General features: G+C 65.2%; 51 protein-coding genes and 4 pseudogenes. 31 read left to right on the plus strand and 24 right to left on the minus strand.

The features are described 5' to 3' along the window. Positions 1–161: 161 nt before the first annotated feature. A complete protein-coding gene (gene uxuA / locus ACFQXB_RS14925; protein WP_377405449.1) occupies positions 162–1,373 on the plus strand; it encodes a mannonate dehydratase in 1,212 nt (403 codons plus the stop codon). Then, positions 1,370–2,266, plus strand: coding sequence for a sugar kinase (locus tag ACFQXB_RS14930; protein ID WP_377405451.1), 897 nt, complete (start codon positions 1,370–1,372; stop codon positions 2,264–2,266). Before uxuA ends, ACFQXB_RS14930 begins: the two co-directional genes overlap by 4 nt. 4 nt (positions 2,267–2,270) lie before the next feature. On the opposite strand, the gene ACFQXB_RS14935 is transcribed toward ACFQXB_RS14930, so the two are convergent. The 9 genes from ACFQXB_RS14935 to uxaC form a co-directional block, all read right to left on the minus strand. Beyond that, positions 2,271–3,746, minus strand: coding sequence for a UxaA family hydrolase (locus ACFQXB_RS14935; protein ID WP_377405453.1), 1,476 nt, complete (start codon positions 3,744–3,746; stop codon positions 2,271–2,273). After that, the gene (locus ACFQXB_RS14940) at positions 3,739–5,145 is read right to left on the minus strand and encodes a mannitol dehydrogenase family protein (protein WP_377405704.1); all 1,407 of its coding nucleotides are present in this window, start codon (positions 5,143–5,145) and stop codon (positions 3,739–3,741) included. The genes ACFQXB_RS14935 and ACFQXB_RS14940 overlap by 8 nt, the downstream gene beginning before the upstream one ends. Position 5,146: 1 nt before the next feature. Next, positions 5,147–5,872 (minus strand): 2-dehydro-3-deoxy-D-gluconate 5-dehydrogenase KduD, encoded by a 726-nt coding sequence (kduD, locus tag ACFQXB_RS14945; RefSeq protein WP_377405455.1) that lies wholly within the window; start codon positions 5,870–5,872, stop codon positions 5,147–5,149. Then, positions 5,869–6,693 (minus strand): 5-dehydro-4-deoxy-D-glucuronate isomerase, encoded by an 825-nt coding sequence (gene kduI / locus ACFQXB_RS14950; protein ID WP_377405457.1) that lies wholly within the window; start codon positions 6,691–6,693, stop codon positions 5,869–5,871. Before kduI ends, kduD begins: the two co-directional genes overlap by 4 nt. A 12-nt stretch (positions 6,694–6,705) precedes the next feature. Continuing rightward, positions 6,706–6,987, minus strand: a complete 282-nt coding sequence (locus ACFQXB_RS14955) for a cupin domain-containing protein (protein ID WP_377405459.1) — start codon at positions 6,985–6,987, stop codon at positions 6,706–6,708. 8 nt (positions 6,988–6,995) lie between these two features. Then, positions 6,996–8,276, minus strand: a complete 1,281-nt coding sequence (locus ACFQXB_RS14960) for a TRAP transporter large permease (RefSeq protein WP_377405461.1) — start codon at positions 8,274–8,276, stop codon at positions 6,996–6,998. Between the two features lie 5 nt (positions 8,277–8,281). Continuing rightward, positions 8,282–8,869: a TRAP transporter small permease gene (locus ACFQXB_RS14965; RefSeq protein WP_377405463.1), complete on the minus strand. Its 588-nt coding sequence runs from the start codon at positions 8,867–8,869 to the stop codon at positions 8,282–8,284. Between the two features lie 67 nt (positions 8,870–8,936). Continuing rightward, positions 8,937–9,908 (minus strand): TRAP transporter substrate-binding protein, encoded by a 972-nt coding sequence (locus ACFQXB_RS14970; RefSeq protein ID WP_377405466.1) that lies wholly within the window; start codon positions 9,906–9,908, stop codon positions 8,937–8,939. A 35-nt stretch (positions 9,909–9,943) separates the two neighbouring features. Then, positions 9,944–11,350: a glucuronate isomerase gene (gene uxaC, locus ACFQXB_RS14975; RefSeq protein WP_377405468.1), complete on the minus strand. Its 1,407-nt coding sequence runs from the start codon at positions 11,348–11,350 to the stop codon at positions 9,944–9,946. 78 nt (positions 11,351–11,428) lie between these two features. Between uxaC and ACFQXB_RS14980 the strand changes: the two genes are divergently transcribed. Further along, positions 11,429–12,142, plus strand: coding sequence for a GntR family transcriptional regulator (locus tag ACFQXB_RS14980; protein ID WP_377405470.1), 714 nt, complete (start codon positions 11,429–11,431; stop codon positions 12,140–12,142). Between the two features lie 142 nt (positions 12,143–12,284). Here ACFQXB_RS14980 and ACFQXB_RS14985 read toward each other — a convergent pair whose 3' ends face one another. The 3 genes from ACFQXB_RS14985 to ACFQXB_RS14995 form a co-directional block, all read right to left on the minus strand. Next, positions 12,285–12,794 (minus strand): TRAP transporter large permease subunit, encoded by a 510-nt coding sequence (locus ACFQXB_RS14985; protein WP_377405472.1) that lies wholly within the window; start codon positions 12,792–12,794, stop codon positions 12,285–12,287. A 456-nt stretch (positions 12,795–13,250) separates the two neighbouring features. Beyond that, the gene (locus tag ACFQXB_RS14990) at positions 13,251–13,613 is read right to left on the minus strand and encodes a ribbon-helix-helix domain-containing protein (protein WP_377405474.1); all 363 of its coding nucleotides are present in this window, start codon (positions 13,611–13,613) and stop codon (positions 13,251–13,253) included. 21 nt (positions 13,614–13,634) lie between these two features. Then, positions 13,635–14,192, minus strand: a complete 558-nt coding sequence (locus tag ACFQXB_RS14995; protein WP_377405476.1) for a DJ-1/PfpI family protein — start codon at positions 14,190–14,192, stop codon at positions 13,635–13,637. A gap of 158 nt (positions 14,193–14,350) precedes the next feature. Between ACFQXB_RS14995 and ACFQXB_RS15000 the strand changes: the two genes are divergently transcribed. Continuing rightward, positions 14,351–14,653, plus strand: a complete 303-nt coding sequence (locus tag ACFQXB_RS15000) for a hypothetical protein (RefSeq protein WP_377405478.1) — start codon at positions 14,351–14,353, stop codon at positions 14,651–14,653. On the opposite strand, the gene ACFQXB_RS15005 is transcribed toward ACFQXB_RS15000, so the two are convergent. From ACFQXB_RS15005 to ACFQXB_RS15015, 3 genes and pseudogenes are all read right to left on the minus strand, one after another. Next, positions 14,650–15,555 carry a transposase gene (locus ACFQXB_RS15005; protein ID WP_377405479.1) on the minus strand — a complete coding sequence of 302 codons (906 nt, stop codon included), beginning with the start codon at positions 15,553–15,555 and terminating at the stop codon, positions 14,650–14,652. The two genes, ACFQXB_RS15000 and ACFQXB_RS15005, sit on opposite strands and share 4 nt — an antisense overlap. A 271-nt stretch (positions 15,556–15,826) precedes the next feature. Further along, positions 15,827–16,035 (minus strand): annotated as a pseudogene (locus tag ACFQXB_RS15010) (integrase); the annotation flags it as partial. Between the two features lie 85 nt (positions 16,036–16,120). Next, a complete protein-coding gene (locus ACFQXB_RS15015) occupies positions 16,121–17,065 on the minus strand; it encodes an AraC family transcriptional regulator (protein ID WP_377405481.1) in 945 nt (314 codons plus the stop codon). Between ACFQXB_RS15015 and ACFQXB_RS15020 the strand changes: the two genes are divergently transcribed. The 10 genes and pseudogenes from ACFQXB_RS15020 to ACFQXB_RS15065 form a co-directional block, all read left to right on the plus strand. After that, positions 17,046–18,617: an aldehyde dehydrogenase family protein gene (locus tag ACFQXB_RS15020; protein WP_377405483.1), complete on the plus strand. Its 1,572-nt coding sequence runs from the start codon at positions 17,046–17,048 to the stop codon at positions 18,615–18,617. The genes ACFQXB_RS15015 and ACFQXB_RS15020 overlap by 20 nt on opposite strands. A 64-nt stretch (positions 18,618–18,681) precedes the next feature. Next, on the plus strand, positions 18,682–19,881 hold the full coding sequence (locus ACFQXB_RS15025; RefSeq protein WP_377405485.1) for an amino acid ABC transporter substrate-binding protein: 1,200 nt from the start codon (positions 18,682–18,684) through the stop codon (positions 19,879–19,881). A 72-nt stretch (positions 19,882–19,953) separates the two neighbouring features. After that, on the plus strand, positions 19,954–20,820 hold the full coding sequence (locus ACFQXB_RS15030; RefSeq protein ID WP_377405487.1) for a branched-chain amino acid ABC transporter permease: 867 nt from the start codon (positions 19,954–19,956) through the stop codon (positions 20,818–20,820). Continuing rightward, the gene (locus ACFQXB_RS15035; protein ID WP_377405489.1) at positions 20,817–21,755 is read left to right on the plus strand and encodes a branched-chain amino acid ABC transporter permease; all 939 of its coding nucleotides are present in this window, start codon (positions 20,817–20,819) and stop codon (positions 21,753–21,755) included. Before ACFQXB_RS15030 ends, ACFQXB_RS15035 begins: the two co-directional genes overlap by 4 nt. Next, the gene (locus ACFQXB_RS15040) at positions 21,752–22,483 is read left to right on the plus strand and encodes an ABC transporter ATP-binding protein (protein ID WP_377405491.1); all 732 of its coding nucleotides are present in this window, start codon (positions 21,752–21,754) and stop codon (positions 22,481–22,483) included. The genes ACFQXB_RS15035 and ACFQXB_RS15040 overlap by 4 nt, the downstream gene beginning before the upstream one ends. Before the next feature lie 67 nt (positions 22,484–22,550). After that, positions 22,551–23,669, plus strand: a pseudogene (locus ACFQXB_RS15045) (ATP-binding cassette domain-containing protein); the annotation flags it as partial. Between the two features lie 10 nt (positions 23,670–23,679). Then, a complete protein-coding gene (locus ACFQXB_RS15050) occupies positions 23,680–25,152 on the plus strand; it encodes an aldehyde dehydrogenase family protein (RefSeq protein ID WP_377405495.1) in 1,473 nt (490 codons plus the stop codon). Beyond that, positions 25,152–25,958 carry a coniferyl-alcohol dehydrogenase gene (locus ACFQXB_RS15055; RefSeq protein ID WP_377405497.1) on the plus strand — a complete coding sequence of 269 codons (807 nt, stop codon included), beginning with the start codon at positions 25,152–25,154 and terminating at the stop codon, positions 25,956–25,958. The genes ACFQXB_RS15050 and ACFQXB_RS15055 overlap by 1 nt, the downstream gene beginning before the upstream one ends. A gap of 13 nt (positions 25,959–25,971) precedes the next feature. Beyond that, the gene (locus ACFQXB_RS15060; protein ID WP_377405499.1) at positions 25,972–27,531 is read left to right on the plus strand and encodes a flotillin family protein; all 1,560 of its coding nucleotides are present in this window, start codon (positions 25,972–25,974) and stop codon (positions 27,529–27,531) included. Between the two features lie 425 nt (positions 27,532–27,956). After that, a pseudogene (locus tag ACFQXB_RS15065) lies at positions 27,957–28,804 on the plus strand (ISKra4 family transposase); the annotation flags it as partial. Here the strand turns inward: ACFQXB_RS15065 and ACFQXB_RS15070 are convergent. Next, a complete protein-coding gene (locus tag ACFQXB_RS15070; RefSeq protein ID WP_377405712.1) occupies positions 28,742–29,023 on the minus strand; it encodes a hypothetical protein in 282 nt (93 codons plus the stop codon). The pseudogene ACFQXB_RS15065 and the gene ACFQXB_RS15070 sit on opposite strands and share 63 nt — an antisense overlap. Before the next feature lie 1,197 nt (positions 29,024–30,220). Here ACFQXB_RS15070 and ACFQXB_RS15075 point away from each other — a divergent pair. The 7 genes from ACFQXB_RS15075 (at position 30,221) to ACFQXB_RS15105 (ending at position 38,776) form a co-directional block, all read left to right on the plus strand. Beyond that, positions 30,221–31,033, plus strand: a complete 813-nt coding sequence (locus ACFQXB_RS15075; protein ID WP_377405501.1) for an NAD(P)-binding domain-containing protein — start codon at positions 30,221–30,223, stop codon at positions 31,031–31,033. 167 nt (positions 31,034–31,200) lie between these two features. Continuing rightward, positions 31,201–31,902 carry a VIT1/CCC1 transporter family protein gene (locus tag ACFQXB_RS15080; protein ID WP_377405503.1) on the plus strand — a complete coding sequence of 234 codons (702 nt, stop codon included), beginning with the start codon at positions 31,201–31,203 and terminating at the stop codon, positions 31,900–31,902. Positions 31,903–31,949: 47 nt separating this feature from the next. After that, the gene (gene mgtA, locus ACFQXB_RS15085; protein ID WP_377405505.1) at positions 31,950–34,532 is read left to right on the plus strand and encodes a magnesium-translocating P-type ATPase; all 2,583 of its coding nucleotides are present in this window, start codon (positions 31,950–31,952) and stop codon (positions 34,530–34,532) included. Between the two features lie 99 nt (positions 34,533–34,631). Then, a complete protein-coding gene (locus tag ACFQXB_RS15090; protein ID WP_377405507.1) occupies positions 34,632–34,838 on the plus strand; it encodes a hypothetical protein in 207 nt (68 codons plus the stop codon). A 734-nt stretch (positions 34,839–35,572) separates the two neighbouring features. Beyond that, positions 35,573–36,589, plus strand: a complete 1,017-nt coding sequence (locus ACFQXB_RS15095; protein WP_377405509.1) for an SDR family oxidoreductase — start codon at positions 35,573–35,575, stop codon at positions 36,587–36,589. A 10-nt stretch (positions 36,590–36,599) separates the two neighbouring features. Then, on the plus strand, positions 36,600–36,977 hold the full coding sequence (locus tag ACFQXB_RS15100; protein ID WP_377405511.1) for a sensory rhodopsin transducer: 378 nt from the start codon (positions 36,600–36,602) through the stop codon (positions 36,975–36,977). Then, positions 36,974–38,776 (plus strand): glycoside hydrolase family 15 protein, encoded by a 1,803-nt coding sequence (locus ACFQXB_RS15105; RefSeq protein WP_377405512.1) that lies wholly within the window; start codon positions 36,974–36,976, stop codon positions 38,774–38,776. Before ACFQXB_RS15100 ends, ACFQXB_RS15105 begins: the two co-directional genes overlap by 4 nt. An 81-nt stretch (positions 38,777–38,857) precedes the next feature. On the opposite strand, the gene ACFQXB_RS15110 is transcribed toward ACFQXB_RS15105, so the two are convergent. The 3 genes from ACFQXB_RS15110 to ACFQXB_RS15120 form a co-directional block, all read right to left on the minus strand. Beyond that, positions 38,858–39,139, minus strand: coding sequence for a nucleotidyl transferase AbiEii/AbiGii toxin family protein (locus ACFQXB_RS15110; RefSeq protein WP_377405514.1), 282 nt, complete (start codon positions 39,137–39,139; stop codon positions 38,858–38,860). Further along, on the minus strand, positions 39,129–39,347 hold the full coding sequence (locus tag ACFQXB_RS15115; RefSeq protein ID WP_377405516.1) for a hypothetical protein: 219 nt from the start codon (positions 39,345–39,347) through the stop codon (positions 39,129–39,131). The genes ACFQXB_RS15110 and ACFQXB_RS15115 overlap by 11 nt, the downstream gene beginning before the upstream one ends. Before the next feature lie 115 nt (positions 39,348–39,462). After that, complete coding sequence (locus tag ACFQXB_RS15120) at positions 39,463–39,930, minus strand: AbiEi antitoxin N-terminal domain-containing protein (protein ID WP_377405518.1); 468 nt, start codon at positions 39,928–39,930, stop codon at positions 39,463–39,465. A 248-nt stretch (positions 39,931–40,178) separates the two neighbouring features. Between ACFQXB_RS15120 and ACFQXB_RS15125 the strand changes: the two genes are divergently transcribed. Further along, entirely contained in the window at positions 40,179–40,427 is a 249-nt protein-coding gene (locus ACFQXB_RS15125) for a hypothetical protein (protein ID WP_377405520.1), read from the plus strand. A gap of 419 nt (positions 40,428–40,846) precedes the next feature. Here ACFQXB_RS15125 and ACFQXB_RS15130 read toward each other — a convergent pair whose 3' ends face one another. Both ACFQXB_RS15130 and ACFQXB_RS15135 read right to left on the minus strand, forming a co-directional pair. After that, positions 40,847–42,145, minus strand: a complete 1,299-nt coding sequence (locus ACFQXB_RS15130; RefSeq protein ID WP_377405522.1) for an NAD(P)/FAD-dependent oxidoreductase — start codon at positions 42,143–42,145, stop codon at positions 40,847–40,849. 19 nt (positions 42,146–42,164) lie between these two features. Beyond that, positions 42,165–42,770 (minus strand): helix-turn-helix domain-containing protein, encoded by a 606-nt coding sequence (locus ACFQXB_RS15135; RefSeq protein ID WP_377405523.1) that lies wholly within the window; start codon positions 42,768–42,770, stop codon positions 42,165–42,167. A gap of 86 nt (positions 42,771–42,856) precedes the next feature. On the opposite strand from ACFQXB_RS15135, the gene ACFQXB_RS15140 reads away from it, so the two are divergent. From ACFQXB_RS15140 to ACFQXB_RS15160, 5 genes and pseudogenes are all read left to right on the plus strand, one after another. Further along, positions 42,857–43,882 (plus strand): ABC transporter substrate-binding protein, encoded by a 1,026-nt coding sequence (locus ACFQXB_RS15140; protein ID WP_377405525.1) that lies wholly within the window; start codon positions 42,857–42,859, stop codon positions 43,880–43,882. A 202-nt stretch (positions 43,883–44,084) separates the two neighbouring features. Continuing rightward, positions 44,085–45,164: an ABC transporter ATP-binding protein gene (locus tag ACFQXB_RS15145; RefSeq protein WP_377405527.1), complete on the plus strand. Its 1,080-nt coding sequence runs from the start codon at positions 44,085–44,087 to the stop codon at positions 45,162–45,164. Beyond that, the gene (locus tag ACFQXB_RS15150; RefSeq protein ID WP_377405529.1) at positions 45,161–46,021 is read left to right on the plus strand and encodes an ABC transporter permease; all 861 of its coding nucleotides are present in this window, start codon (positions 45,161–45,163) and stop codon (positions 46,019–46,021) included. Before ACFQXB_RS15145 ends, ACFQXB_RS15150 begins: the two co-directional genes overlap by 4 nt. After that, positions 46,021–46,830 (plus strand): ABC transporter permease, encoded by an 810-nt coding sequence (locus ACFQXB_RS15155; protein ID WP_377405531.1) that lies wholly within the window; start codon positions 46,021–46,023, stop codon positions 46,828–46,830. Before ACFQXB_RS15150 ends, ACFQXB_RS15155 begins: the two co-directional genes overlap by 1 nt. A 233-nt stretch (positions 46,831–47,063) precedes the next feature. After that, positions 47,064–47,249, plus strand: a pseudogene (locus ACFQXB_RS15160) (DUF1330 domain-containing protein); the annotation flags it as partial. 339 nt (positions 47,250–47,588) lie between these two features. Here the strand turns inward: ACFQXB_RS15160 and ACFQXB_RS15165 are convergent. Together ACFQXB_RS15165 and ACFQXB_RS15170 are read right to left on the minus strand one after the other, a co-directional pair. Beyond that, positions 47,589–48,698 carry an SLC13 family permease gene (locus ACFQXB_RS15165; protein ID WP_377405533.1) on the minus strand — a complete coding sequence of 370 codons (1,110 nt, stop codon included), beginning with the start codon at positions 48,696–48,698 and terminating at the stop codon, positions 47,589–47,591. A gap of 289 nt (positions 48,699–48,987) precedes the next feature. Next, a complete protein-coding gene (locus tag ACFQXB_RS15170; RefSeq protein WP_377405535.1) occupies positions 48,988–50,265 on the minus strand; it encodes an ArgE/DapE family deacylase in 1,278 nt (425 codons plus the stop codon). 162 nt (positions 50,266–50,427) lie between these two features. Between ACFQXB_RS15170 and ACFQXB_RS15175 the strand changes: the two genes are divergently transcribed. After that, a complete protein-coding gene (locus ACFQXB_RS15175) occupies positions 50,428–51,207 on the plus strand; it encodes an IclR family transcriptional regulator (protein ID WP_377405706.1) in 780 nt (259 codons plus the stop codon). Positions 51,208–51,637: 430 nt separating this feature from the next. Here ACFQXB_RS15175 and ACFQXB_RS15180 read toward each other — a convergent pair whose 3' ends face one another. Beyond that, a complete protein-coding gene (locus ACFQXB_RS15180) occupies positions 51,638–52,654 on the minus strand; it encodes a replication initiation protein (protein ID WP_377405537.1) in 1,017 nt (338 codons plus the stop codon). Positions 52,655–53,254: 600 nt separating this feature from the next. Between ACFQXB_RS15180 and ACFQXB_RS15185 the strand changes: the two genes are divergently transcribed. From ACFQXB_RS15185 to ACFQXB_RS15195, 3 genes are all read left to right on the plus strand, one after another. Beyond that, positions 53,255–54,454, plus strand: coding sequence for an AAA family ATPase (locus tag ACFQXB_RS15185; RefSeq protein ID WP_377405539.1), 1,200 nt, complete (start codon positions 53,255–53,257; stop codon positions 54,452–54,454). Beyond that, positions 54,451–55,452 carry a ParB/RepB/Spo0J family partition protein gene (locus ACFQXB_RS15190; protein ID WP_377405541.1) on the plus strand — a complete coding sequence of 334 codons (1,002 nt, stop codon included), beginning with the start codon at positions 54,451–54,453 and terminating at the stop codon, positions 55,450–55,452. Before ACFQXB_RS15185 ends, ACFQXB_RS15190 begins: the two co-directional genes overlap by 4 nt. Before the next feature lie 274 nt (positions 55,453–55,726). After that, positions 55,727–55,951, plus strand: coding sequence for an NAD(P)-dependent oxidoreductase (locus tag ACFQXB_RS15195; RefSeq protein WP_377405543.1), 225 nt, complete (start codon positions 55,727–55,729; stop codon positions 55,949–55,951). Positions 55,952–56,012 lie beyond the last annotated feature (61 nt).

The raw sequence follows: 56,012 nt of genomic DNA on the forward strand, positions 1-56,012 counted from the left end.
CCTTTGAGGTGCTGCCCTCCGCGGCAGCAGGTCAAGTCGTGCTGCCGGTCGACCGTCCCCGCCCGGGATGAGCCTGCAACTCCTGCTTTACTGATATGTTAGTATGCTATATCTCCCTCCCAGGTGGGGCGCGACCCCGTGGCCCCTTGGATGAGGCACAGATGCGACAGACATGGCGATGGTTCGGGCCGGCAGACCCGGTTTCGGTGGACACGATGCTTCAGGCAGGGGTGCAGGGCGTCGTCAGCGCGCTGCATCACGTTCCGACCGGCGCGGTCTGGACGCCCGAGGAAATCGCCCGCCGCCAGTCGGATATCGCGACGATGCGCGACGGCAGACCCTCGGGCCTGAAGTGGGAGGTGGTCGAAAGCCTGCCGGTCAGCGAGGCGATCAAGACCCAGACCGGCGACTGGCGCGAGCATGTCGCGGCTTGGAACCAATCGCTTCATCACCTGCACGCGGCCGGGCTGCGGGTGATCTGCTACAACTTCATGCCGGTGCTCGACTGGACGCGCACCGATCTGACCTGGGCGCGGCCCACCGGCGCCCGCTGCATGCGCTTTGACCTTGCCGATTTCGCGGCCTTCGACATCCATATCCTGGCCCGCCCCGGCGCCGCCGAAGATTTCCCCGAGGACCTGCGGGAAGAGGCGGCCCGCCGCTTTGCCGCGATGACCGACGCGGCGCGCGAGGCGCTGGCCGCCAATATCGTCTTCGGTCTGCCGGGCGCCGCCGAGCGGCTGACGACGGCCGATCTGCGCGACCTGCTCGCGACCTATGTGCCGGTGACGGATGCCGTGTTGCGGCGCAACTTCAACGACTTTCTGGAACAGGTGGCGCCCGTGGCGCAGGATCTGGGGATGCGGCTTTGCTGCCACCCGGATGACCCACCCTTCCCCCTGCTGGGCCTGCCGCGCATCATGTCGACCGAGGCGGATTATGCGGAACGTATGGCCGCCGTGGACCTGCCCGCGAACGGCATCACGCTCTGCTCCGGCTCGCTGGGGGCGCGGCATGACAACGACCTGCCGGGCATGATGCGCCGGCTGGGCGACCGGGTGCATTTCCTGCATCTGCGCAATGTGCGCCGCGACAGCGATACGATCCCGGCCTCGTTCTTCGAGGACGAACATCTGGGCGGGCAGACCGACATGGCCGCCCTGATCGCCACGATCCTCGAGGAAGAGGCCCGGCGCAAGGCTGCGGGCCGCGATGACTGGCAGATCCCGATGCGCCCCGATCACGGGCAGGACATCCTTGACGATATCGGCCGGGGCGGGCAGCCGGGCTATCCGGCGATCGGGCGGCTCAAGGGGCTGGCAGAGTTGCGCGGGGTCGAGCTGGGCCTGCGCCACGCGGGTTTCGGCGCATGACCCGGATCCTCTGCATCGGCGAGGCGATGGTCGAGCTTTCGGCCGAGGGCGATCTCTGGCGGCTCGGAATCGCGGGGGATACGCTGAACACGGCCTGGTATCTGCGCCGCCTGCTGGGGCCGCTGCATCGCGTGGGCTATCTGTCGCGTGTGGGGACGGGCGAGTTTTCCCGGCATGCCCGCCGCTTCATGGAGGAGGCCGGGATCGACACCACCCATCTGGCCGAGGACCCCGCGCGCGAGATCGGCCTTTACGCGATCACCCTGACCGAGGGCGAACGCAGCTTCAGCTATTGGCGCGACACATCCGCCGCCAAGCGGCTGGCGGACGACCCCGGCCTGCTGGCCGCGGCGCTGGCCGATTGCGATCTGGCCTATCTGTCGGGGATCACGCTGGCGATCCTGCCGCAGGCGGGGCGCGAGGCGCTGCTTGCGGCGCTGGCGGCGGCGCAGGATGCGGGCTGCACCATCGTCTTTGACCCGAACCTGCGGCCCCGGCTCTGGCCCGGGACGGATGTGATGTGCTCCGAGATCATGCGCATGGCCGCCCTCGCCGATCTGGTCCTGCCGAGCTTTGACGATGAGGCGGTGCATTTCGGCGATGCCGACGCGGCGGCCACCATCGCGCGCTATCTGGGCGCGGGGGCGGGGCATGTCGTGGTCAAGAACGGCGGCGGCCCGGTGGCCTTTGGCGGGCGCGACGGGGATGGGGTGGTGGACGCCCTGCCCCGCGACCGACCGGTGGACAGCACGGCGGCGGGCGACAGTTTCAATGCGGGCTACATCGCGGCGCGGCTGGACGGCCAGGCCCCGGTCGATGCGATCCGCGCGGCACACAGTCTCAGCCGCCGGGTCATCGCCCATCGCGGGGCGCTGGTGCCGGACGCGGTCTGAGGCGTCAGACAACCGCGCCGATCTGCCAGGGCAGGAACTCGTTATCGCCCAGCCCCAGCGCCTCGCTGCGCGTCGCCTCGCCCGAGGCGGTGCGCAGGATCAGATCGACGATCTCGCGCCCCTTTTCCTCCAGCGGCACGCCAGACAGCACGTCGCCGCAGTTCAGGTCCATGTCGTCGCGCATCGCCCGGAACAGCGCATCGTTGGTCGCAAGCTTGATCGTGGGCGCGGGTTTCGAGCCAAAGGCCGACCCCCGCCCGGTGGTGAAGACGATCAGCTGCGCACCCCCCGCGATCTGACCCGTGGCCGAAACGGGGTCATAGCCGGGCGTGTCCATGAAACTCAGCCCCGGCGCGGTGATCGGTTCCGCGTAATCCAGAACGGCGTTCAGCGGCGTGCCGCCGGCCTTGGCCACCGCGCCCAGCGATTTTTCAAGGATCGTGGTCAGGCCCCCGGCCTTGTTCCCCGGGCTCGGGTTGTTATCGAGCGAGGCGCCGTTCATCGCCGTGTAGCCTTCCCACCAGCGCAGACGTTCCAGCAGCTTTTCCGCGATCTCCGGGCGGGCGGCGCGTTCGATCAGCAGGCGTTCCGCGCCGTGGATTTCCGGCGTTTCCGACAGCACGACCGAGGCCCCCTGCGCCGCCAGCATGTCGCTTGCCACCCCCAGCGCGGGGTTTGCGGTGATCCCCGAAAACCCGTCCGAGCCGCCGCATTGCAACCCGATCCGCAGCGCGCTGACCGGGGCTGTGGCACGGCGGGCGGTGTTCACCTCGGGCAGCAACTGGCGGATGCGGGCCTTGATCGCCTCGATCGTCGCGCGCGTGCCGCCATTGTCCTGAATGGTAAGGCCGTGAAAGCGCGCCGCCGCGCCCAGTTCCTGCTTCATCCGGGCGATCTGCATCACCTCGCACCCCAGACCGACGAACAGCGCCGCGCCAACATTGGGGTGGCCCGCATGGCCCGTCAGCACCCGTTGCAACGCGCGGAACCCCGGCCCGCTATCGGCCATCCCGCAGCCGGTGCCATGGGCAAAGGCCACCACCCCGTCCACGTTCGGATAGGGGGCCAGCGCGCCCTCGGCCTGCAATTCCTGCGCCGCCATCCGGATCACGGTGGCGGAACAATTCACCGTCGCCACCAGCGCGATATAGTTGCGGGTGCCCACCTGTCCGCCCGCGCGGTGATAGCCCTGAAAATGCAGGGCGGGGCCGCGATGGCGCGCCAGCACCGCCTCGGCCGCCGCTAGCCCCGCGCCGGGTCGGGACGCGCGATCATGGTCCCCGAAGGCGAGGTTGTGGCTGTGCACATGTTCACCGGGGGCAATGTCTGCGGTCGCATAGCCGATGATCTGGCCGAATTTCACCACCGCCTCGCCCGCAGCGATTGCCCGGCGGGCGATCTTGTGCCCGGCGGGGGCCACGCCCCGTTCGGTCAGGATCGCCACGCTGTCGGCAGGGTCAAGGATCAGAGGCTCAGCCATGGGCGGCGACCCCGGCGCGTGCGCCGTCTGCAATCAGTCCCCGCAGCGCCCCGCTCAGATCGGCGGCAAAGCCCGCATCCTCGCGCAGCGCCTTCGGAAAGACCTCGGCCAGCGCCAGAAATCCCGCAACCGTTTCCGCCGGATCGTCCCGCCAGAGCGCAGCCAGACGGGGGGCGAGCGGGTCCTTGACCTCGATCGGCGCGCCTTTTTCATCCCGGCCCGAGACATAGCGCATCCATGCCGCCACAGCGAGCGTCAGCCCCGGCACGGGCCGCCCCGCCGCGCGGTTCTCGGCGATGGTGCCAAGGATGCGCTGCGGCAGCTTCTGGCTTCCGTCCATCGCGATCTGCCAGGTGCGGTGCCGGATCGCGGGGTTGGCAAAGCGTTCGGCCAGTGCACCGGCATAGGCGGCCAGATCCTCGCCCGGGGGCGGGGTCAGCGCGGGGATGATCTCGGCCCGCCACAGCCTTTGGGCAAAAGCCGCAAAGACCGGGTCGGCGACCGTATCGGCAATCGTCTCATGCCCGGCCAGATAGCCGAGATAGGCAAGGCTCGAATGGGCGCCGTTGAGCATCCGGAGCTTCATGTGTTCGTAGGGCGTCACATCGGCGACCAGCTGCACCCCCACCGCGCCCAGGTCGGGGCGGCCGGCGCAGAACCGGTCCTCGACCACCCATTGGCGGAAGGGTTCGTGCATCACCGGCGCCTCGTCCCGCGCGCCGGTCAGGGCCGCCAGCCGGTCGATATCGGCGGGCGTGGTCGCGGGCACGATCCGGTCCACCATGGTCGAGGGGAAGGCCCCCTGCCCCGCGATCCAGTCCGCAAGCCCCGGGTCGATCAGCCGCGCAAGGTCGAGCACGACCCCCTGCACCACATGGCCGTTTTCCGGCAGGTTGTCGCAGCAAAGGACGGTAAAGGGCGCAAGTCCCGCCGCCCGCCGCGCCTGCAACGCCCGCACCAGAAAGCCCGGCGCGGATTTCGGCAGCGGGTTTTGCAGATCATGGCGGATATCCGGATGATCGGCGTTCAGCCGGCCGGTCGAGGGTTCGTGGCAATATCCCTTTTCCGTCACCGTCAGGCTGACGATCCGCACACTTGGCGCGGCCATGGCATCAAGCACCGCCTGGGGGTCTTCGGGCGCGACCAGCACATCGCGCAGCACGGTCACGACCTGCGGGGTCTCGCCCTTCGGCCCCAGTTCCAGTGCCGTATAGGCCCAGCCCTGCGGGGCCAGCCGGTCGCGCGTGCCCGGCGATTGCAGCGACACGCCGATGATGCCCCAATCGCCGCCCGAGGCCGCCATCGCCTGCGCGACATAGATGGCGCCATGGGCCCGGAAAAACGCGCCAAGCCCCAGATGGACAATGCCGGCGGGCGCCGCGGACGGGGTGCGGTGCAACCTAGCGGGCAAGCCAGCCTCCATCGACATTGAGGATTGCGCCGTTGATGTAGTCGGAGGCCGGGGCGGCGAGGAACACGGCGGTCTGGGCGATGTCCTCGGGGCGGCCCCAGCGGCCGGCGGGGATGCGGTCGAGGATCGCCTTCGACCGCGCGGGATCGGCGCGCAGCGCCTCGGTGTTGTTCGTCTCGATATAGCCCGGCGCGATGGCGTTGACGTTGAGCCCGCGGGCCGCCCATTCATTCGCCATCAGCTTGGTCAGCCCCGCGACCCCGTGTTTCGACGCGGTATAGGACGGGACGCGGATGCCCCCCTGAAACGACAGGAGCGAGGCGATGTTGACGATCTTGCCCATGCCGCGCGGCAGGGCGGCACGCGCAAAGGCCTGACAGGTGAAGAACAGCGCCTTGAGGTTCGTGTCCATCACGTCGTCCCAGTCCGCCTCGGAGAAGTCGACCGCATCCTCGCGCCGGATGATGCCCGCATTGTTCACCAGAATGTCGATCCGTTCCGCGGCAAAGACGTCGCGCGCGGCCATCGGGTCCGCGAAGTCGAGCGTCAGGCTGCGGCCGGAGCCCATCATCGCAAGCGTCTCGTCGCAATCGCGCCGGCCGCTGGCGATCACCTCGGCCCCCGCCTGCGCCAGCGCCACCGCGATGGCCTGCCCGATGCCGGTATTCGCGCCGGTCACCAGCGCGGTGCGGCCCGCCAGCGAAAAGGGGCTCATCGCAGGTCCCCCGGCTGGATGAAGTCCATGTCGGTATAATCGACATTGTCGCCGGCCATCGCCCAGATGAAGGTATAGCCGCCGATCCCCGCGCCCGAATGGATCGACCAGGGCGGCGACAGCACCGCCTGCTCGTTGGCGACGAACAGGTGGCGTGTCTCCTGCGGTTCGCCCATCAGGTGCAGCACGCGGGCTTCCGGCGCCATGCCGTGGTAAAGATAGGCCTCCATCCGCCGGTCATGGACATGGGACGGGATCGTGTTCCAGACCGAGCCGTCCTCCAGCGTCGTGTAGCCCAGCACCAGCTGGCAGCTCTCCATCACCAGCGGGTGGATGAACTGCTTGATGGTGCGCTTGTTCGAGGTCTCGACCGCGCCCATCTCGACCTTCTTGGCCTCTTCGACCGTCACCAGCCGGTGGGGCAGCGCCCGGTGCGCGGGGGCCGAGGTGATGTAGAACCGCCCCTGCCCCGAAAACGTCACGGCGCCGGCGCCCATGCCGAGATAGAGCACGTCGCCCGTGCCCATGTCCCAGCCCTGCCCCGCGGCCTCGACCCGGCCGGGGGCGCCGATGTTCACGATCCCCATCTCGCGCCGGTCAAGGAAAGAGGGCGTCCTGGTCTCGGCGATCTGGTCGAGCACCAGCGCCGCGCCCTCCGGCACCGCGCCGCCCACCACGAACCGGTCGTAATGGGTATAGGTCAACCGGATCTCGCCCGCCGCAAACAGCCCCTCGACCAGGAAATGCCGGCGCAGCGTGGCCGTGTCCATGGCGCGGGCGTGGTCCGGGTGGATCGCGTGGCGGGTCTCAACATGCGTCATGGTCTGGTCCTTTCAGAGAAAATCGTCACGCCGCGGCGTGAAACTGTCGATCAGCACGCCCCCTTCAACGCAGGTGCAGCCATGTTCGGCGCCTGAGGGGATGACAAAGGCGTCGCCCGGCCCCACCTCGAAGTCCCGTCCCGCCACGGTGAAGCGATAGCGGCCCGATTGGACATAGGTCGATTGCACATGCGGGTGGCTGTGCAGCGCCCCCTGATCGCCCGCCTCAAAGGCAAAGCGGACGACCATCAGTTCGGGCGCATGGGCCAGAACGGTTCGGACAGGATCGGGCATCGGAAACCTCAGCGGAAAAGCGATGGCAGCCAGAGCGACAGCGCCGGCACATAGGTCACAAGCATCAGGGTCGCCACGGCGGCCCCATAGAACGGCCAGATCGTGCGCATCACCTGCCAGATGCTGATCCGCCCGACCGCGCAGCCGACGAACAGCACCGCGCCGACCGGCGGGGTGCAAAGCCCGATGCCGAGGTTCAGGATCAGGATCACCCCGAAATGGACCGGATCGACCCCGAAGGCCATTGCCACGGGCAGGAAGATCGGCGTCGTGATGACGATCAGCGGCGACATGTCCATGAAGGTGCCCAGAACCAGAAGCATCACGTTCATGAGCAGCAGGATGACGATCGGGTTCGACGACACGTTCTGCAACATCTCGACCAGTTGCGCCGGCACCCGCATATAGGCCAGAAGCCAGCCGAAACAGGCGGCGCAGCCGATCACCAGCAGGACCATCGCCGTGGTGCGGACGGCACCCTTGGTCGCCTCGACGAATTCGGACCACGGCAGGCTGCGATAGACCAGCGCGGTGATCGCCAGCGCATAGACCAGCGCGATATTGCTGCTTTCCGACGCGGTAAAGATGCCCGACCGCACACCGCCGAAGATGATCGCGATCAGGATCAGCCCGGGCAGCGCCGAGACGAAGAGGATGCCGAGCATCCGCAGCCCCGGGAACGGCTCGGTCGGGTAGCCCTTCTTGCGCGCGACCCACCAGGCCGCGGCCATCAGCATCAGCGCCAGCAAAAGCCCCGGGATGATGCCCGCGGTGAACAGATCGGCGATCGAGAGCCGCCCGCCCGCCGCGATGGAATAGATGATCATGTTGTGGCTGGGCGGGATCATCAGCGCGATGATCGAGCTGACCACCGTGATGTTGACCGCATAGTCGACGTCATAGCCCTTGGCCTTCATCTGCGGCACCATCAGGCCGCCGACCGCGCTCGCATCCGCGGCGGCCGAGCCAGACACACCGCCGAACATCAGGCTTGCGGTGATGTTCACCTGGCCCAGACCCCCGCGCATATGCCCGACCAGCGCGCCGGCCAGCGCCACCAGCCTTCGGGCGATGTCACCCCGCACCATCAGGTCGCCCGCATAGATGAAGAACGGGATCGCCATCAGCGCAAAGACCGAGATGCCGGAATTCAGCCGCTGGAACACGACGACCGGCGGCAGGCCCAGATAGAGCACCGTGAAAAAGCTTGCCGCGCCGAGGCAAAAGGCAACCGGCGTGCCGATCAGCAGAAGTCCGGCAAAGCTGCCGAAGAGAATCCAGTATTCCATCGCCCTTACTCTTTCCGGCCATCCAGCATGGCCTCGGCCCGGCCCTCGGCGGCGCTGCCATCGGGCAGGCCGTCCGCCGCGTCATCCATGTCGCCAAAGCGTCGCGTCTTCAGCCCCGCCGCCCGGCGCAGGATTCGTTCGAGCGAAAAGAGAACCAGCAGCACGCCCCCGCCGATCAGCGGCGCGAAATCCCACAGGCGCGAAATTCCCAGCCCCGGCACGACGCCGGTCGAGGCCCGCGCAGCCAGTTGCCAGCCGAACCAGACCATCCCCACCGCAAAGGCGGTGACGACGATATCCGACAGGGTGTGGAACCACGCGCGCCAGCGATCCGGCACCAGCATCAGGCCCACGTCGAACGAGAGGTGATAGCCCTCCTTGACGCCCACAGCCGCGCCGATGAAGATGAACCAGCCCATCAGCATCACCGCCGCCGGTTCCGCCCAGAAGAGGCTGAACCCCAGCAGATAGCGCGCGACCACCTGCGCAAAGACAACGGCGCTCATCAGGACAAGGCCGGCGCCGGCCAGCCAGAGCCCCGCCTGTGCGACGGCCCCGGTCAGGCGGGCCACTCCGATCAAGGCATCGCGCATCGCGATCTCCACAGGAAAGATCCCCAAGAGGAAAAGGAAGGGGCCGCCACGCGACGGCCCGCCCCGGTCATTCGGTCGCGCGGATACGCTCGACCAGATCCTGCGCCTCGGGCGAGGTTGCGTATTTCTCGTAGACCGGCGCCATGGCGTCGATGAACGGCTGCTTGTCGATGTCGCGCACGATCTCGGCGCCCGCCGCGATGACACGCTCTTCCGAGGCGGCCTCGGCCTCGGCCCAGAGCTGGCGCTGCGTGGCCGATGAATTGCGCGCCGCCTCGCGGACGATCTCCTGATCCTCGGGCGAGAGGCGGTCCCAGGTCGCCTTGGACATCGCGACAAGTTCCGGCACCATCAGGTGTTCGTCCAGCGTGAAGTAGCGCGCCACCTCGGCATGGCCGGAGCTGTCATAGCTGGGGAAGTTGTTTTCCGCCCCGTCGATCACGCCGGTCTGGATCGCGGAATAGACCTCGCCATAGGGCATCGGCGTCGCGGTCGCGCCCAGTGCTGCCATCATGTCCACGAACACGTCGTTCTGGATCACGCGAATCTTCATGCCCGCCAGATCTTCCATCGCGTTGATCGGGCGCTGAGAGTTGTAGAAGCTGCGCGCGCCGCCATCGTAATAGGCCAGCACCACCAGATCGCGTTCCTCGAAGGCCGCGCCGATTTCCTCGCCGATCGGGCCGTCCATCACCGCATGCATGTGATCGACGTTGCGGAACAGATAGGGCAAGGAGAAGGTCCGCGTCACCGGCACGATGTCGTTGAAGGTCCCGAAGGAGGCGCGCACCATGTCGATCACGCCGAACTGGGTCTGCTCGATCGTGTCGCGTTCCTGGCCCAGCTGCGCCGAGGGGAAGACCTCGATGCAGATGCGGCCCTCGGTCCGGTCCAGGATCTCGGCGGCCATGGCCTTGACGCCCTCGACGGTCGGATAGCCGTCGGGATGCGTGTCCGAGGACCGCAGCGTGATCTCGCAGGCGGCCGCAAAGCTCGCCGAGGCCAGCAGTGCCGCCACGGTTGTTGTCAGTAGTTTCATCTTTTCCTCCCTCATGTGATCTTCCGTTCAGAAGTTCAGAGCCTGTAGGCCCGCCTGGCGAGCCCGTAGGTCAATTCATGCGCAAGTTCGGGCGCCTCATCCTCGGCCAGCCGGCCGGTCGCGACCAGCGTCGCAAGATAGGCGCAGTCCACCCGCCGGGCGACGTCGTGCCGCGCGGGGATCGAGCAGAAGGCCCGCGTGTCGTCGTTGAAGCCAACGGTGTTGTAGAACCCCGCCGTTTCGGTCGTCATCTCGCGGAAGCGGCGCATCCCCTCGGCGCTGTCATGGAACCACCATGCGGGGCCAAGTCGAAGGCACGGATAAACCCCGGCCAAAGGCGCCAGTTCGCGCGCATAGGCGGATTCGTCCAGCGTGAACAGGATCACCGTCAGGCGCGGGTCCATGCCCACCGCGTTCAGAAGCGGGCGCAGCGCCGCGACATAATCGGTGCGGCCGGGGATGTCGAAGCCCTTGTCGCGCCCGAACATTGCCAGCACCTGATCGGAATGGTTGCGGCGCGACCCCGGATGGATCTGCATGACCAGGCCGTCTTCCAGGCTCATCCGCGCCATTTCGGTCAGCATATGACCGCGGAAGGCGTCGGCTTCCCCGGGCGAGCATTCGCCGCGCAGGGCCTTGGCGAACAGCGCCGCCGCCTGATCCTGCGGCAGGTCCTCGGTCCGGGCCGTCGCATGGCCATGGTCGCTCGATGTCGCGCCATGCTCGATGAAAAAGGCCCGCCGCGCCCGGTGCGCATCCAGATAGCCGCCCCAGGTCGCTGTGTCGAAGCCCGTCTGCTGCCCCATCAGCGCCACGTTTTCGGCGAATCCCGCGATTTCCGGGTCGATCACGCCATCGGGGCGATAGGCGGTGATGACCCTGCCCTGCCAGCCGCTTTCCCGGATCATCCGGTGCCAGCGCAGATCGTCCGTCGCGGCCTCGGTCGTGGCGATCGCCTCGATGTTGAACCGCTCGAACAAAGCGCGGGGGCGAAATTCGGGGCGCTGCAGGCAATCGGCGATGTGGTCGTAATAATGATCGGCGGTGTCAGAAGAAAGACGGCGGTCCAGCCCGAACACGTTTTCAAAGCTGTAGTCGAGCCACAGCCGCGACGGAGTGCCCCGGAACAGGTGGTAGTTTTCCGCGAAACGCCGCCAGATCTTGCGCCCGTCGGTTTCGGTGGGGCCGCCATCGGCGCGCGGCACGCCCAGATCGGTCAGCGCGATGCCCTGGGAACAGAGCATGCGGAAGACATAGTGATCCGGCGTCACGAAAAGCTGGGCGGGGTCGGGAAAGGGCTGATCCTCGGCGAACCAGCGCGGATCGGTATGGCCATGCGGGCTGAGGATCGGCAGGTCGCGAATCCCGTCGTAAAGCGCGCGCGCCAGATCCCGGGCGCGGCCTTCCAACGGAAAAAGACGGTCTTGCGACAACAAAGTCATGTAGGATCGTCCCGGTCTTGCCATCTATCTGGCCGACTAATATGCTAGATTACAAGTTGGGTCAATCCGGAGTTCACCATGCCTGTGACGACACCTCACGCCCTGCCGGCCCTTGCCGAAATGCGGCCCCGCACGGTTACGGACCAGATCTTCGACCTGCTTTACCAGCGCGTCATCGACCTGTCGCTGCCGCCCGGCACCCGCCTGTCCGAGGCCGAGGTGGCAGCCCAGACCGGCGTGTCGCGCCAGCCGGTGCGCGATGCGTTCTTCCGGCTCTCGCAACTGGGCTTCATCCTGATCCGGCCGCAGCGCGCGACCACGGTCACGCCGATTTCCGAACAGGCGGTCACACAGGCCTATTTCATCCGCGCCGCACTTGAGGAATCGGTGATGCGCGAGGCTGCGCGCATCCTGACGCCCGAAGATCACGACCGGCTGGAAACCCTGATCGAGGAACAGCGCGTCACACTGGAAGCCGGCGATCACCAGCAGTTCCATGCACTCGATGACCGTTTCCACCGCGACATCTGCACGATGGCGGGGCTGGAATTCGTCTGGACGCTCGTCAAGGAAAACAAGGGGCATATGGACCGAGCCCGGTTCCTGTCGCTGTCCTTCGGCGCGCCCAGGGTGATCGAGGAACACCGCCAGATTCTCGACGCCCTGCGCCGCAGGGATGCCGAGGCGGCGGCGGCGGCCCTCCGGCTGCACCTGAGCCAGATCCAGTCGATCATCGACCGGCTGAAAAAGGACCGGCCCGAAATGTTCGAGACCGCCGCCGACATTCCCTGACAGCCCCGGACGCGGGCATCGCAAGGCTAAAGCTGCGACCGCGCGATCGGACCTGAAACCTGGACGCGGCGACAAGGCTGCGCCACGGCCCATCGGCAACACATCCCGCACCAGCCCGCCGAGGATCTCACAGCGATGGCGTTCAGGCGCATGGCCCGGCGCCGCCACGGGATTGAGGCGGATCATCAGCCAGATCGCGGCTATATAAAGCACTGCAAGTACCAGCCCCGGCACCGGCCCTGCGTTCAGAAGCGATCTGACCTCGATGTCCGCCAGCCCACCCCAGCAGCACCGCCAGAGAGGCGGGCGGAATGATCATCGCCAGGCCTCCGGTCGCGATGATCGGCCCGATGATGATGATGTATTTCTTGTAGCCGCGCTTGATCATGTCGGGCGTCGGCGTCGTCCCCGATGGACGATGCGAGAGCGTGGCAAAGATCGTGCCGCCGCCCACTGTCGGATAGGCCAGCCGCCGGCGAATGCCGCCAAAGCACTTGTCCGGCGCGTCGAACACCCCCGGCGCCAGCCCCGAATGGAACAGCAGCGCGCCCACGATCAGAAACGGCGGCACTGGCGTCAGGGTGACGGTGGTGACCGCCGCGGTTGCACGGCGCAACTGCTCGCTCCCCGCCAGGCGGCCCATCAGCGTCATGACGCCGGGGTCACAGGAGAACCCGTGTGACTTTCCGCTTGGAGGGGCAGGGAACGCTGGCAGCCAAGCGCTGTTATCGCGCAAACTGGGCCAACGTTGATTGCAAAGGCGCCAGATCATGCCTTTTGCAGCCAGCGACGCGCAGGTCGGAACGCATCGCGCGGCCGGGGCTCTTGCGATCTGAAGAACTGAATCGGCGGCCGGCGCAAGGTTGCGATGTGACCGGCGCCGAGAGGCCACCAGACGACAGGCATTGTGCCGGGCTTCGGGAACGAATGCTTTCCACAAGGTCTGCGGCATGATCGCAAGCGGCGGCTGCGCCGCACCCATATGCTCCGCCGCTCTGATGACCGCCCCTCGACGCAAGATGAGTGGACCAAGCCGCGTTCCAGGGTGTTGGCAAGCACCCCGGTCTGGCCGCCTCTGCGGCGGGTCTCGCCGCGCGTTTCGGGCGGGTCAGTTCACCCGCAGATTGCGCCGGGCGGTCTCGCGCGCCAGGATCTCGCGGGCGGGATGCCCGGCAATGGGCACGTTCAGATCCGCCGATATCTCGCCCGCCGCGATCAAGGCGTGGTAGCGGTTGCAGCAGACCCGCAGGAACGACGTGAAATTGCCCAGGTCATGGTCGGCATCCATGGCCTCGTGCCAGAGCCTCGTTATCAGCTGCGCGACGGTCATGCCGTCGCGGGCGCCGATCTCGGTCAGCGTGGCCCAGAAGTGGTTCTCGATCCGGATCGAGGTGACCACGCCGTCGATGCGCAGCGAATGGGTGCGGCTTTGCCACTGCTCCGCATCGGCCTTGATGAACAACTCACACATCGCGAACCCCTGCCCTTGCTGTCAGAGAAGCGCCATGAACTGCTTCAGCCAGGCCGGATGCGCGGGCCAGGCGGGCGCCGTCACCAGATTGCCATCGGTCACCGCCTCTGTCACCGGAATATCGGCAAAGGTGCCGCCCGATGCGGCAACTTCATAGGCGCAGGCCGGATAGGCCGAGCAGGTCCGCCCCTTCAGCACCCCCGCGGCAGCCAGAAGCTGCGCCCCATGGCAGATCGCCGCAACCGGCTTGCCCGCCTCGAAGAAATGCCGGACCTTTTCCAGAACCTCGCTGTTCATCCGCAGATATTCCGGCGCTCGCCCACCCGGGACCACCAGCGCGTCATATCCTGCGGGATCGGTGCTGTCGAAATCGGCGTTCAGCGCGAAATTGTGTCCGGGCTTTTCGGAATAGGTCTGGTCGCCCTCGAAGTCATGGATGGCCGTCTTGACCGTGTCTCCGGCCCGCTTTCCGGGACAGACGGCATCGACGCTGTGCCCGCAGGCAAGAAGCGTCTGGAACGGAACCATTGTTTCATAGTCCTCGGTGAAATCGCCGGTAATCATCAGGATCTTTGCCATCTCGCATCCTCCCCTTGCTGACGGAAATCCAGTTTACGACAGGGCGCGCGCCGGCGGGTGTTAACCGGATACTACAAGGGGTGACGCGCTGGCGGCGGCGCTCAAGGCACCCTGGAACGAGAAGAGATGAGCACCTTCGGCGATGATCTGATCCGGCAATGACCGAAGCCCTTGTCCATGCGCAGGGCGACGGCCCCGCCATTGTCCATGCCCCCATTGCCGCCCCCTGCGGCCCAATCCCCCGCAACAAGCTGCTCGCCGACTACCTGGATGACCGGCTGGGCGGCCGCGTGACCCTGACGATCCTGATGATCATCCTCGGCCAGCGGATCGGCTGGACATCACGGCGGCCAGTGCCCCGCCTATGGAAAAATCGATTATCAAGCGCGATGAACTGGCCCCCGTTTCGACCGGACACTTGTGGATCGACGCGGCGGGATCTGCTCGGGTTAAGCCGCTAATGGATTGCTGCGGCGGGTGTCTGCATGTCCAGCGACTGATGCGGGCGTCGGGTGTTGTAGAAGCTGACCCAGTTGTCCATGGCCCGTGTCGCGTGCTGGATGCCGTCGAAACGCTGACGGTGGATGCGCTGCTCCTTCAGCGTCCGGATCAAGCGCTCGATCATGCCGTTCTGTTGCGGGCAGTGCGGCGTGATGAACTCCTGTTTCAGCCCATAGCTGCGCGGCAGCACCGTGGATTTGCGACTGGTAAAGACCAAGCCGTTGCCGGGTCTCGGAAGAAACTCCTGGTAAACACGACCGAGCGCGCCGACCCGGTTGATCAACGCGTGCTCCAGCGCGCTGGCGGCCGTCGTGGCCTTGCCGGAGCGCGGCAGGTGCCAGCCCGGAAGCGCGCGGGTGTGACAGTCGATGACCAGGGCCAGTGTGGTCCAGCCATCGCGACCCGCCCAGACCAGGCACAGGCCGGTCGACCAGCATTCGTTTGGCGCAGCGGCAACCGATGGCACGGCTTCGATGCGGAGACGCATGCCGACCGGGCGCTTGCGCACCTGCCAGCCCTTGATCTGGAAGATCCTCTGCGCCGTGTTCTTGTTGAAGCCCAGAAGCCACGCCACAGTGGAGTAGCCAAAGGATGGCTCCTTCTCGATCATCGCCTTGATCGGCTCGGCGAAGCGCGGATCGACCTTCGGCGCGGCCTTGGTCGGCTTGCAGCAGACCGTCCGCCGCGGCACGCCGAACCGGGCCCAGAGCTTGGCCAAGGGCACCATGGCCCCCTCCGCCAGCAGCTTTTGTTGGGGACGCAGCTCCAGCATGGCTTCGCCGCAGGCCTCCTGCAGATCCTTTGGCTGCTTCTCGTATTGCTCGCGAATATCGAGCGGATTGGCCCGAAGCGAGTTCTCCACCCCCGCTTCGCGCCCTCGACCCAACCCTCGATCCCGGAGGGCGGAAGGTCAAACGAACGACTCGCCTCGGCCACCGTTGGCTTGCCCTGGATGATCTCGATCACCAGCGCCGTTTCCGCTTCGCCGTCCACCGGTTGGATGCTCTCGTCCATCGCCAAACGCATCGCTACGGTCTCCCTCGTAGCATGAGCAGATCTTCACTGGGGCGATACATTCGGGCGGCGCCAGTCCAGCCCGGCAAACAGCGCCTCGAACTGGGCATGGACAGGGCAGGACAGGACTCATCGACTGATCCGCGCCCGATTGCCCCCTCGCGCGGCCGGTCCTCCCGCGCAACGTGATCAGCACGCCGCCGTCCAGAATGTCGCTCCAGCCGCCAGCATCCATGGTGTCATCCTTGTGCCGGTCAAGGCTGACAATCTCTGATCGGCGCAAGCCGCGCATGTCATGGAGCAGGATGGCGACCAGCGCGCGGATGTCGGCCACGTATCAGATGAGGGTGAGAGAGGAGATTCCATCCCAAACCGCCACGCAAAGACATGGAAAACACATGACGGACGCCCCCCTACGGCCAGTCAGCGTAGGATTGCCGCACGCGAGGGCCCTGTTTGTCTCCGGCGCTGCGGGTCTGGCGGCGCCACGCGCCGGGGGGGATGCCGCGCAGGGATTTGAAGAAGCTGCTGAAATGCGCGGCCGAGCGGAAGCCCAGAAACTCGGCGATCTGGTCCAGTGTCATGGACGAGCGTTCCAGCAATACCTGCGCCTCATATCCCAACCTTTCATGGATCAACCGCAACGGCGGTTTGCCCAGGGTGCGCTGACAGATATCGTGCAGGCGATCGGTGGACGTGTTCAGCGCATCGGCATAGCGTGCGACGGTCCAGCGGTCGCGGAAATGGGTCTCCAATGTCTGGCGGAACTGCTGCAGGATAAGCGAGGTGCTGGCCTTCGCTTGTCGTAGATCGTCAGGCCGTGCGGCATGACGCCAGAGCATGACCAGCATCACGCGCACCTGAGCCTCGATCACGGTGGCAGAGCCGGGCGCATTGCCTGCCGCTTCGCGCAGGATCAGATCGAAACAGGCGGCGAAATCGCGGTGCAGGGCGGTGCGTTCCTCAAATTGCAGATGGATGGCCCGGGAAGCCAGAACGCGAAGGTCTGCCGCCTCGGGCTTGACCCCGATCGCATTGGCCAGCGCGGTTTCGCCCATCACCAGATGCCCACCCACTGTGCCCGCCTTGGCGCGTATCCGCTGGCTGCGGTCCCAGGGCAGCCACAACAAGGCCGGTCCAGTGACAGGGGTCGATCCATTCTCGCGGGTGATTACCGCCTGCCCGCTGTCCAGCAGGATCACCCACCAGCTGCGGACATGCAGATCCACCAAGCCGCCCAGCACCCTGTCCTGTAGCCCGCACTGGATCACCTCGGCGTGGAAAGGCACAGGCTCGGGCCCCATTTTCGACAGGGGTTGCGGCGTTCTTGCGGGGACCTTGATCTGTGCGGGGCTCATTTCACCAGTTATTCATAATTCTATCCCAAAAATCTACATTTTTATAAATTCAGTGGCTGTTACACCTAAGGACAATAGGAGAAGAGGCAGACGCGCCCTATTCAGCCGGGGAGGGCTGTGCGCGTCGGATGCCCTTGGGGAGGAACGGATTTTGGACGCGGAACGGGTCTTTGACAGACCGTCCGGCGCGGCAGCCTTTGGGCTGGTGGACGCCGGACAGAATGCGGCAGAGGCGGCGGCGAATGCTGCAGCGGCTGCATTCTGGAACTGGTCCGCGTGTCCCGCCGCAGAGCGCGCTTCGCATTTGTCGCGCATGGCCGAAGCGCTGGATGCGAACCGTCCGCAACTGGTTGATCTGGCTGCGCAAGAGGTCGGGGCCGCCCCTGCCTGGACCCAGTTCAATATCGACATCGCCTTGCGGATCCTGCGGCATGCCGCGACCTTGCCTGCCTTGCTGGCGGATCGTGAGGTGGCGGCGACTGATGGCGGATGTGCCTCGATCCTGCGACGGCAGGCTGTGGGCGTTGTTCTGGGCATAGCGCCGTGGAACGCGCCGGTGACGCTGGCGGTACGGGCCATTGCGACGCCTTTGGCCTGCGGCAATACCGTTGTGCTGAAAGGGTCCGAGCATTGCCCCCGCACGCACAGGGCGGTGATCGACATCCTGAACGCGTCCGGTCTGCCGGCAGGTGTTGCCAATGTCGTGACCGCCCTGCCCGAACAGTCGGAACTGGTGGTCAACCGCCTGATCGCGCATCCGGCTGTGCGGCGGGTGAACTTTACCGGCTCAACCCGTGTCGGGCGGCAAGTGGCTGTGACAGCGGCGCAGCACCTCAAACGTTGCGTGCTGGAACTGAGCGGCAAGGCTGCATTGATCGTGTTGGAGGATGCCGATCTGGATGCCGCTGTCGAGGCCGCAGCGCATGGGGCATTCTTCAATCAGGGCCAGATCTGCATGTCGACCGAGCGGATTATTCTTCTGGACGGGATTGCGGATGAATTTGTTGCAAGGCTGGTGACGCGCACACGAGAGCTGCGCGCCGCCGATCCACGCCGCGAAACAGCACAATTGGGCACATTGATCCATGCGGCAGCCGCCGAAAGGGTGGCCGCATTGATCCGTGACGCGCAAGATAAAGGCGCGGAGCTGCTGGTTGGCGGGCATGTCGAGGGGGCCGTGATGCAGCCCGCCGTTGTGGATCACGTGGCCTCCAACATGGCGATTTATCACGAGGAAAGCTTTGGCCCTGTCGCGTCCATCCTGCGGGTGCGCGACGAGGAGGAGGCGCTGTCGATTGCGAACGACACCGCATACGGCCTTGCCTCGGCCATCTTCAGCCGGAACCGTGACCGCGCGCTTGCCTTGGCCGCAAGACTGGAAACGGGGATCTGCCACATCAACGGATCTACTGTCTATGATGATGCGGCCATGCCTTTTGGCGGGATGAAAGCCAGCGGCTATGGCCGTTTCGGGGGCCAGACCGCCTTGGACGAATTTACCGAATTGCGCTGGATCGCCCTGCATCCCGAGGGCAAGCGCCATCCTTTATGAACAGATGCCGGCAAGAGACACGATTAGCCGACGCATACCCGACACACCTTGGAGGAGGATTACCATGAAACGCAGGACTGCCCTGAAATTTGCAGCCGCCCTTGCGCTGACGACCAGCCTTGCCACGGGCGCTGTCAGCGCCGAGACCATCAGGATCGGCGCCGCCGCGCCCAAGACCGGCCCGCTGGCCGGCGGTGCCGCTGTCAGCCAATGGCCCAACGTGACCCTTTGGGCCGCGCAGGTGAACGAGCGTGGCGGGATCAATGTGGGCGGTACGATGATGCCCGTCGAGATCATCGAATATGACGACCAGACCAACCCGGGCGAGACCATCAAGGCGATCCAGCGTCTGGCCACGCAGGACCAGGTGCATTTCATCGTCTCGCCCTATGGGACGGGTCTTGTGGTGGCGGCGGCCCCGATTTTTGCGCGCTACGGCTATCCGCTGATTGCCGTGTCGGCCATCACCGACCAGCAGCCCGCCTTGTCCAAGCAGTTTCCGGACATGTTCTTCACGCTGGGCACCACATCGGCCCTGGCCGAGGATACGGTGAAGATACTGACCGACATGCGCGACGCGGGCCAACTGGGCAACAAGATCGCGATGGTCAATGTGGCCGATGCTTTCGGGATCGAACTGGCAGGGGTCGCGCGCGACAGGTTCACCGAAGCGGGCTTTGATATTGTCTATGACACCTCGTATCCGCTGGGCACGCAAGATCTGTCGCCGGTGATGAAAGGCGCGAAAGCGGCGGCACCGGATGCTTTCGTGGCATGGTCCTATCCGCCGGACACATTCGCGCTGACCGAACAGGCGATCATCGAGGATCTGCAGGTGCAGGCGTTCTATACCGCAGTCGCCACGCCCTTTCCGGCCTTCGGTGCGCGTTTCGGCACGGCAGCCAACGGCGTGATGGGGCCGGGTGGCGTGAATGTGGACGATGCGAGGTTTCAGGACTACGCCACCGCACATGAGGCCGTGACAGGCGTAAAGCCGGATTTCTGGGCGTCCGCGACCACCTATGCCTCGCTCGAGATCCTTGAGCAGGCGATCGAGGCGGTCGGGTTGGACCGCAAGGCCGTGGCCGACCATCTGCGGACGGGAACATTCGATACCGTGCTGGGGCCGATCAGCTTTGACGAGAACAATAACAATCAGGCCTTCTGGACCGTGGGCCAGTGGCAGGACGGTGTGTTCAGGGGCGTGGCCTCGCGCAACCGCGACGGGGCCGTGCCTGTGATCCTCAAGGATGGTTGGCAGTAGCCTTTGAAACAGGGGCTCCGGCAAGACCGGGGCACCCCGCCGGGCGATGCAGGACGCAGGAACGGAACGCGGATGGATATTCTGATCACAGGGCTTTTGCTGGGTGGCACCTATGCACTGATCGCGATGGGGCTGAACCTGCAATACGGGGTGGCCCGCATCATGAACCTTGCCAATGGCGAGATGCTGGTGGCGGGCGGTTTCGCGGCCTTCTGGATGTATACGGCCGGTCAGATCAGCCCCTTTCTGACGATCTTTCTTCTGGCCCCGCTGACATTCGTGCTGAACTGGCTGATCTACCGGATCATGCTGCAACCGCTGGTCAAACGCGCCAAATCACGCGGCCAGCTGGAGACGGACAGCATTCTTGCAACCTTCGGCTTGTCCTTTGTGATGGTGGGGCTGATGCTGTCGGTCTTCGGGGGCGACTATTTCAACTATTCCTATCTGGCACGGCCTATCGTGATTGCGGGCGATACATTCGCGTTGAACCGTGTTGCATCGTTTCTGGCCGCTGTCGTGATCTGTGGCGCGCTTTATCTGTGGTTGAGCCACAGCCGTGCGGGCCTGTCGATCCGCGCGATTGCCGTGGCCCCCGACAGCGCCCGCCTTGTGGGGATCAACGTGGCCCATCTGGCGGCCTTGGCCTTTGGTCTGGGCGGCGCGGTGACGGCTGTTGGCGGTGCGCTGCTGTCGACCTATCTGACGCTGGATGCCTCGACCGGTGTGATCTTTACGCTGAAGGCGCTGATCATCGTGATCATGGGCGGTGTGGGCGACGTGCGCGGCACGATCATCGCGGCATTGCTTCTGGGGATTGTTGAAACGCTTGTCGCAACCCTGCTTGATCCCGGTCTGACGCTGGCTGCGGCCTATTTGCTGTTCATCCTGATCCTGCTGTTCCGCCCGCAAGGCCTGTTCGGAAAGAAACCAACATGACCGGCGCCGATATCCGTAATCTCATTCTGTCCGCTGCCGCCCTTGGCATTTGCGCGCTGTTGCCGCTGTCCGGCTCCGGCTACTGGCTGTCCATCGGGGTGACCATCGCGATGTTCACCGTGCTTGCGACAAGCTGGGCGCTGTTTTCGGGGCCGACGCATTACATCTCGCTGGCTACGGCGGCGTTTTTCGGGGTGGGAACCTATGTCACGGGCCTGGGGTTCGAAACGCTGCCGTTCTGGTTGCTGATCGGGATAGCGGGGGTGATTGGCGCTGTGCTTGCGGCGCTTGTCGGTCTGGCGACGCTGCGTCTGTCGGGGGTTTATTTCGTGATCTTCACCCTTGGTCTGGCCGAGCTTGTGCGGCAGGTGATCACGTGGTTCCAGAACCGGTCAGGCCAGAAGGGGCTGTATGTGCTGACCGATATCACCGAGGCAGGCATCTACTGGATGCTGCTGTCTCTGGCGACGGCGGTATTTCTGGCCGGCTGGCTGATCGGACGCTCGCGCCTTGGCTTTGCGCTCCGGATCATCGGGGATGACGAAATCGTAGCTGTGCATTCCGGCATCAATTCGGCGCTGTCCAAGGTGCTGTTGTTCATGGTGCCGGGGTCGGTTGCGGCGATGACAGGCGCGATCCTTGCACCGCGCTATGTCTATATCGAACCGAGCCTTGCCTTCGCGCCGATGCTGTCCTTTCAGGTTGTCATCATGGCGCTGCTGGGGGGAGCGGGCCGTTTGTGGGGACCGTTGGTCGGGGTCATCCCTTTCACCCTGTTATGGGAATCGATTTCGTCCAGCTTTCCGCAGCAGACCACGCTGCTGCTGGGGATGGCCTTCCTGGTCATTGTCTACGCGCTGCCACGCGGTTTTGTGGGGCTTCTGGATGATCTGCGCGAACGGACCCACGCCAGAATGACCGAGGGCGTGGCATGACCAGCACAGTTCTTTCCCTGCGCGGTGTCACCAAGCGGTTCGGCGGTCTGGTTGCCGTGAACGCGATGGATTTCGACGTGACCGAACATCAGGTCATGGGCCTGATCGGGCCGAACGGGTCGGGAAAATCGACCACGCTCAACCTGATTTCGGGCGCTCTCAAGGTGTCGGGGGGCGAGATTTCGCTGCGCGGGTCGCCCATCACCGCCTTGCCCGCCGAACAAATCAACCGGCGCGGTATTGCGCGCACCTTCCAGCTTGTGCGCCTGCTGCCGTCTATGTCGGTGCTGGAGAACGTGGTCGCGGGGGCCGTGTTTGGCCACAGGCGGCGTTGGGGCCACGAGGCGCGCAGCCGTGCGGAAACCCTGCTGACCCGCGTAGGGATGGAGGGCAAGGGCCATCTGCGTGTGGGGCAACTGACCTATATCGACACGAAACGGGTGGAGCTGGCCCGCGTTCTGGCCGGCGACCCCAAGCTATTGCTGTTGGATGAATGGCTGGCGGGCCTGAACCCCAGCGAATTGCAGATCGGGATTTCGCTGATCAAATCGCTGCGCGACGAGGGGCGCACGATCATCCTGGTGGAACATGTCATGGATGCGATCCGGTCGCTTTGCGATACTTGCGTGGTCATGGCCTCGGGCACGAAAATCGCCCAGGGCACGCCGCAGCAGGTGCTTTCAGATCCGGATGTGATCCGCGCTTACCTGGGGGATGACGATGTCTAGAACCGGAGGTCTTGAGGTCCGCAACCTGTCTGTCAGCTATGGCAAGCACCGCGCGTTGGAGGATGTGTCGATCACCATCCGCCCCGGCGAGATCGTGGTGATCCTTGGCGCGAACGGGGCCGGAAAGTCGACCTTGCTGAAGGCGGTCAGCGGCATCTGCGAGGGCAAGGTCACAGGCTCCGTCTTGCTGGAGAATGCGGAACTGACAGGCCTGCCCGCGAACCGCATCCTTGATCAGGGTATCGCCCTGGTGCCGGAGGGGCGCGGCGTGTTCGGTGATCTCACGGTGCGCGAGAACCTGACACTGGGCGCCTATGCCGCCCGTGCCCGCGATGATCAGGCCGCAAATCTGGCGCGCGTGCATGAGCTGTTTCCCAAGCTGATCGAGCGCCAGGGGCAGGTCGTGCGGACGATGTCCGGGGGCGAGCAGCAGATGGTCGCCATCGGGCGCGCCATGATGTCAAACCCGCAAATCCTCGCGCTGGACGAGCCGTCACTGGGCTTGTCGCCGCTGCTGTGCAAGGAACTGTTCCAGAACCTGAGAAAGGTGCGGGACATCGGGATCGGCATCCTGCTGGTAGAGCAGAATGCCAAGCAAAGCCTCGCGATTGCGGACCGTGGCTATCTTCTTGAAAACGCCCATATCGTGCATGAGGACAGCGCCAAAGCCTTGATCAGCGATCCTGCGGTGCAGGCGGCCTATCTGGGTGCGGCTGGCGGTGCGGCAGCCCCGCATACATATGATGCCGCACCAGAGGCCCCGGCCATGGATGCACCAGTTGCGCCGCAGGCAGGCTTTACCGTCAGGCCGCGCGCCTCGCAGACCGTGTCGGCGGATGCGGTGTTGGGCCGGTCTGTTGCCGATCTGGTGGCGCAGGCCAGCCAGCGCCAGCAGAAGGCGGTCAGCGATAAACGCAACGCCCCCGCGGCCACCAGCCTATCGGCGCAGAAAGACCGCCTTGCCGCAACGCTTGCGGATATCGAGCGTGCCGCCCAATCCGCACGCCGCCCCCGCGTGATCGAACGCCACCGCCCGCAGGATCACGCCGCATCGCAAACACAACCGCAACCTGCCCCCGCGCGAAAGACCCCCGATGGCCCGCCCGTGACCATCGAAATCTACCGCGCTCCCCGTGTCGAAGTCTGGCGCCGCAGGCCCGGTGCTGACGCGTTCGACCGCTCATAGGAGAGACAAGATGTTGGATTCACATAATCTGAGAACCGTCAAGGGCATGTATATCGGCGGCAACTGGGTTGCTGGCCAAGGCAGCTTTGACGATATCAACCCGTCCGACGGATCGCTTTACGCCCGCATCCCCGATGGCGGGCGCGCCGAAGCGCGTATGGCGATCGAGGCGGCGCAAGCGGCCTTTCCGGCATGGTCGAGCCTGATGTTTCAGGAACGCGCGCATTACATGCTGAAAATCGCGGAGATCTGGGAAAAACGCAGCGCGGAATTTGTCGCGGCCGCCCAAGCAGAGGGGGGCGGCTGGTTCGGCAAGGGCATGTTCGAGGCGGGATATGTCCCCGAAGTGTTCCGCGCCGCGGCCGGTGTGCTTTATGGCAGTATCGGCGAGGTGCTGCCCTCGGAGCATGGAAAATTCTCGACCGCAGTGCGTTATCCGATGGGGGTGATCAGCGTCATCAGCCCGTGGAACATGCCCGGCATCCTGACCGCGCGGGGCTTCGCCTTTCCGTTGGCGGCCGGCAATACCATCGTGCTGAAACCCTCCGAGGACACGCCCTATGCGGGTGGGTTGTTCTTTGCCGAGGTGCTAGAAGAAGCGGGCCTTCCCAAAGGTGTGTTCAATGTCATCACCTGTTCGCGCGAACGTGTCCAGGACATGGGCGACGAGATGATCGAGAACCCGCTGGTCAAGGGCGTTTCGTTCACGGGATCTACCCCCGTGGGTCGCCAGATCGCTGCCAAGGCTGGCGCGCATCTGAAAAAATGCTGCGTGGAACTTGGTGGCAAGGACAGCCTGATCGTGCTGGAAGACGCCGATATGGACCGCGCCACAAGTGCGGCCAGTTTCGGCAGCTTCATGCACCAGGGCCAGATCTGCATGAGCGTGGAAAAGGTGCTGGTGCAGGACAGCGTCTATGCCGATTTCCTGCGGCAATTCGTGGCGCGGGCGTCCAAGCTGAAAACAGGCGACACCAAGGACAAGGCCAATGTGATCGGCCCGCTGATCAACGAACGGCAGGTCGCGCGGGTCAGGCACCAGATCGAGGATGCCTTGGCCAAGGGGGCCAAGGCCGTTCTGGGGGGGCGCATCTGGGATCGCTATGTGGAACCCACGATCCTGACCCATGTGACTCCCGACATGGATGTCTGGCGCGATGAAACCTTTGGCCCTGTCGCCATTGTGGTGCCGTTCAAGACGGATGCCGAGGCGATCGCCATGAACAACGACACCGAATACGGCCTGTCCGCCGGCATCATTACCCGCAACGAAGAGCGCGCCCTGCGCATGGCGCGGCAACTGGAAACGGGGATGTGCCATATCAACTGTTCGTCCATCAATGACGAACCGCACGTGCCCTTTGGCGGATCGAAAGCATCGGGCCTTGGGCGGCATGGCGGCAAGTGGTCGCTGGAGACCTTCACCGAAACGCGCTGGATCACGCTTGACCGTGGCCACCGCCCCTATCCGCAGGTGTTCTGATGGCCGCTTGGGAAAACAGCCCCCTGTTGAAGGGCAAGGTGATCGTTGTGACCGGATCGGCCAGCGGCATCGGATTTGAAACGGCACGGCTCTGCACCGCAATGGGGGCAAGCGTGCTGGGCGTGGATGTGACCAAGCGCTTTGACCATGTCGAGGAGTTCTATCGCGCCGATCTGTCGGACGGTCGCGCGATTGATGCCTTGGTGGATGTTCTGCCGCAGGGCATTGACGGAATTGCCAATATTGCGGGCCTGCCGCCCACAGCCCCGGCTGACAAGGTGCTCAAGGTCAATCTGTTCGGGCTGAAACGTCTGACCCTAGGCCTTATGCCCAAGCTGAATGATGGCGCCTCCATCGTGAACCTTGCCTCGTTGGCTGGGTTCGGCTGGCCGCAATCGGTGCCTGCGATCCGCGCCAGCGAAAGCGTCGATATTGATGATGTGGCCGCCTTCATGGCGCAGCATGACATCACAAATGCAGGCGGGCGCAGCTATTTCTTTTCCAAGGAGGCGCTGATCGCATGGACGCAAGCCAACCGCTGGACATGGCGTGATCGCGGCATCCGCATGAACAGCGTCAGTCCCGGCCCGGTGGATACGCCGATCCTTGGCGATTTCATCGAGACACTTGGCGCACGCGCCGAGGAAGACATGCGCGTGATGGACCGGCCCGGACGGGCCAATGATATCGCGCCGGTCGTTGCTTTCCTGCTGTCGGACATGACCACCTGGATCCGTGGCACCAATATCCCAGTCGACGGGGGCATGTCGTCGAACATCCTGTGCGAAATGCACGGGCTTATCTGAAGAAGAGGCTGATATGTCTGCTTTGGGCTGGATCATAGTTCTGATCATCATTGCCGCAGCGCTGATCCTGCTGGCCGCATGGTTTTATGAGCGCGCCACGAACGAGGTGGCCTTGGTGAAAACCGGGATCGGCGGGCGGCGCGTCATCATCGATGGTGGCACACTGGCCTTGCCTCATTTCCACGAGATCACGCGCGTCAACATGCAGACAATCCGCATGACCGTGTCCCGCGCGGGTGAGGCAGCGCTGATCACCAAAGACCGTCTGCGCGTGGATGTGGGGGCGGATTTCTATGTCTCGGTCACGCCGAAAGCCGATGCGATCACCCGCGCCGCGCAGACGCTCGGCAAACGCCTGTTCCAGCCCGATCAGTTGCGCGGGCTGATCGACGGGATGATGATTGACGCCTTGCGCTCGGTCGCGGCCCGTCTGACGATGGACGAGTTGCACGAGAACCGCGCCCAGTTCGTGCGCGAAGTTCGCGAGACCTTGGCCGAGGCGATGGCGAACTATGGCCTGCAGCTCGATTCCGTCTCGCTGACAGCATTGGACCAGACACCATTTTCTGCGCTGGACGAGAACAACGCCTTCAACGCGGTCGGTATGCGTAAACTGGCCGAGGTGATTGCCAAATCCAAGAAAGAGCGCGCCGAGATCCAGAGCGATAGCGACGTCTCGGTGCGCCGCGCCGCGATGGAGGCCGCGAAGCGCAAGCTGGAGATTGATCTGGAGGAACGGCGCGCCGAAATCGCGCAAGGCCAAGAGATCGAGACCCTTCTGGCCGCGCAGCTGGCGGAAGTCGCGCAGCGCAAGGCTGACAGCGAACGCACCGCCGCGCAGGCCCGCATCCGCATGGAGCAGGATATTCAAGCTGCCGATATCGCCCGCGAACAGGCAATCCGTGTGGCCGAGATCGCGCAAAGCCGCGCGCTGCAGGATGCCGAGAGTGACCGGCAAATCCAGATCTCTGTCAAAAGTCAGGAAGAAAGCCGCGCACAGGCGCAGGCTGATGCCGCCCGCGTCCAAGCGGTCACCGCTGCCGAAGCCGTGCTTAGCGCCCGCGCCATGGCCGAGGCCGAACGCCGCCGCGCATTGGCGCTGATCACGGCACAGGAACAGGCCGAAGCTGCCGCGAAACGCGCAGAGATTGCCGCCGCATCGGACAAGTCGACAGCCGCCGACAAGGCCGATGCCCGCCGTGCCGAGGCTGAGGCGACAAAGGCGGTGGAACTGGCACGGGTCGAGGCCGCGCGTGCGCGTATCGACGCCGAGAATGCCCGCTCCGAAGCGATCATCGCGATGGAGCTGGAGAAAGCGCGGCTGGAAGCGATGCCGCGCATTCTGGCCGAGATGGTGCGCCCTGCCGAAAAGATCACCGGCATCAGCATCAACCATCTGAGCGGGGTCGGCGGCACGCGCGGCGACGGGTCCGAACGCCTCGTCTCACCCGTCAACGCCACGGTGGATGCGATCATGGATATGGCAGTGCAACTGCCAAGCCTGCAAAAACTGGGCGACCAGATCAGCGCAAATCTGGCGCAGGTCAGCGGCAAACCCAAGCCGCGCGACTGATCCTTGTGGCATGATCCGCCAAAGCCCCGCCGGAGCAACCGGCGGGGCGCTTTGTTTGGAGATCATATACCCGACTCGCCGTAAGCATTTGCTGCGCCCCACCTTCCGGCGTTCAGCGCGATCGGTTCATTGGCACTCCGGCGCACCACGTGTCAGCCTGGCGGCCGTTGGCGCGGATACAGGTTGGGGATGGACAGCATGTTGATGCGGTGAGGCTGCCATCCTCGGTCAGAACAAAGGCATGGGCGGGCTTGGCCGGGTCGAGCGCGAAGTCGACGCGCCTGAAGGGAAGCGCGATGCGCGAGAAATGCGGCTCAGCGACCGGATCGATAACCACCCGGGCCGTGATTGCTGTCGCGTTACCGTCAAATCCGAGACGGGGTCGACGTGGTAGAGCAAGGTTTCGGAACAAGGCGCGATCCACCATGGATGTACGCATTTTTGTCGAGACGACCTTTGACGATGGAGAAACCAAGAGGCGCAATATTGGTCGATTTCGCGTGCGCCGGACGAGTTTCGTTCCGAGAATTTGGCCCTTTCCCTCGACGACGCAAAAACCTTGTTGAGGCGATTGCAGGAAGCGATTGTGCAAGCTCAGGTCGGTGAAGCAATGGAGGCTCGCCGGAAATCTGATGGCTGTGGCAAACACCGCGTGATCCATGATGATCGAGGCCGTGTTCTCGACACTCTTTTCGGGCGAGTTCACGTGACGTGGCCAAGGCTTCGACGCTGCACGTGCCAACCGGCTGGGATCGCGAAATCTGGGCCGCAATCACCACTTGCCGGGTTGTTTTCTGGCCGTGCGGCTCCCGAGCTTTCCGCATCTGCAGCTGAATTGGCGCCAAGACACTCGTTTCGGGAAGCCGCTCGACGGATCGAGATGTTCCTTCCCTGTTCGGCTCAGCTGAACACGACCGTTCGAAATCGCCTGGGTCGCATCGCCGACAAGCTAGGCCACGAAGACGCAACCCCACGCGATGCGAATACCATCTTGCGGTCCCCATCTGACCGTTTTCCTGGATGGTGCGCACATACGATCCTGGTCTGAATACCGGAAACGCCGCCTGGATGTCGTGGTCGGCAAGATTAAAAGCCCCAATAGAAGCCGGCGGTTTGGCCTCGGCAACAAGCCGCCCCTTCTCCTGCGAAGCAGCTCCGACATGACCTGATCGCGCAGGGCTGGGACGGTCAAAGCAAAGTGACCGTGAATTCAGACGGTGAACCTGCGCTGCCGAATCTGGTCAGGCGTTTGCGGGCAGTGCGGCGTGATGTACTCCTGTTTCAGCCCATAGCTGCGCAGCAGCGCCGTGTATTTGCGACTGGTAAAGACCAAGCTGTTGCCGGGTCTCGGAAGAAACTCCCGGGAAACACGTCCGAGCGCGCCTACCCGGTTGACCAACGCGTGCTCCAGCGCGCTGGCGACCGTCGTGGCCTTGCCGGAGCGCGACAGGTGCCAGCCCGGAAGCGCGCGGGTGTGGCAGTCGATGACCAAGGCCAGTGTGGTCCAGCCATCGCGACCCGCCCGGACCACGCTAGAACATAACCTTGAACTCCGAGGATCTAGCCATTAGAGGAAAGTGAGATTCCATGTTTATTTTCAGGGAGCACTGGAATCTTGCAAAGTCTTCGATGAATAATCGATAGCCACGCTTCATTATGATGTTATCAGAGTCCTCCAAGCACACGACACCGTCCCTCCTGTAGAAATGTATTCTATGTGCAGAGTATGGAAGGTAAAATTTCTCATCGAAGGCGGTGCTGCCGAAGTTATTAAACAAGACCGTCTTGATCTCGATGTAAAACTCCAGCATGAAAATTGTCAGGCAGTTTACATGATCATTGTGCCGGAAGTATATTTTACCTTCTGTGTAGAGTGCCGCCTCCGAAGACAAGGGATAAAAATCGGAGGACGATCTCCATCCGTTTTCCCTTATAAGGTCGAATGATAGATTGTCTCGCTGTGTCATAACTATTCACCTCCTGCCCAGATTCGCTGTTACTTTCGGATGAGGGCGCGTCCGGAGCCTTCATGTTTCCGCCATCTGGCGCCATGCTCATGTCAACTTGTACATTTTCCAGATCAGCATCTGTAGGGTCTTTGGGAACGACGCCGTTCGCAACGAGCTGGGCAATCACCTCTTTGCACAGAGATGCGTCAGCGATACTGTTAGGGGATCGATTTACTACCGTAATAGGTATTGTTTTATCGTTTTGGCCTGTGAAGATGCCGGCATCGGGGCTATAGGCTGTCGAACCCTTGGAGGCTGGTTGTATTGGCCCCGTTTGATATCGCTGCTCCGACACCTGATTTCCGCTCGGGCCGGAGTTATTGATGGGATCATTGAAGCCATACGAGTATCGGCTTGCTCCGACGCCCCCGTCACGGTCTCCGGCGTGTCCGCGCGAGGACCGGTGGCATGCGGGTGCTCCAGACCACATGGGGCCGAGACCGGGATGCCACGGCAGATAGCATGATGCCCCGGCTCGAGGCTCAGCTTTCGCGCGACCGCATCTGGTTCCCAGATCCGCGCGAGGGTGACAAAGACCCGGGGCCCTCGGGGCTGGGTTCAGCCACAGCTAAGCAGAGGTGAGAGAAACTGTAATATTGATGCGCCCCCTGCCTCGTTATCCCTTGAGAAAAGAGCTTGGCCGTCGCGGCCGCAGACCCATCTTCCATAGGGATCCGGAAATGTCAGTTGAACACGTGGACACGCTCATCATCGGCTGCGGCCAGGCCGGACTGGCGACAAGCGAGCATCTGAACCGGCGCGGGGTGCCCCATCTGATCCTGGAAAGGAACCGCATCGCTGAAAGCTGGCGAACTGCGCGATGGGACTCACTCGTGGCGAACGGTCCGGTCTGGCATGACCGGTTCCCGAGCATGGAATTTGACGGAATGGACCCCGATGCCTTTGCCCCCCGCGACCGGGTCGTGGAGTATTTCGTGGCAGTGGCCGCGCAGATCGACGCTCCTGTCCGCTGCGGTGTCGAGGCAACATCGCTGGAAAAGACCAGCGACGGCTTCCGGGTCCGGACCTCTGACGGTGAGATCATCGCCCGCGCCTGCGGTGGCAGGGTGCTGGCCACGGGCAAGCGGGCCAAGGTCACAGACCGAATGACCCGCGGTCTTGGCCTGGACAGAATTCGCGCCGGCCCAGAAGGTGCTGCTGGCCTGACGGAACAGGAGTCCGGCCCGCTGAGGATGGTGGGGCGGCGGCCAGCGCCGCGGCCGCCGATGGCGTGCCGCTGGTGGACCGCGCGTATCGCATCGCGCGGGCATCGGGATTGCTTGCCGGTCGCGCCGGATCGCGATGGAAAGCGTGATCGCGGGCATGGCCTGTCCGTTCTCGCAAGAGTGTGGTCGCCTCCGATACGTGACGCCTGTTCCGGGGGCGCTGATCCAGGAGGTCATCGACCTGGCCCTCATCCTGAACGCTCTGCGCGCCCTGCGGGGCGATCCGCAGGGGATCACATTCGAGGGCGCGGGCCGAAACACGCATGACAGGAACAGCCCGGCGCCGGGAACTGGCGGGATGAGCGATGGATCATCGCCATTCGCAGAACGGTGTCACCTTTCCGGGCCTCGTATTGCCTGTCGTTTCAGTTTTGGGCCTGTTTGGACTCACGGATCAGCGCTAAGGTAAAGGCCAGATCGTTCGGGAAAATGCGATGCCGCGACTTCATGCCCACCCAGAATCCCATCTCGTTTCGCGCATAGGCTGGCTTCGGGCGGCGGTCCTTGGCGCCAATGACGGAATCGTCTCGACGGCCAGCCTGATCGTTGGCGTCGCAGCGGCGGGATCGGGGCGGCCCGAGGTGATGATTGCGGGGCTGGCGGGGCTTGTGGCCGGGGCAATGTCGATGGCCGCCGGAGAATATGTCTCGGTCAGTTCGCAATCAGACACCGAGCAGGCCGACCTTGCGCGTGAGCGTGCAGAGCTGGCCACCCAGCCCGAGGCCGAGCGCGAGGAACTGGCGCACATCTACATCGACCGGGGCGTGTCGCCCGAGCTGGCGTATCAGGTGGCCGATCAGTTGATGGCCAAGGATGCGCTGGGGGCCCATGCACGCGACGAATTGGGTATCTCCGAAGTCACGACGGCGCGCCCCATCCAGGCGGCGCTGACATCGGCTGCGACCTTTGCGGTGGGCGCGGCGCTGCCGCTCCTGATGGTGCTGCTGCTGCCCACGGCGATTCTGGTGGTCGGCGTCTCGATGGCGTCGCTGCTGTTTCTCGCGCTTCTCGGCGCGGTCGGTGCCCGTGCGGGTGGCGCGAACCTGGCCAGGGCGACGCTGCGCGTGACCTTCTGGGGCGCGCTGGCCATGGCATTGACCGCCGGAATCGGTGCGTTGTTCGGGGTGGTCGCGTGACGGGGACCCACCTCATGCGCCGCCCCGACGCGATCTGAGGAAGCGCGATGGTCCGGGACGTCGTGGATGCTGCCGTCTGGAGCCAGGATGCGGATGCGCTGATATCGCAACTCGGCTCGGGGCCCGAGGGCCTGGCATCCGAGGTGGCTGCAGGACGACTGGTCGAGATCGGCCCAAACAGCGTGAACCAGGCGGCGCGCGCGGGCAGGCTGTGGCTTCTGGCGCGTCAGTTCGAAAACCCGATCGTATTGATCCTGCTTGTCGCCGCAACCATCTCGCTGGTGCTGCGGCAATGGCTGGATGCAGGAATCGTGCTGACCATCGTGCTCGGCAGCGCAGCCCTGGGCTTCTGGCAGGAACACCGTGCCTCGGCGGCGGTCGAAGCGCTGAAGGCGCGCCTTGCGCTGACCGCCCGGGTTCTGCGCGACGGCATCGAACGGGTGGTGCCTGTGCGCGAGGTCGTGCCGGGCGATGTGATCCTCCTGTCGGCCGGAAACCTTGTTCCCGCCGACGGACGGGTGATCCTGGCGCAGGACTTCCTGGTCAGCGAAGCCAGTATCACGGGCGAATCCTTTCCGGTCGAAAAGACGCCCGGCGCGGTTCGCCCGGATGCCCCGGTTGGGGAACGCACCAACATGGTCTGGCTTGGCGCCTCTGTCCGCAGCGGCACGGCGCAGGTGCTGGTGACCGCGACCGGCCGACAGACCGCCTTTGGCGCCATTGCCGCCCGGATCGCAACACGCGAGCACGAGACGGAATTCGCCCGTGGCGTCCGCCACTTCGGCTATCTGCTGATCCGGGTGATGGTGCTGGTGGTGCTGTTGGTGCTCAGCGTCAACCTGATGCTCGACCGGCCGGTGATCGACTCGCTGATGTTCGCCGCCGCGCTGGCGGTGGGGCTCTCGCCCGAACTGCTGCCGGCCATCGTCAGCGTCACGCTTTCGGCCGGGGCCCGGCGCATGGCTGCCGAAGGCGTGATCGTCCGCAGGCTCGAGGCGATCGAGAACCTCGGCTCGATGAGCGTGCTCTGCACCGACAAGACCGGCACGCTGACCGAAGGCCGGATGGCTCTGCATGCAGCGCTCGACCCTGCGGGCACCCCCTCCGACGAGGTGGCGCGGCTTGCCTGGCTAAACGCCAGCTTCGAGACCGGGATCGAGAACCCGCTCGATGCAGCCCTGCTGACGGCAGGCGCGGCTGCCGGCTTTACAGCCGCAGGCTTCGCCAAGATCGACGAGATCCCGTACGATTTCGAGCGCCGCCGCCTCACCATCGTTTTGGCCGGGGATGCGTCAGACGGCCACCTGATGCTGACCAAGGGGGCCTTTGCCGAGGTGCTGGGCATCTGCACATCCCTCGAAACCAGCACCGGCGCGGTGACGCTGAACGATGCGCACCGCGCCGCGCTGGACGCAATTTTCCAGGCGCGTTCCTCCGAGGGGTTGCGGGTTCTGGCGCTGGCCACGCGCCGTTTCCAGCCGCAGACGGATTACGACCGCGCCGACGAGGCGGCCATGACATTCCGTGGCTTCCTCGTGTTCCGTGACCCGCCGAAGGCAGACGCCGGGGAGACGATCGCGGCGCTCCGGGGCCTTGGCATCGCAATCAAGGTCATCAGCGGCGACAATCGCCACGTCACCGCCCATGTCGCCCGCGCAGTGGGCCTTGACCCGCAAGATATGCTCACCGGCGAGGAGATCGCCGCGATGCGCGACGAAGCGCTCTGGCACCGCGCGCCGCGCACCGACCTCTTCGTCGAGATCGACCCCCAGCAGAAGGAACGCATTGTCCGCGCCCTGCAACGCACCGGCGAGGCCGTGGGCTATCTGGGCGACGGGATCAACGACGCGCCCGCCCTGCATGCCGCCGATGTCGGCATCTCGGTGGCCGAAGCGGTGGATGTGGCGCGCGAAAGCGCGGACATCGTGCTGACGCGCCGCGACCTTCAGGTGCTGCGTGCGGGTGTAGAGGGCGGGCGTCGCACCTTCGCCAATACGCTGAAATACATCTCGATCACCACATCCGCCAATTTCGGCAACATGGTCAGCATGGCGATCGTGACGCCATTCCTGCCGTTCCTGCCGCTGCTGCCCAAGCAGATCCTGCTGAACAACTTCCTGTCCGATCTGCCCTCGCTCGCCATCGCTTCGGATCGGGTCGATCCGGAACGGCTGGCTAGGCCGCAGCGATGGAACCTGCACGAAGTCAAGCGGTTCATGTTTGTCTTCGGGCTGCTCAGTTCCGCCTTTGATCTTCTCACCTTCGGCCTGCTGCTCTGGGTGCTGCACGCAGGCGAGGCTCTGTTCCAGACCTCGTGGTTCATGATCTCGCTGATGACCGAGCTTGCCGTCGTGCTGGTGCTGCGCACGCGCAGCTCGGCCTTCCGCAGCCGTCCGGGGGCGATCCTTCAATGGTCCACTGTGCTGGTGCTCGGGCTGACCCTCGCCATCCCTTGGCTCGGCCCGCTCAGTGCGGCTTTCGGGTTCGTGCCGCTCCCGGTCGGCACGCTTGCGGCAATAGGTGCGATCCTGGTCGGCTATATCGTGGCGACCGAAGCAGCGAAGGCCTGGTTCTATCGCACCGGGCCGACAGCCGGCGGATCACGTGAAGGAGGCGCGCGCGCGCCATGATCGCCCCCCTGCGAGAAGACCCTTCGCAGGCTGTTGCCGGCAATCCTTTGTTGAAAGGACCGCACGGACCGATCGATGTGATGGCCGGATTGCTGCTTCATGCTGTGCCGCCGGGGCAATTACGGCGTTGATGCAGCGTCCGAACTGATTCAAGACCCCGAAAATCTGCTCGCCAAAGCGCTGCGCCATTCGGCCGAGGGAGCGGGCGGGATTGGCAAGCCCGTCGCGGCCAACGACCTGCCCAGTCACGGGGCGAACGCATGCGCGCGCGTCATCGCCGTTCTCACCGGCACTCCTCGGCCTTGAACTGCCGAAGCGAGGCTTCCCGGAAGTGACAGTGATCGAGTCCGGGGCGGGTAGCCGCAGCGAAAGCAGCGCCCCCACGGCGGCACCGCGATCGCCAACTTCAGCCTCGCCCCCCTCTCCCGCCAGCCCCTCGCAAGATCGCGTGCCTCAGGCGTCGCGGCCGGCACCTCCCCCCGGAAATGCTCCTGCGAATGTCAACGGCGCACTCAGAAGGGGCCGGTGCGCATTCACTCAGTTCCTGGAAGCATCCGCTTTGGCCGTCTCGACGTCGCGGGTGAAGTCGATGGGGCACGTCCGGCCCGCCAACCTGTGCAAGCAGCCGATCGACCGGCGGCGGGTGGCGGCCGTCTTGCGCCAGCGCGGAGGCCTGGATGGAACCGAGGCAATGCCGGAAGACAACCACGTGCCGGTCCGGCGAAGGGCGGCAGAGTTGCCCGCCCCTGGCGCGCGCGACCGGAAAGGATGCTGAACCCGTGGAATTGCGTTTTCTGGAAACCTGTCCGCCCTGCTCCCGGCGTCACTCCGAGCCGCGCCCGGTCATGCGCCCTGCCGCCTGACGGACGCTGGCCGATCCTGATTTTCGACTGCTTCGGAAGACACCCGGGCACGCCGGGGCCAAGCGCCATGCCCGCTGGCGCGCCGTCCTGCAACCCACGAGGCGGGATCGTCTTCACGACGGGACAGAACAAAATCGCGCCTGCCGTGTTCGTTCAATGACTGAAGCGGAGGAAAGCATGGAAGACGGGTTTCGCGGCAAGGTAGTCATGATCACGGGCGCCACGGCAGGCGTGGGCAGGGCAACGGCGCTTGCCTTCGCGCGGGAAGGCGCGCGGCTGGGGCTGATCGGCCGCGATCAGGCCGCGCTCGAGGCGCTGCGGGACGAGGTCAAGGCCATGGGCGTGCGCAGCCGGATCTTTCCCGTCGATGTCGCCGATGCAGAGGCGGTCGCCGCCGCCGCGCAAGATGCAGAGCAGCGTCTGGGCCCCATCGAGGTCTGGGTCAACAACGCCATGACCACGATCTTCGGCAAGATCCGCGATCTGACACCGGAAGAGATCCGGCGTGTGACCGAGGTGACCTATCTTGGCTATGTCCACGGCACGCTGGCCGCGCTGGCGGTGATGGGGCCGCGCGATCGCGGCACGATCGTCCAGGTCGGTTCGGCCCTCGCCTGGCGCGGCATTCCGCTGCAGGCCCCCTATTGCGCGGCGAAACACGCCATCCAGGGCTTCACGGAAACCCTGCGGACCGAACTGATGCACGAGGGTAGCGGCATCCGGGTGACGATGGTGCAACTGCCCGCGATCAACACCCCCCAGTTCGACTGGGCCCGCAGCAAGACCGGCCGGAAGCCCCGCCCGGTGGCACCCGTCCTTGCGCCCGAGGTCGCCGGGCGCGCCATCCTGCGCGCGGCGCGCATTCCCCGGCGGGAATACTGGCTGGGCGCCAGCACCGTGAAGACGATCCTCGGCAGCCTGCTGTCCCCGGCGCTGGCGGACTGGGCCCTGGTCCGCGGCGCCGTCGGCGGCCAGAAGCGCGCCGCCGGCGTGCAGGACGACCGGCCCGACAACCTGAACACCCCTGTGACGGGGCTGCACCGGACCGCAGGCGCCTTCGGTGACGAGGCGCGGCAATCGGCGGTTCTGGTGCCGGCTTCGGTTGCGCTTCTGGGTGCGGCGGCGGGCGGCCTTCTGGCGGCGGGGCTTGCCGGCGCGGCCATCGGCCGGCTGTGGCACGACAGGCGGAACTGAGGAGGGCGCCATGACCATCGGACAGAAGACATGGGTGATCCCCGAGGGCATGATCCCTGGCCAGAGCCTGAACGACGATCCGGCCTTCCTCTCGCACGAAACGGCCTGCATCCTGAATGCGAACGACAGCGACGCGCAGCTTGCAATCATGCTCTACTTTGCCGATCGCGAACCGGTCGGCCCCTATGCCGTCACGGTTCCCGCGCGGCGCACGCTGCATCTGCGGTTCAACGATCTGGCTGATCCGGCGCCGGTCCCGCGCGATACGGATTACGCCTCGGTCATCCGGTCCGACCTGCCCGTGGTCGTCCAGCATACGCGGCTGGACAGCCGTCATCCCAATGTGGCGCTTCTGTCCACGATGGCCTTTCCGGCAGAGGGCACATGAGCCTTGAAATCGCAGATTATGGCCTGATCGGCGATTGCGAAACCGCGGCGCTGGTGGGGCGTGACGGGTCGATCGACTGGCTGTGCTGGCCGCGCTTCGATTCCGGCGCCTGCTTTGCGGCACTTCTGGGCAGCGCGCGCAACGGCCGCTGGTGCCTTGCCCCCGAGGGCGCCGTCACCCGCTCGGCCCGCCGCTACCGGGGCGACACGCTGATCCTGGAGACCGAGTTCGAAACCGCAAGCGGGGCTGTCCGCCTGACCGACTTCATGCCCTTGCGCGGCGACCAGGAGGTGTCGGACCTCGTGCGCATCGTGACCGGCCTGCGCGGACAGGTGCCGATGACGATGGAGCTTGCGCTGCGCTTCGATTATGGCCGGCTGGTGCCCTGGATCAGCCCGCTGGAGGGTGGCAACCGGCTGCGGGCGGTGGCCGGCCCCCATGCCGTGGTGCTGGAGGCGCCGGTCCCGGTGAAGGCGAGCGACGGCACGATCACCGCCCGGTTCAGCATCGCGCAGGGCCAGACGCTGGGCTTCGTTCTTGCGCATGAGGCCTCGCATCTGCCGCCGCCCAGGATCTGCGACGCCGAACGCGCGCTGACGGAAACCGAGGCCTACTGGACCGACTGGGCCAGCCGCTGCACCTATGACGGCCCCTGGCGCGAGGCGGTGCTGCGCTCGCTCATCACCACGAAATCCATGACCTACCGTCCCACCGGCGGGATCATCGCCGCAACCACCACCTCGCTTCCCGAAGAGATCGGCGGCAGCCGCAACTGGGATTACCGCTTCTGCTGGCTGCGCGATGCGACCTTCACGCTTCATTCCCTTGTCAGCGCCGGCTACCGGACCGAGGCGGAACACTGGTGCGACTGGCTGCTGCGGGCGGTGGCGGGGGCGGCACATCAGGCGCAACCGCTATACGGCATAGACGGCACGCATCGCTGCGAAGAGATCGAGGCGCACTGGCTTCCGGGCTATCGCGGCTCCTCGCCCGTGCGGATCGGCAATGCCGCCTATGCGCAGTTGCAGGTGGATATCTTCGGCAGCGTCATCGACACGCTGCACCAGGCACGCTGCCACGGGCTGGAGATGCATGAGGCAAGCGCGGGCCTGCAGAACGCGCTGCTGTCCCATCTGGAGGAGATCTGGCGCCAGCCCGACGAGGGGATCTGGGAAGTCCGCAGCGAGCGGCGGCACTTCGTGCATGGCAAGCTGATGTCCTGGGTCGCCTTCGACCGGGCAGTCGCCTCGGCCCGTCGTTTCGGACTGGAAGGCCCCATCGCCCGCTGGGAGGGTCTGCGCAACGAGATCCGCGAGGAAATTCTCACGCGCGGCTTCGACAGCGACCGGGGCGCCTTCGTGCAGGCCTATGGCACCACCGCGCTTGACGCGTCCACCCTTCTGATCCCGCTGTTCGGGTTCCTGCCCGCCAATGATCCGCGCATGCGCTCGACCGTCGCCGCCATCGAACGCGACCTGACCCGCGATGGCCTTGTGCTGCGCTATGATCCCGACGAGGCCGTGGACGGCCTGCCAGGGGACGAAGGGGCCTTTCTTGCCTGCAGTTTCTGGCTGGCCGACAACATGATCCTTCAGGGCCGTCATGACGAAGCCCGGGCGCTGTTCGCGCGGCTTCTGTCCCTGCGCAACGACCTAGGCCTGCTCTCGGAACAATATGACTGGAAGGAAGGCAGGCTTGTCGGCAACTTCCCGCAGGCGTTTTCGCATTTCAGCCTGATCGACACCGCCCTGAACCTCGGCAACCACCCAGGCGATCAGACCGCAGCCGCGAAAGGCTGAGCGCCCTGCCCGCGGCGCGACGCAGGCTCCGCCTGGCCCGTGTGCAGGCAGCGGCAGCCGGGGAGAAACGAGGTGATCTGGCTATCCGGGCGCCTTTCGGTTTCTGAAGCGGCGATGGGCGCCCTGTTGATGTCTTTCCGGGGTGGCGGTCTCGGTAAAAGCCGCGATGCGATCCCTCGCAGTGTTGATCGCGTCCAGGCTCTCGGCCTGTTCCTGTATCGGCAGGTATGTCAGGTCGATATCGACAGTCAACCGCACCAGGCTGAAAGGATCGATGGCCGTCCCGCCTTTGTTTTCGCCCGCGACATGGGGCAGAACGCGAACCGGCAGCGCGACCTGGGCTTCATGGGTCTCATGCGTCACTGTCGGCCCTGGGGTCACGAAATCGTCCGGCACCATGATCCGATAGCGCGGGTGGATCTTGCCGCCCTGAACCGGGCCTAGTCGCCGCGGCCGAGCTTGAATGCCTGCGGGACGATCCGTTTGCGCCAGGGATGGTCGTGGCGGTCGGCAAAATGAAGAACAGGCGCGTGACCTTGATCTTCCGGCAGGCCTGCAGGAGGTCGGCCATCAGTTTCGGGCGCAGGTTGTCAGGCCCACGAAGGCCATGTCGAGCGTATGGAAACTCTCATGGGCGGGCAACTCGTCCATGGCTTTCAGAAGAGCGCGCCCTGGCGTCGCCATTGTCAGACCCCAATCCAGGCTGGTCGGTCGTTCTGCCCTCGGTCACGCCCTGTTTCGGGGAGGGAAACAAGGATCGGGGGCGGGTTCTTTTTGGGGCATCCGTCGGCAGTTTCACCAGCCGGTTCGGGGTACTGCCCATCGACCCCGGACAGGAGCACGTGCGCCGAGGCGCAGGTAACGCGCGTGCCCTGTTCGCCAAGCGCCGTGGTGCCGCCCACATGCGGGTGACCCATGATGTGCTGCGTGGAAAGAATGCAGGTCTTCCAGTCGATGCTGTTCGATGTCGGGGTGTTGGGGAGTGGGCTGCGGAATACGCCTCGGGTGATGCGGCTCCGCAAGCCGCGTTTCACATAGTCACGGAAGCTCTCATGGACGATGCCTTCGGGCACGAGCCACGCGGCATCGCCCAGATACCCGCCGGGCACGGCATCGAGCAGTTTCTTCAGATCTTGTGACCTTGCGGTGTCCACGATGCCTGAAGCGACAGATCTTCAAGGAGACGGGTGCAGGTTTTCCCGAAGGAGGTGAGGCTTCAGCGTTACGGACGCTCCAAGATCAATATGTGCAGGGAGCTTGGAGAGCAGCCCCAGGAAGCGGGAGACCTGACGGCGCGGGTTGAGAGACGGCCGCAGACCCGCGGTGGTTGCCGAAGGTCGATGCGGGCACCTCCCGGCGTGCTGCCGGGACCGGGCCTTGGTTCTGCGGACTGCCGCCTCCCATGAAGAAATACCAGATCGGCGCGGTGCCCCCGCAGGTGGACGCGGGCCTGCGGCAGGGCTTTGCCGAGGTCGAGATCGCCACGATCGGTCATTTCCGCCACCGCGGTTTCGTCGATCGCCGCCTGCGCCCCATTGCCCCCGTTTCGGGCATTCCGACCGGCACGGCGGTGACGGTCGCGATTCCGGCCACGGATTCGACCTGCTGCATCACGCGATGTCGGTGGTGCGGCCCGGCGACGTTGTGGTGATCGACGGGCTGGGCGACCGGCGACATGCCTGTCTTGGGGGCGGGGTGGCCTTTGCCGCCAGGGTGGCAGGGGCGGTCGCCGACTGCCGCAGAACATCCGCCCCCACCTCCAGGTGCGCTGCGGGGGATCTTGCCCGCCGGTCCTGCTGCCTCACCGTCCACGGCTACGGGGACATCCGCCGGCCAAGGCTGCTGCGGCAGCAGTTTGGCGCGACAGCGCGGTACCGGAAAGGCCGGCCGCGGAGCAAGGCGACCATGTCGCCCCCCCGCCCGCACTTCGACCAGGTTGCGCCACCGCACGGCGTGGCAATCGCGCCACCCGGACCGCATATGTGCAGCCAACCGCTGGCCCCGGAACATCGCGCCGGAGGAATGACGGCTTCCCCCCTCCGCCCCCGCCCGCGAACCGCGGGGGAACCTTCAGCGCGGCGCCGCCAGCCTGTCCCGCAACCGATACCAGGCGACAGTTGCCCGGACGGCCGGCTTCCGCAGGAAATGGAGCGGGATGGGCCGGGGTTCCGTCACCGGAAAATCCAGCGCCTCTTCGGGCACGCCCCGCGCCCAGTCGGCCAGCACCTTGCCCATTGCCGTTGCCATCGCGACGCCGCGCCCGTTATAGCCCAGGCCCGCCATCACGCCCGGCGCCATCCGGTGCAGATGGGGATAATGATCCGCCGTCATTGCCACATATCCGCCCCAGGCATAGGACCATTCGACGCCGTTCAACTGCGGATAAAGCTCTTCCGAGACCTCGCGCAGCGCCTGCATCTGCCGCAGTGTCCCGCGCGCATCGTAAGCCCCCCGTCCGCCCATCACGAACCGCCCCTCCGGATCCAGCCGGAAGTAAAGCAGCAATCGCCGGCTGTCGGAGGCCGAATGCCCGCCCGGCAGGATCGAGCGGCGCATGTTGTCCGACAGTGGCGCCGTCGCCACCTGAACCGACCGCACCGGCACCACCGTCCGCCGCAAGGGCGGCATCAGGTCATCGGTATAGCCGTTCGTGCAAAGCAAGACGCGCCGCGCCCGCAACCGACCCTCGGCCGTGTGCAGCACGAAGCCCGCGCCGGTCCGTTCCAGCCGTAGCGCCCGGCTTTGTCCATGCAGCACCGCCCCCGCGGCCAGGGCCGCCTCTGCCAGCCCGAGCGCATAGTTCAGCGGATGCAGATTGCCCCCGCGCGGATCGATCATGCCGCCGATATAGGCGTCTGTGCCCAGCATTTCGGCGGTTTCCTGCCGCGACAACATCCGCAGCGGCGCGCCGCGGCGGGCCCATTGGTCCACCCGCGCCTGAACCACCCGAAGCGCCGCTGCGTCATGCACAGGCTGGATCCAGCCTGCCTGAACCCCCGCGCAGTCGATGCCGTGCCGGCGGATCAGCGAAAACACCAGATCCCCCGCACCACCGGCCAGGGTCACCATCCGCGCGCCGATGTCCGGCCCGAACCGCGCTTCGATGGCGTCGGGATCCTCTTTCAGCCCGGGGTTCACCTGCCCTCCGTTGCGTCCCGATGCGCCCCAGCCGGGCGTTTCCGCCTCGAGCACCGTGGCCGCCACGCCGGCCTCTGCCAGGTGCAGCGCGGCGGACAACCCGGTGAACCCCGCGCCGACTATCGCGACATCCGTCTCCTCCTCTCCGCGCAGCGGCGGACAGGGCGGCGTGGCATTGGCAGTCGCCGACCAAAGCGAATTGGCGATCGGCGCGATCTCGTTGACAATCATTCCGAAACTCCCTGCAGGATCAGTAAACCGCCGGCGTGACCACCCAGATCACCACCGCATCCTCGGACCCTCCGCACCAGAACCGGATCATCCGCACCGCCTCGAAGGCAAAGGAATCCCCCGCCTCCAGCCGGTGTTCGACCCCATCCACTTCCAGCATCAGAATCCCCGACAGAACCGTGCCGCATTTCGCGCCGACCGGATGGTTGTAGGGCACATCCCCCGTTGTGCCGCCGGGACGCACCACCAGGCGCATCATCTGGATGTCGGGGCATTCGTCCGGCGTCATCAGCTCCTTGACCATGCCCTTGCTGCCCAGATCCAGAACCCGCCGCTGGTGCCGGCGCACGACAAGGGGTTCGCGCGGCCCGGCTTCGGTGGGCCCGTCGAACAGCCAGCCCACCGGCATTTCCAGCGCGCGGCAGATCGCGCCAAGTGATCGCACCGACGGCATGCTCAGCCCGCGCTCGATCTGGCTCAGCAGCCCGATCGACACCTCTGCACGCTCGGCCACCTCCCGCAGCGACAGGTTGCGCACCTTTCGCCTGGATCGCAGGCGCGGGCCGATCTCGTCGCCCGGTGCCTGGGCAGGGGCCATCTCGGGGGGGACTTTCGCTGGAAGCATTTGTTGACAACCTGATCTATCTTTGCTGAGATTGAAATAATAACAAAAAAGTTTCAACTAAAATGAAATCCAACAGGAGGTTCGTCATGACACGGACAAAGCTCGTTGCCACTACGGCCCTGACGCTTTTCGCCACAAGCGCCTCGGCACAGGATACGATCACATTCACCTCGTTCGGCGGCGCCTTTCAGGAGGCGCAGCGCAAGGCCCTGCTGGACCCGGCCGCCGAGGCGCTGAACATCACCATCCTTGAAGACACCCTGACCGGGATCGCAGAGGTTCGCGCGCAGGTTCTCGCCGGCGCCGTCACCTGGGATATCGTCGATCTTGGCCTTGCCGACTGCGCCGCCGCGCAGGCCGAAGGGATCCTTGAGCCGCTGGATTATTCCCAGATCTCGGTCGAAGGGTTCGAGGAGGCCGCCTATTCCGACGCCTGGGCCGGCATCATCTATTTCTCCACCGTTCTCGCCTTCGACACCGACCTGTTCGGCGACAATCCCCCGCAAAGCTGGGCCGACTTCTGGGATGTCGAAAACTTCCCCGGCGCACGGTCGCTGCGCAACAACCCGGTCGGCACGCTCGAGATCGCGCTTCTGGCCGACGGCGTTCCGGTTGATGAAATCTATCCGCTCGATCTCGACCGGGCCTTCGCGAAGATGGCCGAGATCCAGCCCCATATCGACGTCTGGTGGACCTCGGGCGCCCAGTCGGCGCAGCTCATCGCGGATGGGGAAGTGGACATGATCGCCATCTGGAACGGCCGGCTTGATGCCGTGGTCGCGGACGGGATCGCCGCCGACTATACCTACAATCAGGGCATCGCGCAGCTTGACTGTCTTGCCATTCCGCGCGGGGCGCCGAACAAGGACGTGGCGATGCAGGCGCTGGCCATCATGCTTGCCCCCGAACAACAGGCGCAGATGCCGCAATACATCAATTACGGCCCGACCACCTCGCTGGCCTTCGATCTCGGCATCATCACCGACGAACAGACCGCCATCAGCCCCTCGGCGCCCGAGAACCTTGCCAACCAGCTGATCATGAACGCCGATTACTGGGCGGAAAACCGTCAGGCCGTGCAGGAACGCTGGGACGCCTTCATCACGCAGTGACCCTGGGCCGGTCAGGCAGCTTCGGGCGGCACCCGCGCCGATCCCGGATAGGCCTTGCCGGCCTGAACCCTTGGCAATCAGGCCGCACCGGCCGCATGGCTGGTCCGCGCCGCGGCGCCAGCGCCGGACCCGACCCGGAGGACCGGCAAGGCCACCTGCACGACGGCCGCTGCCGCCAGTTACCCCAGAACCCGGAGGCCCCATGACCGCCATCTCGGCCCGCTCTCAGCCCATCAGCATCGAGAACGTCACCAAATCCTACAGCGGCTTCAACGCGCTGTCCGATGTCAGCCTCGATATCGGCTCGGGTGAGTTCCTCACGCTCCTCGGGCCCTCCGGCTCGGGCAAGACCACGCTCCTGATGGTGCTTGCAGGCTTCACCCGCCCCACCGACGGTCGCGTCCTTGTCGGCGGCCAAGACATGACACGCGTCCCGCCGCACAAGCGCGATTTCGGCATGGTCTTCCAGAACTACGCGCTTTTCCCGCATATGAACGTGCAGGGCAATGTCGCCTATCCGCTTCGCCTGCGCGGCGTGTCGCGCGCGGAAACGGAAAGCCGGGTCGCCCGCGCGCTTGATCTCGTGCAGCTTGGGCATCTCGCCCATCGCGGGGTGGACGAACTGTCGGGCGGGCAGAAACAGCGGATCGCCCTTGCCCGGGCCATCGTGTTCGAGCCCCGCGTGCTGCTGATGGACGAACCCCTGTCGGCGCTGGACAAGAACCTGCGCGAACAGATGCAGATCGAGATCCGCGCCCTTCACGAATCCCTCGGCATCACCACCGTCTATGTCACCCATGACCAGCGCGAGGCGCTGACCATGTCTGACCGTATCGTGGTGATCGAGGCCGGCAGGATCTCGCAGATCGGCGCGCCCCGCGACATCTATGAACGCCCCGCCAATGCCTTCGTGGCCGACTTCATCGGCGAATCCAGCCTGCTTCCCGTCCAGGCAACGGGCACCGGCTACCGCTTTGCCGACAGCGTGCTGAAATCCGACGCGGCGCCCGGCGGCCAGTATCTTGTTGTCCGACCGGAGAAGATGGAGTTCCACCAGCCGGGAATGGAAGCCGACCACAACCTTTTCAACGGTCATGTGAAACAGGTGGTCTATCAGGGCGAAACCGTTCTGGCCCAGATCGTGCTGGAGGGCGGTGCAACCATCAGCCTGCGCCGCTCGACCCGCCGCGACATCATGGCCCGCCTGCCCGAACCCGGCGCGCCCATCACGCTTGCCCTGCACCGCGACGATACCGTCATCGTGCCGGAGCGCGGCGCATGAACGCCGAGGCTCTCCGTCGCGACGAACGCCGGGAAAGGATCTCCATTCTCGGTCTTTCGTTTCCCGCCCTCGCCGTGGTGACGCTGCTGGTGTTCATTCCCGTCGGCTGGCTGTTCTGGCTTTCGCTGATTGACGGTGGCGAACTCAGCCTGATCCACTATCGCCGCATTGCCGACGCGACCCATTTCCGCATCTTCTGGCTGACCTTCGAGATCTCGATCCTGGTCACCGCGCTCGCGCTCCTGCTCGGCTATCCGCTGGCCTATCTGATGAGCCAGCTCTCCCCCCGCTGGGCCGGTGTCTGCATGATCTTCGTGCTGATCCCGTTCTGGACCTCGCTTCTGGTGCGCACCTACGCCTGGCTTGTGCTGTTGCAACGCCGCGGTCTGATAAACCAGACGCTGATGGACCTCGGCATCATCTCGACCCCGCTGCGCCTTGTCCACAACTACACCGGCACGGTCATCGGCATGCTGCACATCATGCTGCCTTTCATGATCCTGCCGCTTTACGCCGCGCTGCGCTCGGTTGATGCCAATTACATGCGCGCCGCCGCCAACATGGGTGCATCCCCCGTCCGGGCCTTCTGGACGGTGTTCTTCCCACTGTCCATGCCGGGCGTGATCGCGGGAAGCCTGCTGGTCTTCATCCTGTCGCTGGGCTTCTATGTCACCCCTGCCCTTCTTGGTGGCGGAAGGGTGATGATGGTCTCGATGAAGATCCAGCAGAACGCCGGCCTCTATTTCGACTGGGGCGCGGCCTCGGCGCTTGGGGTAGTGCTTCTCGCCATCACCTTCGCCATCTTTGCCCTGCTTGGCCGTGTCATGCGGATCGAGCGTCTGTTCGGAGGTCGCTGATGCTGCTTCGCCCCGCTTCCGAAACCCAGATCACTCATCTCGGCCGGCTCTGGCTCTACATCCTGGCCGCCCTCGTGATGGCCTTCCTGATCCTGCCGGTCTTCATCGTGATCCCGATGTCCTTCTCCGACAGCCGGTTCCTGCGCTTTCCGCCCGAGGGTTTCTCGTTGCGCTGGTATGAAAGCTACCTCCGCTCGCCCGAATGGATGCGCGCCACCTGGGTGTCCTTCAAGGTCGCGCTGATGACCACGGCGCTCGCCACGCCCCTTGGCATCGCCGCGGCCTACGGGCTCCACGTCTCCAGGGTGCGCTTTGCGCGCCTGTTCACGCTGGCGCTGATCAGCCCGCTGGTGATTCCGATCATCATCCTGGGGGTGGGGATCTTCTACCTCTATGTCCAGCTCAACATGGTGAACACGATCACCGGGCTGGTGCTGGCCCATACCATTCTCGCCATGCCCTTCGTGGTGGTCACGGTGTCGTCGGGATTGCAGCAATACGACCTCAATCAGGAACGCGCGGCCCGCAGCATGGGCGCCAGCCGCTTCACCGCCTTCCGCACCGTGACGCTGCCCCAGATCCGCGGCTCCATCGTGGCGGGGGCGCTCTTTGCCTTCATCACGTCGCTGGACGAGGTGGTGATCGCGCTTTTCATCTCGGGCGGCGAAAACACCACCCTGACCCGGCGCATGTTCACCGGCCTTCGGGACGAGATCGACCCGACCATTGCGGCCATCTCCTCGCTCCTGATCCTGTTGTCGCTGGCCTTGCTGCTGATCCTCACCTTCACCAGCCGCAATACCCGCTGACAGGCCCGCCCGGGCGGGGCGCCCGCGTCGCCTGCCGCTGGCGCTAACCGCCGGTTGGCCGTGCGGTTTCATGCGCCGGGCGGGTTCTGTGCCACCAGACAGTGCCATGCCGGGCAGGACGGCGCCCGGTTCAGACCGACAGGCAGGCGTATTTCAGGTCCAGATAATCCTCGCATGTCACTGTCACGGATCCGGCGGCCTATGCCGGGTATCAGGCGCTTGCCCCTGCCGCCTTTGCCGCGCACGGGGCAAGGTTTCTGGCGCGCGGCGGTGCGGCAGAGGTTCTGGAAGGCCCCGAGCTGTCGCGCCATGTCGTGATAGAATTTCCCGGCCTCGCGGCCGCCAGGCCTGCTATGCCTCGGACGCCTATCAGCAGGCCAGGCGCGGCAGACTGGGCGCAGCCATCGCCCATGTGGTGATGGTCGAGGGCCTTTCAGAACCGCGCCCTTCTGACTGACGTTGACCCTGCGCCGGCCATCGGCCCCTCCGGGCCGCGAAGATCGCCGAACGACATCCAGACGCAGCCACGCCCCGAGTCTGGGGACATCCCGCCTTGCCCAAGGCAACCAAGGGGGTGATCGGCTTCCCCGGTCCGTTTGTTGCGCGCTTGCCGCCTGCTGATGCGCCGGGTGCGCCCCATCGGCACAGCGCGGGTCGCGCTCGCGATCTCGGCATCGTCAGGCGCATTGTCCAGCCGATACGGCCCCGCTGCATCGCGCTGTCGGCCTCTGCCTGCAGGAACCGATGTTTCGCCTTTCCTACGGCCCGATCAGGATCATCCCCGCGACAAAGCTGAGCGCGAACATCGGCAGTGACCAGAGATGGAACGCGCGCCAGAGCCCGGGCGCCCGCGCAAGGCGCAGCGCGATCAGATTGGCAAGCGATCCGATCGCCAGACCGAAGCCGCCGACGCTTACCCCCCAGGCGAGGGCACGCCAGTCCTCGGTGAACGGTGCAAGAAAGACCGCCGCCGGCACGTTCGACATTCCCTGCGACAGGCCTGCACCCACACCATAGCCCCCGCCGAGCGCCAGAGCCTTCGGCACCGCCGCGGCAATCGCCGGCAGTTGGCCCAGAAGCCCCAGGTTCACGAACATCAGGATGAAAACCAGCAACAGCGGCCAGTCCACCCAGCGCAGCACCGTCCGGAAGGCGATCAGGTAAAGCGCGATCACAGCCCCGGCAGCCGGCACCGCCAGACCAGCGTTCACGAGTAACAGGAACAGCGGATAGGCCACCAGCGACACGGCCATCAGCCGCGGCTGCAGGGCCTGCCCTGGCGCGAGCCGCGCAGCGACGATCGGGCGCGAGCCGAAGGCCAGCGGCACCAGCGCCAGCAGGATCGCCATCATGGCCGCGGCCAAAGGCAGCATCGCCAACAGGAACTCTCCGAACCCCACGCCCGAGAGCTGCCACAGGAACAGGTTCTGCGGATTGCCCACCGGCGACACGGCCGAACCGGCATTGACCGCCAGTGCCTGAAAGATCACCAGCCGCCCCGTCGGCAGCACCACCAGACGCGACAGCGCAAGCGTCAGCGGAACCGTGACGAAAAGGGCAACATCGTTGGTCACCACCGCCGAAAGCACCGCAGCGCCCAGCACCAGCGCGACCGCCAGCCTGCGTTCGCTGCGCAACCGCACGATAACGGCGCGGCCGGCACGCTCGATCAGGCCGCTTGTCTCCAGCCCCCGGCTGAGCACCAGCAACCCGGCAAGCGCGGCGATCGTCTTCCAGTCCACCAGCGCCGCAACTGCTGCGGGATCCGTCGGCACCTGCCACAGCATGACCGGAAACAGGGCAAGAAGAAGCCCGAGCAACCATTCGTCGCGCAGCCGGCGGGCCATGAGGATCAGGCGGGCAGACATCACGTCAACCGAAGCATCGCCCGGGGCACAGACGCGGCCAAAGGTGCGACATCGAATGGAATCATGCAGTTCAAGGCGGAGGTCATCCTTCACAGGCGCGCTGCACATTGCCACGCCCGCGCGGCGGGCAACAGGTGGGATCGCGTATTCCGGCGTGCCAGCCCGGCTGGCGCGCGCAAGGGGGATCGCCCTGAATTAACGCGCGCATGACCTGCAGCGGCACGCCATGCGCAGCCGTCCCCGGCGGCCTTCCGCTACATCCGACGCCGGGCGGGGTGGCAAGACAGCTTCAAACGGGTTCGGTGCCGCACCAGTCGGCAATGAAAAGCGCCATGGCCTTGGTGCAGTTGCGAAGCGATTCAAGGCTGACGTATTCGTCAAAGCCATGGATGTTGCGCGACACCGGGCCGTAGCACAGCGTCGGGATCTGGTTGTAAAGCGCATAGACCCGCGCATCGAGATAGGCCGGCGTGGTAAGGCTTTGCAGCGGCGCACCAAAGGCGGCCTCATGGGCGCGCGCCAGGGCATTTTCCGCATCCGAACCCGGTTCCAGGTAATAGCCTTCGGCATTGAAGCCGTTCTGCGTGACCTTGGGCGGATTCTGGGCAAGAAACCGGTCACCGCGCGCAAAGCCTGCGATGTGATCCTCGATCTCGCGCAGCTTGTCCTGCGCCTTCTGGCCGGGATAGATCGAGATCCGCACCTGAAAGCGGCACCATGCCGGAACCGACGACCCCCAGTCGCCCCCTTCGATGATGCCGACATTCATGTTGATCGGCTTCGGTTCATCCTCGAAGCCGCGATGCCGGCCTTTCTCGGCGTTCCACTTCGCCTCGATCTCGCGCAGGGCACCGATCACGCGATAGGCGGCGTCGATCGCATTCGCGCCCTCGCCCATTTCGCGCACATGGACGGGAATGCCGCGCACCTCGACCTCGAACCAGAGCACGCCTCCGCAGGCGCGGACCAACTTGTTGTCCTCGGGTTCGGGGATCAGGGCCGCGTCGGCGGTATAGCCGCGCAGAAAGGTCTGCATCGCGCCGTTGCCGGTGGATTCCTCTTCCACCACCGATTGCAGATAGACCGTTGCCGCAGGTTGCAGCCCGATCCGCTTCAGGGCCTCAAGCGCAAAGACATTGGCGCCGGCACCGGCCTTCATGTCGCCCGCGCCGCGGCCATACATCCGGTCGCCCACGATCGCGCCACCATAGGGATCCTGTTCCCACATGTCCTTGGGGCCGACAGGGACGACATCAAGATGATGCTGCAGGATCAGGGTGCGGCCCTTCTGTTCCCGGGGGTGGTGGATTCCCACGACGATGGGCGCACGGGAATGCTGGTCCGAGAAGGGCGCGCCGCCCTCATGCGCTGTCAGCTGCGCCTCATCCATGTCGAAACGGTCCATCTTGAAGCCGCGCGCGGCGAAATCCTCGTAGATGAAATCCTGGATCGCGAATTCCTCGCCCCGCTGAGAGGCGAAGGAAACGAGCTTGCGGGTATAGGCGATCTGTTCGTCGAACCCTTCGTCCACGGCACGCAGGATCGCGTCGCGCAGTTCAGCGGTCATGGTCGTCCCCCTGATCAAGCGTTGTTCTTCTTGCACTGGAAGCAGCAGAGCCTATTGATCTTTGTGTGTCAATAAATGATCTTTCTGTATCATTCAGTGATACCAAACGCATCCATGTCATCAGCCAAACCCGAGATTGAGCCGGTCCCCGACCCCGCAGGAATGCGCGGGGTGGCCCGTATCGCCGCGATTCTGCGTTGCTTTTCAATGACACGACCGATGCTGAGTCTGAGCGAGGTCGCCCGTGCAACCGGGCTCGACAAGAACACGGCGCGTCGGTTGTTGCTGGCGCTTTCGGTCTCGGGTCTCGTGCGGCGCGACGAATCCGACGGGACCTGGGGCCTTGATACCGGCGTGCTCAAGCTGCAGCCGGCGGTGCTTGGTCCGCGCGATCTGCGCGAGACGGCCGCGCCCTTCCTTCAGGGCCTCACCGAACGCACGCGGATGACCAGCTTCTTCTGGATTGCCGACCCCGAGGGCGCGCTCTGCATCGAACGCGTCCGCGCCAACGGGGTGTTTCTTGATGTGCCGTGGTCGATGCCAGGAACCGTGGTGCCGCTGAACATGGCCGGCGGTCCGCGCGTCATCCTCGCCTACATGTCGGACCAGGCGCGCGCCGACTGGCTTGCCCGGCCGCAACCGCATCATACCCAATTCACCGAAACTGACCCCGAGGCGCTGATACAATCGGCCGCGCGGATCAGGGCGCAGGGATATGAACTGGCCGCGGATGACTATTACGTCGGCATGACGGGGCTGGGCGTTCCCATTCTGGACCGCAGCGGCGCCTTCGTCGGGGCGATCTCGGTCACCTCGGGATCTGGCGCCTTCACCGAACCCGGGCGCGCGGCTGCAGTGCTTGCCGCCGCGCGCGAAACGGCGGCGGCAATCGGCATACGCCTGGGGTTCGACGCCGGAGTGTCTGCCGGCTATGCAGGTTGAACGCACCAGGCCGGGCATTTTCAGCCGCCCCTCCGACTGTGCCCATCTTTCCGAGGAGGGCGCCCCTGGCACCTGTCAACCGTCTGGAAGCGGCGCCGGGTGGGGCCCCTGCCCTCTTGTCGGGAGGTCACGGCGCCGTCTCTGCGATGCTCTGCTGCCTGACGGCACGCGCAACGCATCGTCCTGGACGCCGAACGTTCCCGCGCCGCTGGCGGGGATGCGCGGTTCTGCCGTGGCTGTGGCCTGCATGCCCCGTGACGGGGCGGGAAACGTGCGGCACTGGCGCCGATGAACGGGCGCCTTTCTCGGCAGGCACCGCTGCGGGGGGTCGTCTTGCCCTTGGGCGCACCCACTCCCGGGCGCGGCTAAAAACCCCCACAAGACCATGATTTTCCGCCAAAATTCCTGGTTCTTGCCAATTGGCAATTCTTCAGATCGGATTGGCCTCGGCATATTTGCGGAAAAACGCGAGATAGGCCTTGTCCGGATCGGTTGCGGCGGGTTTGGCGGCGGCCCAGGCGCGCCATTCCGCCTCGACAAAGTAGATGTCGTAGCCGGGGTGGCGCATCCGCGCTGTCTCATAGGTTTCGGTCCGCAGCGCAGCGCCGCGCCCGTCGAGCCATGCCGGGCGCGCGGGCACCGCGGTCGGGGCGGCCTGCGCCCGCTCCTCGGCCCGGACCTTGCGCCCGACCTTGGAAAACTGCAACGCCCGTCCCGCGGCGCCCGCGGCCTCATCATCCTTGCGCCACCAGCGCAGTTCCACATGGGTCACGCTGCGCCCGGTCTTGATCGGGTCGATCGCCACCATGAAATCCGACAGCGCGTTGACCTCGGCCACGGCCGGATCGATCGCGCGCAGCTTGAGGTTCGACCACGAGGTCAGCTTGCCGCGCGGCACCCCCAGAACACCCCGCAGCGCGTCGAGCGAGAACTTCTCGGAGGAGCGCCAGCGCAGGTTGCCGCGCTTCTGCACCATTTCATACAGCGTCAGCGCGTATTTCGACGAAAGCGCGAACATCACCTCGCGCTGCAAGCGCGCAAAGACGGTGGAATTGCCGATGATCCGCCGCAGCCGCGCGGGGATCTCGTATTCGACCAGCCCGTCGGCGCGGTTCGCCTCGATGTTGCCGCCCAGCAGCTGCACCCGTTCCACCGCGGGCTCTCCGTCCCAGATCACGGCGACCTTGACGATGGCGGACATGAGCCGCTCAAGGCTTTCGCCCACCCGGTCGTTGGAATTATGCGACCCCCGCAGCGCCGATTTCGCGATGATATGGCTGACCGGCTTGTCGATCGCATCCCAGGCGTTTTCCAGAAGCTGGTTGTAGATCCGCCGGTCGCTGAGCGAAAGCGGCGTCACCTCGATCAGATCCACAAGCTCGCCGGGCTTGATCATGCTTTCGCTGTTCGGCCGGATATCGACCGTGCGATAGGATTTCTCTGCCATGACCTTACCCCGCTTTTCTTACTTTTGTAGCGCAAGGCGGGTAAGATTTCAATCTTTCCGTCGCCCGCTGTCCCGCCGCGACGGGGCAGCCAGGGGGTATCCACCCGAAAAGTAATTCTTGGATGAATCAACCGTGCGCCGGTGATTCGCAACACCCTTAGGATAAAGGGGAAAATCAGGGCTCCAAGGCCCGCCCCACGCCACACCCGATCTGTAAGTTCAGCCCCCTGCCCCATCCGTAAGCGCAGCCCTTCCGATTCGTAACGCCACCCGTCCCGCAAAGTAGGCCAAACCGCCCGATCCGTAAGGTTTCGCGGAAATCTGTCTTTCTTATCAACGGGATCTCACTCCTGAACCTTAGAATCCCGAAGAGTCTGAATCAGGAAGTTCCTTTTATCCACAGTTTGGATGATCCTGTGGCAACCTCGGTTCGAAACCTTACCGATTGGGCGGGTTGAGGCGTCGCCGGCGCCCCCAACTCCGGGAATTGGCGCCCCCTGCCCCCAACTTCCGGTTATTTCGCCTGTCTTGCCGGAATTCCGAACTTTACGCCGGGGCCGGTTTGCCGCATCCTTGGCGCGACCCGATCAGAGAGGCCCCATGACGCCCGTTCTTCCCCCCGTCTCGTTGGAAGAGCTTGCCCAGCTCACCCGACGCGCCAGCACCGTCATCGACCGCTTGCGAGAGCGCGTCTTTGCCCCCGGCACCCAGAAACGGCTCGACCTGCGCTTCAACGTCCGCACGGCCTCGGAAATGGTCGGGCGCACCGAAAAGGCCATCCGCGACGCCGAGGCCGATGGCCGCCTGCCCGAGCCCGACAAGGACGCGGAAACCCAGCGCCGCACCGGCTACACCCTCGCGCAGATCAACCGGATGCGCGAGGTGTTTGGCACCCTGCCCCATCGCGCGCCGGACGATCCGCCGCTGGTGCTCGCGGTCCAGAACTTCAAGGGCGGTGTGGGAAAATCCACTGTTGTCAGCCACTTGGCCCAGTATTTCGCGCTGCGGGGCTATCGGGTCTGCGTGATCGATTGCGACAGCCAGGCCTCGACCACCGCGATTTTCGGCATGAACCCGGATGTGGATGTCGATGAGGATGAAGATACGCTCTACCCGTTCCTGCGCCATGGCGGGCCGAAATCGCTCCATTACGCGCTGCGGGCGACCTATTGGCCGGGGATCGCGCTGATCCCGGCCAATCTGGGGCTCTATGACGCCGAATACGAATTCGCGGCGCGCATGGCGCGGGAACCGACCTTCATCCTCGACCGGCTCCGCGATGGGGTGGAAAGCATCGCCGACCAGTTCGACGTGATCCTGCTCGACCCGCCGCCGGCGCTTGGGATGATCTCGCTTTCGGTGCTGCGGGCGGCCAATGCGCTGTTGATTCCGGCGCCGCCGAACAATGTCGATTTCGCCTCCACCGCGCATTTCCTCAAGATGATGGAGGCGACGCTGACCGAGCTTGCGCAACATGGGGGTGCGCGCAGCTACAGCTTTGTTAAGGTTCTTGCGACAAAGATGAACGATCAGAAATCGGCGCATCTGGCGATCAAGCGAATGATGGACGCGGTCTTTCCGCAGGACATGCTTCAGGCGACGCTCAAGGACAGCGCCGAGATCGACAATGCAACCGCGAACCTGTGCACGGTCTATGAACTCACCGGTCCGGCCACGCGCACCGACACGCATCGCCGCTGCCGCGCCTATCTGGACGCCGTGGGCCGCGAGGTGGAGCTTTTGGCGCGCAAGACCTGGCCGAGCCATCACCGCGCGCTTCGCAAGGAGGGACTGCTATGAGCAAACGTCACGACGCGCTTTTCGAGGATGTGCTGAAGGACTTCTCGGCCACCGAACCCGCGCCCGAGGATCGCGGCGGGGCGCGGTTTCTCAAACGCTCCTCGACGCTCGCCGATACGGGCGAGCGGGAGGAAAAGGTGCTCCGCTGGGTGGATCCGGCGCACTGCGTCATGTGGGCCGGGCACAACCGCGCCTATGACCTGCTGACGGCGGAAAACTGCGGCGACCTGATCGCCTCGATCAAGGCGCAGGGGCAGCAGGAATTTCCGGCGATCGTGCGCCGGCTGACCGGAAGCCAAACCGGGGCAGGGGCCGAGTATGAGGTGATCTGCGGTGCCCGGCGTCATTTCGCGATCAGCTGGCTGCGCGCGAACAACTATCCGCAGTTCCGCTATCTGATCGAGGTGCGCGACCTGACCGACGAAGAGGCGTTCCGCCTTGCCGATCTGGAAAACCGCGACCGCGAGGATATTTCGGATTTCGAGCGTGCCCGCGATTATGCGCTGGCGCTCGAGTCCTATTACGGCGGGCGGCAGAAGGCGATGGCCGAGCGGCTGGAGGTGTCCGAGGGCTGGCTGTCACGCTACCTTCAGCTTGCCCGGCTGCCCGAGGAGATCATCGCCGCCTATCCCGATATCCGCGAGATCCGGGAGCTTCACGCCCGCACGCTGCGCCCCTATCTGGGCGACCCGCAGCAGCGCGCGCAACTGATCGAGGCCGCGGGGGAACTGGCCGCGGAACAGCGCGCGGCGCGCGAAGGGCAGGGGGCTCCGGTGCCCGCCGCCAAGGTTCTGGCACGGCTGAAGGCCGCCGCCGCCGGCCCGCGCAAGGCCCGCCCGCCCGAGCGCCTGTTCCGCCGCGTGCCCGAGGAAAGCGGCGTCGCGATGCGCCGCAAGAACGGCCGCGTGACGCTGGAATTCAGTGAGAACCTGTCGGACGCGGCACTTGAGGTCGCGTTCCGCCTGTTCCTCGAGCATCGGCGGGAGGCCCGGAAGTGAGAAATTGCCAATTGGCAAGAACCCGGAAAAATGACGCTAAAACAGTTATTTGACCGATAATTCAGAAGGGCCCGCCCCGTGCCGGGGGCGGGCCTTTTTCGCGGATCAGGGGGGCAGACGGGGCAGGGGGGCAGACGTGCCTGTTCGCGGATGTCAGGGATCGCGCCTCGTCTCCCTCGTTGATATGGCGCCCAGGTTGAACTGAGCGACACAACCGCCTCCGCCTGCTGCCGCCCGAGGCCATGCACATGATCCGCGGCACCCGGGGTGCCGCATGCGGCGCCCGGCTGTGCGACGCGGCGCTGCGGGCCTCGATGTCTTCGCGATGGAGCCGATCCAGCCGTCGAACCCGCTTCTGGGGCTCGACCGGGTGGTGCTGACGCCGCATGTCGCAGCGGTTTCGGCCGATGGTTTTGCGCCATCGGTGGAGCGCATGATCGCCAACCTGCGCGCGATCCATGACGGTCACGCGCCGCGCGACATCGACATTCTGGTCTGAGCGGCCTGTCTGAAGGGGCGGGCCGAGCGGCCTGTCCGGCGGGTCCGGATGGCCTCAGAGG

The sequence above is a fragment of the Halodurantibacterium daqingense genome (assembly GCF_042666235.1).
In the GTDB taxonomy this organism is placed as follows: Bacteria; Pseudomonadota; Alphaproteobacteria; order Rhodobacterales; family Rhodobacteraceae; genus Halodurantibacterium; species Halodurantibacterium daqingensis.

Bases quoted from the DNA above. Each gene is read 5' to 3' on its own strand.
- uxuA (WP_377405449.1), top strand. From the start codon at position 162: ATGCGACAGACATGGCGATGGTTCGGGCCGGCAGACCCGGTTTCGGTG.
- ACFQXB_RS15180 (WP_377405537.1), bottom strand. From the start codon at position 52,654: ATGGCAGAGAAATCCTATCGCACGGTCGATATCCGGCCGAACAGCGAA.
- ACFQXB_RS15140 (WP_377405525.1), top strand. From the start codon at position 42,857: ATGACACGGACAAAGCTCGTTGCCACTACGGCCCTGACGCTTTTCGCC.
- ACFQXB_RS15015 (WP_377405481.1), bottom strand. From the start codon at position 17,065: ATGAGCCCCGCACAGATCAAGGTCCCCGCAAGAACGCCGCAACCCCTG.
- ACFQXB_RS15175 (WP_377405706.1), top strand. From the start codon at position 50,428: ATGCGCGGGGTGGCCCGTATCGCCGCGATTCTGCGTTGCTTTTCAATG.
- ACFQXB_RS14955 (WP_377405459.1), bottom strand. From the start codon at position 6,987: ATGCCCGATCCTGTCCGAACCGTTCTGGCCCATGCGCCCGAACTGATG.
- ACFQXB_RS14985 (WP_377405472.1), bottom strand. From the start codon at position 12,794: ATGACGCTGATGGGCCGCCTGGCGGGGAGCGAGCAGTTGCGCCGTGCA.
- ACFQXB_RS14930 (WP_377405451.1), top strand. From the start codon at position 1,370: ATGACCCGGATCCTCTGCATCGGCGAGGCGATGGTCGAGCTTTCGGCC.
- ACFQXB_RS15165 (WP_377405533.1), bottom strand. From the start codon at position 48,698: ATGTCTGCCCGCCTGATCCTCATGGCCCGCCGGCTGCGCGACGAATGG.
- ACFQXB_RS15055 (WP_377405497.1), top strand. From the start codon at position 25,152: ATGGCCGCTTGGGAAAACAGCCCCCTGTTGAAGGGCAAGGTGATCGTT.
- ACFQXB_RS15115 (WP_377405516.1), bottom strand. From the start codon at position 39,347: ATGGCCGACCTCCTGCAGGCCTGCCGGAAGATCAAGGTCACGCGCCTG.
- ACFQXB_RS14965 (WP_377405463.1), bottom strand. From the start codon at position 8,869: ATGCGCGATGCCTTGATCGGAGTGGCCCGCCTGACCGGGGCCGTCGCA.
- ACFQXB_RS15000 (WP_377405478.1), top strand. From the start codon at position 14,351: ATGACCGAAGCCCTTGTCCATGCGCAGGGCGACGGCCCCGCCATTGTC.
- ACFQXB_RS14995 (WP_377405476.1), bottom strand. From the start codon at position 14,192: ATGGCAAAGATCCTGATGATTACCGGCGATTTCACCGAGGACTATGAA.
- ACFQXB_RS15025 (WP_377405485.1), top strand. From the start codon at position 18,682: ATGAAACGCAGGACTGCCCTGAAATTTGCAGCCGCCCTTGCGCTGACG.
- ACFQXB_RS15040 (WP_377405491.1), top strand. From the start codon at position 21,752: ATGACCAGCACAGTTCTTTCCCTGCGCGGTGTCACCAAGCGGTTCGGC.
- ACFQXB_RS15125 (WP_377405520.1), top strand. From the start codon at position 40,179: ATGAAGAAATACCAGATCGGCGCGGTGCCCCCGCAGGTGGACGCGGGC.
- ACFQXB_RS14970 (WP_377405466.1), bottom strand. From the start codon at position 9,908: ATGAAACTACTGACAACAACCGTGGCGGCACTGCTGGCCTCGGCGAGC.
- ACFQXB_RS15150 (WP_377405529.1), top strand. From the start codon at position 45,161: ATGAACGCCGAGGCTCTCCGTCGCGACGAACGCCGGGAAAGGATCTCC.
- ACFQXB_RS14935 (WP_377405453.1), bottom strand. From the start codon at position 3,746: ATGGCTGAGCCTCTGATCCTTGACCCTGCCGACAGCGTGGCGATCCTG.
- ACFQXB_RS15095 (WP_377405509.1), top strand. From the start codon at position 35,573: ATGGAAGACGGGTTTCGCGGCAAGGTAGTCATGATCACGGGCGCCACG.
- ACFQXB_RS15075 (WP_377405501.1), top strand. From the start codon at position 30,221: ATGTCAGTTGAACACGTGGACACGCTCATCATCGGCTGCGGCCAGGCC.
- ACFQXB_RS15135 (WP_377405523.1), bottom strand. From the start codon at position 42,770: ATGCTTCCAGCGAAAGTCCCCCCCGAGATGGCCCCTGCCCAGGCACCG.
- ACFQXB_RS15130 (WP_377405522.1), bottom strand. From the start codon at position 42,145: ATGATTGTCAACGAGATCGCGCCGATCGCCAATTCGCTTTGGTCGGCG.
- ACFQXB_RS15035 (WP_377405489.1), top strand. From the start codon at position 20,817: ATGACCGGCGCCGATATCCGTAATCTCATTCTGTCCGCTGCCGCCCTT.
- ACFQXB_RS15030 (WP_377405487.1), top strand. From the start codon at position 19,954: ATGGATATTCTGATCACAGGGCTTTTGCTGGGTGGCACCTATGCACTG.
- ACFQXB_RS15060 (WP_377405499.1), top strand. From the start codon at position 25,972: ATGTCTGCTTTGGGCTGGATCATAGTTCTGATCATCATTGCCGCAGCG.
- ACFQXB_RS15185 (WP_377405539.1), top strand. From the start codon at position 53,255: ATGACGCCCGTTCTTCCCCCCGTCTCGTTGGAAGAGCTTGCCCAGCTC.
- kduI (WP_377405457.1), bottom strand. From the start codon at position 6,693: ATGACGCATGTTGAGACCCGCCACGCGATCCACCCGGACCACGCCCGC.
- uxaC (WP_377405468.1), bottom strand. From the start codon at position 11,350: ATGACTTTGTTGTCGCAAGACCGTCTTTTTCCGTTGGAAGGCCGCGCC.
- ACFQXB_RS15105 (WP_377405512.1), top strand. From the start codon at position 36,974: ATGAGCCTTGAAATCGCAGATTATGGCCTGATCGGCGATTGCGAAACC.
- ACFQXB_RS14990 (WP_377405474.1), bottom strand. From the start codon at position 13,613: ATGTGTGAGTTGTTCATCAAGGCCGATGCGGAGCAGTGGCAAAGCCGC.
- ACFQXB_RS15050 (WP_377405495.1), top strand. From the start codon at position 23,680: ATGTTGGATTCACATAATCTGAGAACCGTCAAGGGCATGTATATCGGC.
- ACFQXB_RS15090 (WP_377405507.1), top strand. From the start codon at position 34,632: ATGCTGTGCCGCCGGGGCAATTACGGCGTTGATGCAGCGTCCGAACTG.
- ACFQXB_RS14980 (WP_377405470.1), top strand. From the start codon at position 11,429: ATGCCTGTGACGACACCTCACGCCCTGCCGGCCCTTGCCGAAATGCGG.
- ACFQXB_RS15145 (WP_377405527.1), top strand. From the start codon at position 44,085: ATGACCGCCATCTCGGCCCGCTCTCAGCCCATCAGCATCGAGAACGTC.
- kduD (WP_377405455.1), bottom strand. From the start codon at position 5,872: ATGAGCCCCTTTTCGCTGGCGGGCCGCACCGCGCTGGTGACCGGCGCG.
- ACFQXB_RS14960 (WP_377405461.1), bottom strand. From the start codon at position 8,276: ATGGAATACTGGATTCTCTTCGGCAGCTTTGCCGGACTTCTGCTGATC.
- ACFQXB_RS15080 (WP_377405503.1), top strand. From the start codon at position 31,201: ATGCCGCGACTTCATGCCCACCCAGAATCCCATCTCGTTTCGCGCATA.
- ACFQXB_RS15190 (WP_377405541.1), top strand. From the start codon at position 54,451: ATGAGCAAACGTCACGACGCGCTTTTCGAGGATGTGCTGAAGGACTTC.
- ACFQXB_RS15155 (WP_377405531.1), top strand. From the start codon at position 46,021: ATGCTGCTTCGCCCCGCTTCCGAAACCCAGATCACTCATCTCGGCCGG.
- ACFQXB_RS15100 (WP_377405511.1), top strand. From the start codon at position 36,600: ATGACCATCGGACAGAAGACATGGGTGATCCCCGAGGGCATGATCCCT.
- ACFQXB_RS15195 (WP_377405543.1), top strand. From the start codon at position 55,727: ATGCGGCGCCCGGCTGTGCGACGCGGCGCTGCGGGCCTCGATGTCTTC.
- mgtA (WP_377405505.1), top strand. From the start codon at position 31,950: ATGGTCCGGGACGTCGTGGATGCTGCCGTCTGGAGCCAGGATGCGGAT.
- ACFQXB_RS15170 (WP_377405535.1), bottom strand. From the start codon at position 50,265: ATGACCGCTGAACTGCGCGACGCGATCCTGCGTGCCGTGGACGAAGGG.